The 57,671-nt window shown below is 31.4% G+C and carries 59 protein-coding genes, 1 pseudogene and 1 other annotated feature (2 of these 61 only partly in view); of the genes and pseudogenes, 16 read left to right on the top strand and 44 right to left on the bottom strand.

Translation table 11 applies throughout. The annotated features are described in order from the left end of the window. The 9 genes from WY13_RS06655 to WY13_RS06615 all read right to left on the bottom strand — a co-directional run. Nucleotides 1-517: the beginning of a NupC/NupG family nucleoside CNT transporter gene (locus tag WY13_RS06655; protein ID WP_063554917.1), read on the bottom strand. It extends 665 nt beyond the left edge of the window; the window shows 517 of its 1,182 coding nt (coding positions 1-517); it begins with the start codon at nucleotides 515-517; the stop codon falls past the left edge of the window. 444 nt (nucleotides 518-961) lie between these two features. Continuing rightward, nucleotides 962-1,606, bottom strand: coding sequence for a deoxyribose-phosphate aldolase (deoC, locus tag WY13_RS06650; RefSeq protein ID WP_063554916.1), 645 nt, complete (start codon nucleotides 1,604-1,606; stop codon nucleotides 962-964). A gap of 143 nt (nucleotides 1,607-1,749) precedes the next feature. Next, a complete protein-coding gene (locus tag WY13_RS06645; protein ID WP_063554915.1) occupies nucleotides 1,750-2,148 on the bottom strand; it encodes a cytidine deaminase in 399 nt (132 codons plus the stop codon). Nucleotides 2,149-2,242: 94 nt separating this feature from the next. Next, nucleotides 2,243-3,178 carry a sugar-binding transcriptional regulator gene (locus tag WY13_RS06640; RefSeq protein ID WP_063554914.1) on the bottom strand — a complete coding sequence of 312 codons (936 nt, stop codon included), beginning with the start codon at nucleotides 3,176-3,178 and terminating at the stop codon, nucleotides 2,243-2,245. A gap of 72 nt (nucleotides 3,179-3,250) precedes the next feature. After that, nucleotides 3,251-4,462: an ABC transporter permease gene (locus tag WY13_RS06635; protein WP_063554913.1), complete on the bottom strand. Its 1,212-nt coding sequence runs from the start codon at nucleotides 4,460-4,462 to the stop codon at nucleotides 3,251-3,253. Nucleotide 4,463: 1 nt separating this feature from the next. Then, complete coding sequence (locus WY13_RS06630) at nucleotides 4,464-5,171, bottom strand: ABC transporter ATP-binding protein (RefSeq protein ID WP_063554912.1); 708 nt, start codon at nucleotides 5,169-5,171, stop codon at nucleotides 4,464-4,466. After that, on the bottom strand, nucleotides 5,168-6,247 hold the full coding sequence (locus WY13_RS06625) for an efflux RND transporter periplasmic adaptor subunit (protein WP_063554911.1): 1,080 nt from the start codon (nucleotides 6,245-6,247) through the stop codon (nucleotides 5,168-5,170). The genes WY13_RS06630 and WY13_RS06625 overlap by 4 nt, the downstream gene beginning before the upstream one ends. Before the next feature lie 147 nt (nucleotides 6,248-6,394). Then, nucleotides 6,395-7,078, bottom strand: a complete 684-nt coding sequence (locus tag WY13_RS06620) for a Yip1 family protein (RefSeq protein ID WP_063554910.1) — start codon at nucleotides 7,076-7,078, stop codon at nucleotides 6,395-6,397. Between the two features lie 447 nt (nucleotides 7,079-7,525). After that, a complete protein-coding gene (locus WY13_RS06615) occupies nucleotides 7,526-8,158 on the bottom strand; it encodes a TrkA C-terminal domain-containing protein (protein ID WP_063554909.1) in 633 nt (210 codons plus the stop codon). Nucleotides 8,159-8,550: 392 nt separating this feature from the next. Between WY13_RS06615 and dapB the strand changes: the two genes are divergently transcribed. Next, nucleotides 8,551-9,378, top strand: coding sequence for a 4-hydroxy-tetrahydrodipicolinate reductase (dapB, locus tag WY13_RS06610; RefSeq protein WP_063554908.1), 828 nt, complete (start codon nucleotides 8,551-8,553; stop codon nucleotides 9,376-9,378). 78 nt (nucleotides 9,379-9,456) lie between these two features. Here dapB and WY13_RS06605 read toward each other — a convergent pair whose 3' ends face one another. After that, nucleotides 9,457-11,700: a cell wall-binding repeat-containing protein gene (locus tag WY13_RS06605; protein WP_063554907.1), complete on the bottom strand. Its 2,244-nt coding sequence runs from the start codon at nucleotides 11,698-11,700 to the stop codon at nucleotides 9,457-9,459. A 247-nt stretch (nucleotides 11,701-11,947) separates the two neighbouring features. Between WY13_RS06605 and WY13_RS06600 the strand changes: the two genes are divergently transcribed. Beyond that, a complete protein-coding gene (locus tag WY13_RS06600) occupies nucleotides 11,948-13,099 on the top strand; it encodes an SH3 domain-containing protein (RefSeq protein WP_063554906.1) in 1,152 nt (383 codons plus the stop codon). Between the two features lie 146 nt (nucleotides 13,100-13,245). Further along, on the top strand, nucleotides 13,246-13,776 hold the full coding sequence (locus WY13_RS06595) for a nitroreductase family protein (protein WP_063554905.1): 531 nt from the start codon (nucleotides 13,246-13,248) through the stop codon (nucleotides 13,774-13,776). A gap of 70 nt (nucleotides 13,777-13,846) precedes the next feature. On the opposite strand, the gene WY13_RS06590 is transcribed toward WY13_RS06595, so the two are convergent. The 6 genes from WY13_RS06590 to WY13_RS06565 form a co-directional block, all read right to left on the bottom strand. Next, nucleotides 13,847-15,028, bottom strand: coding sequence for an MFS transporter (locus WY13_RS06590; RefSeq protein WP_063554904.1), 1,182 nt, complete (start codon nucleotides 15,026-15,028; stop codon nucleotides 13,847-13,849). Between the two features lie 152 nt (nucleotides 15,029-15,180). Beyond that, on the bottom strand, nucleotides 15,181-15,786 hold the full coding sequence (locus WY13_RS06585; protein WP_063554903.1) for a TraR/DksA C4-type zinc finger protein: 606 nt from the start codon (nucleotides 15,784-15,786) through the stop codon (nucleotides 15,181-15,183). Between the two features lie 133 nt (nucleotides 15,787-15,919). Continuing rightward, the gene (locus WY13_RS06580) at nucleotides 15,920-16,954 is read right to left on the bottom strand and encodes a DUF362 domain-containing protein (protein ID WP_063554902.1); all 1,035 of its coding nucleotides are present in this window, start codon (nucleotides 16,952-16,954) and stop codon (nucleotides 15,920-15,922) included. Between the two features lie 121 nt (nucleotides 16,955-17,075). After that, nucleotides 17,076-19,379: a sensor domain-containing diguanylate cyclase gene (locus WY13_RS06575; protein WP_063554901.1), complete on the bottom strand. Its 2,304-nt coding sequence runs from the start codon at nucleotides 19,377-19,379 to the stop codon at nucleotides 17,076-17,078. A gap of 177 nt (nucleotides 19,380-19,556) precedes the next feature. Further along, complete coding sequence (locus WY13_RS06570) at nucleotides 19,557-20,576, bottom strand: molybdopterin-binding protein (RefSeq protein ID WP_063554900.1); 1,020 nt, start codon at nucleotides 20,574-20,576, stop codon at nucleotides 19,557-19,559. A 17-nt stretch (nucleotides 20,577-20,593) separates the two neighbouring features. After that, a complete protein-coding gene (locus tag WY13_RS06565) occupies nucleotides 20,594-21,673 on the bottom strand; it encodes an XdhC family protein (RefSeq protein WP_063554899.1) in 1,080 nt (359 codons plus the stop codon). A 575-nt stretch (nucleotides 21,674-22,248) separates the two neighbouring features. Between WY13_RS06565 and WY13_RS06560 the strand changes: the two genes are divergently transcribed. Further along, on the top strand, nucleotides 22,249-22,626 hold the full coding sequence (locus tag WY13_RS06560; RefSeq protein ID WP_013238448.1) for a BMC domain-containing protein: 378 nt from the start codon (nucleotides 22,249-22,251) through the stop codon (nucleotides 22,624-22,626). Between the two features lie 10 nt (nucleotides 22,627-22,636). Continuing rightward, nucleotides 22,637-23,122, top strand: coding sequence for a EutP/PduV family microcompartment system protein (locus WY13_RS06555; protein WP_063554898.1), 486 nt, complete (start codon nucleotides 22,637-22,639; stop codon nucleotides 23,120-23,122). A 307-nt stretch (nucleotides 23,123-23,429) separates the two neighbouring features. Here WY13_RS06555 and cooS read toward each other — a convergent pair whose 3' ends face one another. Then, a complete protein-coding gene (gene cooS / locus WY13_RS06550) occupies nucleotides 23,430-25,340 on the bottom strand; it encodes an anaerobic carbon-monoxide dehydrogenase catalytic subunit (RefSeq protein WP_063554897.1) in 1,911 nt (636 codons plus the stop codon). A gap of 286 nt (nucleotides 25,341-25,626) precedes the next feature. After that, nucleotides 25,627-27,027 (bottom strand): amino acid permease, encoded by a 1,401-nt coding sequence (locus WY13_RS06545; RefSeq protein ID WP_063554896.1) that lies wholly within the window; start codon nucleotides 27,025-27,027, stop codon nucleotides 25,627-25,629. A gap of 544 nt (nucleotides 27,028-27,571) precedes the next feature. Here WY13_RS06545 and WY13_RS06540 point away from each other — a divergent pair. Further along, a complete protein-coding gene (locus WY13_RS06540; RefSeq protein ID WP_063554895.1) occupies nucleotides 27,572-28,450 on the top strand; it encodes a DMT family transporter in 879 nt (292 codons plus the stop codon). Between the two features lie 57 nt (nucleotides 28,451-28,507). Here the strand turns inward: WY13_RS06540 and WY13_RS06535 are convergent, their stop codons facing one another. Then, on the bottom strand, nucleotides 28,508-29,209 hold the full coding sequence (locus tag WY13_RS06535; protein WP_063554894.1) for a DNA alkylation repair protein: 702 nt from the start codon (nucleotides 29,207-29,209) through the stop codon (nucleotides 28,508-28,510). Nucleotides 29,210-29,281: 72 nt separating this feature from the next. Beyond that, nucleotides 29,282-29,752, bottom strand: coding sequence for a methylated-DNA--[protein]-cysteine S-methyltransferase (locus WY13_RS06530; RefSeq protein WP_063554893.1), 471 nt, complete (start codon nucleotides 29,750-29,752; stop codon nucleotides 29,282-29,284). A gap of 152 nt (nucleotides 29,753-29,904) precedes the next feature. Here WY13_RS06530 and WY13_RS06525 point away from each other — a divergent pair, with 152 nt between their 5' ends. Beyond that, nucleotides 29,905-30,693, top strand: coding sequence for a response regulator (locus WY13_RS06525; RefSeq protein ID WP_063554892.1), 789 nt, complete (start codon nucleotides 29,905-29,907; stop codon nucleotides 30,691-30,693). Nucleotides 30,694-30,895: 202 nt separating this feature from the next. On the opposite strand, the gene WY13_RS06520 is transcribed toward WY13_RS06525, so the two are convergent. The 6 genes and pseudogenes from WY13_RS06520 to WY13_RS06495 all read right to left on the bottom strand — a co-directional run bounded on the left by WY13_RS06520 (nucleotide 30,896) and on the right by WY13_RS06495 (nucleotide 36,323). Beyond that, the gene (locus WY13_RS06520; protein WP_063554891.1) at nucleotides 30,896-31,276 is read right to left on the bottom strand and encodes a proteasome assembly chaperone 4 family protein; all 381 of its coding nucleotides are present in this window, start codon (nucleotides 31,274-31,276) and stop codon (nucleotides 30,896-30,898) included. Next, nucleotides 31,269-31,865, bottom strand: a complete 597-nt coding sequence (locus WY13_RS06515) for a UbiX family flavin prenyltransferase (protein WP_063554890.1) — start codon at nucleotides 31,863-31,865, stop codon at nucleotides 31,269-31,271. The genes WY13_RS06520 and WY13_RS06515 overlap by 8 nt, the downstream gene beginning before the upstream one ends. A gap of 32 nt (nucleotides 31,866-31,897) precedes the next feature. Further along, the gene (locus WY13_RS06510; RefSeq protein ID WP_063554889.1) at nucleotides 31,898-33,397 is read right to left on the bottom strand and encodes a UbiD family decarboxylase; all 1,500 of its coding nucleotides are present in this window, start codon (nucleotides 33,395-33,397) and stop codon (nucleotides 31,898-31,900) included. A 103-nt stretch (nucleotides 33,398-33,500) separates the two neighbouring features. Continuing rightward, a complete protein-coding gene (locus tag WY13_RS06505; RefSeq protein ID WP_063554888.1) occupies nucleotides 33,501-34,328 on the bottom strand; it encodes a MerR family transcriptional regulator in 828 nt (275 codons plus the stop codon). A gap of 33 nt (nucleotides 34,329-34,361) precedes the next feature. Next, a pseudogene (locus WY13_RS06500) lies at nucleotides 34,362-34,817 on the bottom strand (helix-turn-helix transcriptional regulator); the annotation flags it as partial. Between the two features lie 81 nt (nucleotides 34,818-34,898). After that, nucleotides 34,899-36,323, bottom strand: coding sequence for a PLP-dependent aminotransferase family protein (locus WY13_RS06495; protein ID WP_063554887.1), 1,425 nt, complete (start codon nucleotides 36,321-36,323; stop codon nucleotides 34,899-34,901). A gap of 101 nt (nucleotides 36,324-36,424) precedes the next feature. Between WY13_RS06495 and WY13_RS06490 the strand changes: the two genes are divergently transcribed. The 3 genes from WY13_RS06490 (at nucleotide 36,425) to WY13_RS06480 (ending at nucleotide 39,263) form a co-directional block, all read left to right on the top strand. Beyond that, nucleotides 36,425-36,907 (top strand): peptide deformylase, encoded by a 483-nt coding sequence (locus WY13_RS06490; protein ID WP_063554886.1) that lies wholly within the window; start codon nucleotides 36,425-36,427, stop codon nucleotides 36,905-36,907. A gap of 215 nt (nucleotides 36,908-37,122) precedes the next feature. Further along, nucleotides 37,123-37,965 carry an aldo/keto reductase gene (locus WY13_RS06485; protein WP_063554885.1) on the top strand — a complete coding sequence of 281 codons (843 nt, stop codon included), beginning with the start codon at nucleotides 37,123-37,125 and terminating at the stop codon, nucleotides 37,963-37,965. Between the two features lie 416 nt (nucleotides 37,966-38,381). After that, nucleotides 38,382-39,263 carry a Cof-type HAD-IIB family hydrolase gene (locus tag WY13_RS06480; protein WP_063554884.1) on the top strand — a complete coding sequence of 294 codons (882 nt, stop codon included), beginning with the start codon at nucleotides 38,382-38,384 and terminating at the stop codon, nucleotides 39,261-39,263. A gap of 148 nt (nucleotides 39,264-39,411) precedes the next feature. Here the strand turns inward: WY13_RS06480 and WY13_RS06475 are convergent, their stop codons facing one another. After that, entirely contained in the window at nucleotides 39,412-39,672 is a 261-nt protein-coding gene (locus tag WY13_RS06475; protein ID WP_063554883.1) for a hypothetical protein, read from the bottom strand. Nucleotides 39,673-40,091: 419 nt separating this feature from the next. On the opposite strand from WY13_RS06475, the gene WY13_RS06470 reads away from it, so the two are divergent. Then, nucleotides 40,092-40,370 (top strand): hypothetical protein, encoded by a 279-nt coding sequence (locus tag WY13_RS06470; protein ID WP_192844998.1) that lies wholly within the window; start codon nucleotides 40,092-40,094, stop codon nucleotides 40,368-40,370. A gap of 412 nt (nucleotides 40,371-40,782) precedes the next feature. Here WY13_RS06470 and WY13_RS21505 read toward each other — a convergent pair whose 3' ends face one another. From WY13_RS21505 to WY13_RS06455, 3 genes are all read right to left on the bottom strand, one after another. Continuing rightward, nucleotides 40,783-40,971, bottom strand: coding sequence for a hypothetical protein (locus WY13_RS21505; RefSeq protein ID WP_063554881.1), 189 nt, complete (start codon nucleotides 40,969-40,971; stop codon nucleotides 40,783-40,785). A gap of 138 nt (nucleotides 40,972-41,109) precedes the next feature. After that, nucleotides 41,110-41,757: an HAD family hydrolase gene (locus WY13_RS06460; protein WP_063554880.1), complete on the bottom strand. Its 648-nt coding sequence runs from the start codon at nucleotides 41,755-41,757 to the stop codon at nucleotides 41,110-41,112. A gap of 103 nt (nucleotides 41,758-41,860) precedes the next feature. After that, nucleotides 41,861-42,772, bottom strand: a complete 912-nt coding sequence (locus WY13_RS06455) for a PhzF family isomerase (protein ID WP_063554879.1) — start codon at nucleotides 42,770-42,772, stop codon at nucleotides 41,861-41,863. Nucleotides 42,773-42,933: 161 nt separating this feature from the next. On the opposite strand from WY13_RS06455, the gene WY13_RS06450 reads away from it, so the two are divergent. The 3 genes from WY13_RS06450 (at nucleotide 42,934) to brnQ (ending at nucleotide 46,310) form a co-directional block, all read left to right on the top strand. Next, nucleotides 42,934-43,290 (top strand): winged helix-turn-helix transcriptional regulator, encoded by a 357-nt coding sequence (locus WY13_RS06450; protein WP_063554878.1) that lies wholly within the window; start codon nucleotides 42,934-42,936, stop codon nucleotides 43,288-43,290. Between the two features lie 191 nt (nucleotides 43,291-43,481). Further along, nucleotides 43,482-44,645 (top strand): hypothetical protein, encoded by a 1,164-nt coding sequence (locus WY13_RS06445; RefSeq protein WP_063554877.1) that lies wholly within the window; start codon nucleotides 43,482-43,484, stop codon nucleotides 44,643-44,645. Between the two features lie 306 nt (nucleotides 44,646-44,951). Further along, nucleotides 44,952-46,310 (top strand): branched-chain amino acid transport system II carrier protein, encoded by a 1,359-nt coding sequence (gene brnQ / locus WY13_RS06440; RefSeq protein ID WP_063554876.1) that lies wholly within the window; start codon nucleotides 44,952-44,954, stop codon nucleotides 46,308-46,310. On the opposite strand, the gene WY13_RS06435 is transcribed toward brnQ, so the two are convergent. Beyond that, the gene (locus WY13_RS06435; RefSeq protein WP_063554875.1) at nucleotides 46,311-46,727 is read right to left on the bottom strand and encodes a response regulator; all 417 of its coding nucleotides are present in this window, start codon (nucleotides 46,725-46,727) and stop codon (nucleotides 46,311-46,313) included. It lies immediately after the preceding gene. Nucleotides 46,728-46,920: 193 nt separating this feature from the next. Between WY13_RS06435 and WY13_RS06430 the strand changes: the two genes are divergently transcribed. Next, nucleotides 46,921-47,784, top strand: a complete 864-nt coding sequence (locus WY13_RS06430; protein WP_063554874.1) for a LysR family transcriptional regulator — start codon at nucleotides 46,921-46,923, stop codon at nucleotides 47,782-47,784. A 125-nt stretch (nucleotides 47,785-47,909) separates the two neighbouring features. On the opposite strand, the gene WY13_RS06425 is transcribed toward WY13_RS06430, so the two are convergent. From WY13_RS06425 to WY13_RS06410, 4 genes are all read right to left on the bottom strand, one after another. Further along, nucleotides 47,910-48,788, bottom strand: a complete 879-nt coding sequence (locus WY13_RS06425; protein WP_063554873.1) for a polysaccharide deacetylase family protein — start codon at nucleotides 48,786-48,788, stop codon at nucleotides 47,910-47,912. Nucleotides 48,789-48,839: 51 nt separating this feature from the next. After that, on the bottom strand, nucleotides 48,840-49,214 hold the full coding sequence (locus WY13_RS06420; RefSeq protein WP_063554872.1) for a DMT family transporter: 375 nt from the start codon (nucleotides 49,212-49,214) through the stop codon (nucleotides 48,840-48,842). A gap of 48 nt (nucleotides 49,215-49,262) precedes the next feature. Continuing rightward, nucleotides 49,263-50,852: an asparagine synthase B gene (gene asnB, locus WY13_RS06415; protein ID WP_063554871.1), complete on the bottom strand. Its 1,590-nt coding sequence runs from the start codon at nucleotides 50,850-50,852 to the stop codon at nucleotides 49,263-49,265. A 52-nt stretch (nucleotides 50,853-50,904) separates the two neighbouring features. Then, nucleotides 50,905-51,182, bottom strand: a binding site (T-box leader). A 209-nt stretch (nucleotides 51,183-51,391) separates the two neighbouring features. Next, nucleotides 51,392-52,267: a LysR family transcriptional regulator gene (locus WY13_RS06410; RefSeq protein WP_063554870.1), complete on the bottom strand. Its 876-nt coding sequence runs from the start codon at nucleotides 52,265-52,267 to the stop codon at nucleotides 51,392-51,394. A 151-nt stretch (nucleotides 52,268-52,418) separates the two neighbouring features. On the opposite strand from WY13_RS06410, the gene WY13_RS06405 reads away from it, so the two are divergent. Further along, the gene (locus WY13_RS06405; protein WP_063554869.1) at nucleotides 52,419-53,348 is read left to right on the top strand and encodes a ketopantoate reductase family protein; all 930 of its coding nucleotides are present in this window, start codon (nucleotides 52,419-52,421) and stop codon (nucleotides 53,346-53,348) included. Between the two features lie 540 nt (nucleotides 53,349-53,888). Here WY13_RS06405 and WY13_RS06400 read toward each other — a convergent pair. The 9 genes from WY13_RS06400 to WY13_RS06365 form a co-directional block, all read right to left on the bottom strand. Next, nucleotides 53,889-54,146: a DUF3795 domain-containing protein gene (locus tag WY13_RS06400; protein WP_063554868.1), complete on the bottom strand. Its 258-nt coding sequence runs from the start codon at nucleotides 54,144-54,146 to the stop codon at nucleotides 53,889-53,891. Between the two features lie 200 nt (nucleotides 54,147-54,346). After that, nucleotides 54,347-54,868, bottom strand: coding sequence for an NUDIX hydrolase (locus tag WY13_RS06395; protein ID WP_063554867.1), 522 nt, complete (start codon nucleotides 54,866-54,868; stop codon nucleotides 54,347-54,349). Next, on the bottom strand, nucleotides 54,846-55,169 hold the full coding sequence (locus WY13_RS21500) for a hypothetical protein (protein WP_204377952.1): 324 nt from the start codon (nucleotides 55,167-55,169) through the stop codon (nucleotides 54,846-54,848). Before WY13_RS21500 ends, WY13_RS06395 begins: the two co-directional genes overlap by 23 nt. A gap of 49 nt (nucleotides 55,170-55,218) precedes the next feature. Continuing rightward, nucleotides 55,219-55,575 (bottom strand): rRNA adenine N-6-methyltransferase family protein, encoded by a 357-nt coding sequence (locus WY13_RS21495; RefSeq protein ID WP_204377951.1) that lies wholly within the window; start codon nucleotides 55,573-55,575, stop codon nucleotides 55,219-55,221. A gap of 15 nt (nucleotides 55,576-55,590) precedes the next feature. Then, nucleotides 55,591-55,785 (bottom strand): helix-turn-helix transcriptional regulator, encoded by a 195-nt coding sequence (locus tag WY13_RS06385; RefSeq protein WP_063554866.1) that lies wholly within the window; start codon nucleotides 55,783-55,785, stop codon nucleotides 55,591-55,593. Beyond that, nucleotides 55,775-55,981, bottom strand: a complete 207-nt coding sequence (locus tag WY13_RS06380; protein WP_242866346.1) for a hypothetical protein — start codon at nucleotides 55,979-55,981, stop codon at nucleotides 55,775-55,777. The genes WY13_RS06385 and WY13_RS06380 overlap by 11 nt, the downstream gene beginning before the upstream one ends. A gap of 146 nt (nucleotides 55,982-56,127) precedes the next feature. Continuing rightward, entirely contained in the window at nucleotides 56,128-56,577 is a 450-nt protein-coding gene (locus WY13_RS06375; RefSeq protein WP_063554864.1) for a flavodoxin family protein, read from the bottom strand. A 125-nt stretch (nucleotides 56,578-56,702) separates the two neighbouring features. Further along, complete coding sequence (locus WY13_RS06370) at nucleotides 56,703-57,287, bottom strand: DJ-1/PfpI family protein (protein ID WP_063554863.1); 585 nt, start codon at nucleotides 57,285-57,287, stop codon at nucleotides 56,703-56,705. Nucleotides 57,288-57,408: 121 nt separating this feature from the next. Then, nucleotides 57,409-57,671: the end of a 4Fe-4S double cluster binding domain-containing protein gene (locus WY13_RS06365; protein WP_063554862.1), read on the bottom strand. Its footprint extends 442 nt past the window's final position; 263 of the gene's 705 nt are visible here — the last part of the coding sequence; its start codon lies off the right edge, out of view; the stop codon is at nucleotides 57,409-57,411.

Below are 57,671 nucleotides of genomic sequence, written 5' to 3'. Positions count from 1 at the left end.
TAGCTGATGCACAAAGAGTATATAGACGATTTTTAGGCAATAATCCAAGCTGCTTCTTTACTGAAATAAATACCTCTGATTGTCCAAGAATTGCCGATGCTATTCCATTATAAGATTCTAATTGACCCATACCGTTTACTTTACTCAACGCTAATCCAACGTACTTAATTATAAAAGGTAATATCTTGCAATATTGTAATATACCTATTAAAGCTGAAATAAACACGATTGGCATGAGAACGCTTATAAAAAATGTATATTTACCGTCATTCACCATACCACCAAATACAAAGTTTACACCTTCTGATGCACATTTAAGAAGTGCTCCAAAACCATTTGCTACTCCACCTACTAAAATATTACCTACTTCAGTATTTAATAAAATAAATCCGAAAATAAATTGTAAGACAACCATTATAATTATAGGCTTTATCTTTACACTTTTCCTATTATTGCTGCCAAGTAATGCAAGTCCAGCTACAATGGCTAGTCCAATAATTCCAACAATAAATTTCATTTTGTGTATCCCTCCTTAAATAAGTTTAACTAAAATGTCCAAATTTTCAAATAACGATTACATTATTTGAAAAATATTGCAACGCAATATTTTTGAGATGACAGAGGACAATTGACAGAGGACAGTGAAGGTGAGTTTTCTTCCTTACGTCAGAAAACTAATTTATTTTTTAGGCTTATTTTGCTAATGCAAAATATTGTTTACTCAGAAAGTACTCCTGAGAAACAAAAGAACATGAGTTTCTTTTAAATTAAAGGTTTTTCGTAGTGTAGCGGAGAAAAATCCTCCTTCACTGTCCTCTGTCCTCTGTCCTCTGTCCTCTGTCCTCTGTCAATTCTCCCATAAAAAATACTTCGTAATTTGCTTATATTAAGTCTACATTTTGTATGTGCGAAAATTGAGTTGTTAATGTATATCTTCTACTAATAGAGTCCATACAAATATTTATTCAGATACAATAGTAATACCTGCACTTGCACCTATACGGCTTGCTCCTGCTTCAATCATATCTAAAGCCTCTTGTTTAGTATGGATACCACCAGATGCCTTAACTCCCATATCTTTTCCTACTGTTTCACGCATGAGTTTAACATCTTCCACTTTAGCTCCATATTTTGAGAATCCGGTTGATGTTTTTACAAAATCTGCTCCTGCTTTTTTAGCTATCTTACAAGCTCTAACTTTTTCCTCTTGTGTTAAAAGACAAGCTTCTATAATAACTTTTACTAATGCCTTTCCTTTTGCAGCTTCTATAACAGACTTTATATCATTTTCTATATACACATCATTTTTATCCTTTAGTTCTCCAATATTAATGACCATATCAACTTCCTGTGCACCATTTTTGATTGCATCTTTTACTTCAAACACTTTTGTTTCAGTTGTATTAGCCCCAAGAGGAAATCCAATAACCGTACATACCTTAACTTCACTACCATGTAGCTTCTCAGTTGCTAGTTTAACCCATGTTGGATTTACACAAACTGAAGCAAAATTATACTTCTTTGCTTCTTCTGTTAATTTAATTATCTGGTTTTTTGTTGTTTCCGGTTTTAATAATGTATGATCAATCATTTTAGCGATATTCATAATAAATCTTCCTTTCGTACAGTAATTCATAATAAGTTTTAACATTTGTAAAATTTATTATGAAATTTTGTTCACAAGTTTTCAAATTAAAAGCATTCTTTTTAACTCGATTTCAAAATAAAAGAACACTTCTATAGCTGATATTATTTATTTAAATCTTCTTTGGTAAAGGCTCCTGGTAATAATTCATCTAATGTTTTAACTATATACTCACCTTCACCTTTTCCGAGTATTATCTCCGCATCCTTTGAGGCAAACTCCGCTATAACCTGTCTGCAAACTCCACAAGGATATGTATAATCGTTTTCTACTCCTACAATCGCAATCGCTTTTATAGCTCTATTTCCTTCTGATATAGCTTTAAATATTGCAGTTCTTTCTGCACAATTTGTTGCGCCATATGAAGCATTTTCTATATTACAACCTGTATAAACCTTTCCATCTTCAGCAAGTACAGCTGCTCCAACTTTAAAGTTGGAATAAGGAGCATAAGCATTTTTTCTTCCCTCAAAAGCTTTAGAAACTAAATTTTTATAATCCATTAAATTTGTATCCTCCCCTCAATTTCTATTACACATACATAATAAATCTTTTTTGAACATTTGTAAATAGGTATATGAAATTTAGTTCATATACCTATTTTAAAAGTTTTCTGGCAGTATATTTATCTGTAATGAGTATATTAGCATTTTTTCCTTTTAAGGCTCCTTTAATTGCCTCAACTTTATGTGATCCCCCTGCAACTAAAATTGCCTTTTCCTTTTTCTTTAAATTTTCTAGTGATATACCTATAGTACGATTATTTATCTCTTCATCACAAATTTTGCCATTTTTGTCAAAGAATCTTGAGCAAATATCCCCTACACCTTCTTGTTTTAACTTCTTCTTCTCCGGCTCATTTAGATATCCTAGTTGGAATAGTAATGCTTCATCCCTTACAGTACCAACTGTAAAAATTGCTATATTTGCATTTGCACCCATTTCTATAATACTCTTAATATTTCTATCATGCTCAACCATTTCTTTTATAGTCGAATTGTCAAAAATCACAGGCAAAGGCAAATACCTTGGTATCGTATGAAATGCTTCTGCAAATAATTCAATAGTTTCAAAAGCATATGTATTTACTTCCGAATAACTAATACCTCCTTTTAACTGAATCACTTCTATTCCCTTAAGATTTTTAGGCTCCAAATTCTTTGCAACTTCATACATGGTAGTTCCCCAACTTACTCCAAGCATATCACCATTTTTTAAAATTTCACTTAAATATTCTGCTGCCTCTTTGCCAATATACTCTCTTATAAGTTCATAATCATCCTTTGGCGAAAAAGCAACGCGGACATCTCTTAGTTTATATTTTTCCTTTAATTGATGTGACATATTATCTAAATCATCAAAGGGATCTACAATATCAATCTTTACAAATCCCTTTTCTTTAGCATATTGCAAAAGCCTGGATACAGTAGGCCTTGATATTCCAAGTTGGGATGCAATTTGCTGTTGACTATAATCTGACTTATAGTATAACCTTGCTGCTTCAATACTCAATTGCTGCTTTTCGCTGTCCATAAATTCACTCCCCATACTTTAACTTTCTTCTAATCATATTATATGGTCTTTTTAAAACAAATCAAAAAATTTTTATTCATATCTTAAAGCTTCAATAGGATCTAATTTTGCTGCCTTACTTGCCGGGTATAGCCCAAAGAATATACCAATTGCTGATGAAAATGAAAATGCTATAAATATTATTTTAAATGACACTGGTACGGGCATCTTTAAGAAAGATCCTGCAATTTTACCTATTGTGATACCTAATATAGTTCCAATAGTTCCACCTATAAGGCACAGTATTATAGACTCCATTAAAAACTGTACTTTTATGTCTCTAGTTTTTGCTCCAATGGCTTTTCTTATGCCTATTTCTCTAGTTCTCTCTGTCACAGATACAAGCATTATGTTCATAACACCTATACCACCAACTAAAAGTGATATAGCTGCAATAGCACCCAATACACCTGTTATAACAGATAATGATTTATTTAGATTTTCAAGCTCTTTAAATCCAGTTTGAGCTGTGTATTTGTTTTTGTTTTGATGTTTATTTTCAAGAATTTTTACCATTTTGGAACTTATTTCTTCAGCCTTACTCATATCGGATAACATTACTGACATATAACCAATATCGGTATTTGTAAGTATTCTATCAGCAATAGTTATAGGTATAAATATTGTGCCAGGAGCATTATCTGACATGGATCCAAGATTGCCATTTGGGTCTTTACATACTCCAACTATGTTTAAATCTATATCTTGGTCATCTGAACTTAATTTAATACTTTCTCCAAGAGCATCATTTGTATTGTGAAATAATTTTACAGCTGTTTTTTCATCTATAATTGCTGCAGTTGACCTTATCTCTACATCATGTTCTTTTAAAAATCTTCCATTAACCATTTTTATATTTGAAAGTTTATCATAACCTTCTGTTGATGCCACAATTTGGACACGCTTGGATTTATTTTCATTTTTCAAGTTTCCATCTCCTCCAAGTGTAGGAACAACTGATGTAACTTCAGGTATTTTCTCCTTTATAAGATCTATATCATCCATAGTAAAATAATCTCTTTTTTCTATAGCACTATCTGAAGACTGATTAAGCTGAAGATTAATTACATTGCTGCCCATGCCCTCAAATTGTCCTGTAATATATTGTTTTGCCCCAGCACCCATAGATACTATAGTAATTACAGAAGATATTCCAATTATTATTCCCAGCATAGTTAAAAAAGATCTTAATTTATTTGATTTTATACTTTGTAGTGCAGATTGAAAGCTTTCTTCAACATTCATATCACTTCTGCCCCCCAACTATGGTTCTTTTTTCTACTGGATTATCTGAAATTATAGTTCCATCTTTAAAAACTATGGTTCTTTTTGTATGCATGGCTATGTCAGGTTCATGTGTAACCATAACAATAGTTACTCCTTCATCATTTAATTGCTGGAAAATCTCCATTATTTCTTCACTAGAAACGCTGTCCAAGTTTCCTGTAGGTTCATCTGCAAGTATTATAGTTGGATCATTTACTAAAGCTCTTGCAATGGCTACCCTCTGTTTTTGTCCACCAGACATTTCATTCGGTTTATGATGAAGTCTATGAGATAATCCAACTCTATCCAAAGCCCACTTTGCTTTTTTTTCTCTCTCTTTTTTAGATACTCCTGCATACATCATGGGCAATTCCACATTAGCTATAGCTGTAAGCTTTGGAAGTAAGTTAAATGCTTGAAATACAAAGCCTATTTTCTTGTTTCTTATATCAGCTAAACTGTTATCGTCTAATGATGATATATCTACACCATCTAAATAATATTTTCCATCTGTAAGTTTATCTAAACAACCAAGTACATTCATAAGAGTAGACTTACCCGATCCTGATGCTCCCATTATAGCTACATATTCTGTCTTTTCAATTTCTAAATTAATTTCCTTTAAAGCCATAAGCTTTACGGCACCGGTATCATATATCTTAACTAAATTCTCCAATTTAATTATCACTTATTGTTCCCTCCTGCTTGAGTCTCTACAATATCTCCATCTTTAAGGGTATCCGGAGGATTTGATACATATTTCTCTCCTTCATTAAGACCATCTATAACTTCCATATAATCATCTGTCTCTATGTCTGTACTTATATATCTTTTTGAAACCTTATTTTTGCCGTTCACTATGTAAACATATTTTTTCTTTGTGCCTTTTTCTTCTTTCACACTATCAAAGCCCATACAAACTACATTTCTTTTTTCATTAAATATAATTTCTGCATCTGCTTCATAACCTACTTTTATACTATCATCTGCATTATCTAGAGTTACTATCACATTTACTTTAGCTTCCTGATTGGTGGCTTTAGCATCAGCCTTAACTTGAGCTATTTGTCCTACATCCGTAACTGAACCAGTATATTTTTTTTGATCATTACCTTTTATTTTAACAATGGCCTTTTGTCCTTTTGCAACCTTCATAGCATCATATTGACTCATATCTATAGAAACTTTATATTGTGAAATATCATCTACAATAACCATATCTCCTGCTTTAGGAATTTGATTTTCCTTAGCGTCAACTCTCATTACTTTTCCATCTACATTAGATCTTATATTACTTTGTTCTATCTTTGCATTTAAATTGTCTATTTCAGCTTTAATAGAATCTGTTTGATTTCCTACATTATCTTTACTAGTCCCTGGTACTGCTTGTGATTGTGATACTGCATTTTGAGCATTCTTTAAATCAATCTTTAGCTTTTTTAGTTCACTGTCATAGTCAGATGTATCCATTTGAACTAAGATATCTCCCTTTGTAACCTGCTGCCCTTCTGTTACTAGCACCTTTGCTACCTTCTGTGTATTATTTAATGTTATATCATTGCTATATTTAGGTTCTATACTTCCTGAAACTGTAGTACTTTGAACTATATTTCTTCTGGTCACCTTAGATATAGTTACTTTCTTACCTTGTGATTTCCTCGATTTTGCATAAGAAGATATCCCTATAGCTGTAATCATAAATATAACAGCTACTATAATTGCTAATTTTTTCTTGTCTTTTACAAAACTTAATTTAAATTTCATCTATTTTCCTCCCCATTTTTTCTACGGCCTTACTAAGAATTATAAACTTTTTTCCAAACTATTCAAATAAAGATAAAACTGACACTGTACAAAAACAATGCCAGCTTGTCTAACTGCACAAAGCACTATTCAATTTCAACAATATTTTTAAATTAAAACTTTAAAAACATACACTGCAGCGGCGTAAACCACAAAAACTATAATTGCTGCTTTTTTTGTCTTCATTTTAAACACAATAGAAGTACCAATTGTTGATAAAACTGCACTCCATATATAGAAAAAATCTATACATGAAAACAATTTATAAATTGTACTTTTCATATCTGTTGATGAACTTAAAAGCAATGTAAGGCTAGTTGAAATATTTTTTATATTTTGTGGCTCTGTAAAAAGCATTATTATTGCAGTTAAAATTCCACCTATTAGAACTGGAACATAAGCTAAAATATTTATACAATATAAATTTTTAAAGTTTCCAGTTTCTTTTGAAATAGAAGCTATAAGTTTAATAACAGCACTAATTACTAATGCAAATAATGCTGGCGTAATTAATGCACTAATTACCGTAAAAATTATAGCTCCAGTTTTTATAATTGGAATTGCAGCTTGAGAAAAGTTTGGCATTTGCTGAGCTTGTAAAACAGCAAAACTTGTGAGCTTGGGTATTTCTATTATAGCAATAATTAACTGAATTAGTGTTATAGGTATTAAGCATCTCCATACTTTAGGATTTTTATTAACTCTTTCCATTGTTTCTCTTGGTGAAATTATAGCACCAATAATATTTTTTAAAATTCCATCTTTATTTCCTTCTGAATTTTCTTCTGACATTTAACTTCACCCTCCTACTTTTAAATAATTTTCCTTTACATACTACTTATTTACGTATATTTTGTAAATATTTATTGTAATTATGTTTATATTGTATATATACATTATATACAATATAAATATAAAAATCAATGCATTCATCTAAACAGTAAGCATTAGCTCACCCATTTGTAAAGAATTATTTCTAGCCATTTTTACATCACATATATCATTTAATGACATATCGTTAAGCAAACTATATCATTAAATGATATATATGTCAACAAATATAAACAGACTTCTTAGCATCAGATAAAAGCAGCTTTAAGCTATTATTTTTTTGTATATATACCAAAATTAACTTTCTTTATTTAAAAAAGCCAGATTACATTATCTGACTTTTTCATTCTAATATTTTGATTAATTTATTTATATTGAACCAATTTAAAGTTTCCTTTTTCCTTATTATTAACTATTATCTCCATAAAGAAATTTTTTGATTTTATGGTACACATCTTCTTCACCTATTGCTAAAAAAATGTCTCCATCTTTAAATACAGCATAAGGGCCTGGAGAAAGTATTAAATTTCCTTCTCTACGTATACCTATTATAGTAGCATTTGTATTCTGCCAGAACTTACTCTCGCATATAGTTTTCCCTACAACACCCAGGCCTTTATATATTTTAAATTCAAAAGGCATAAATGGATTGATGTTCACAAACCTATTTGAATAATCCAAAAGTTCGTCGATTTTTTCCCCAATTTTTTTTTCAATTTCATTTCTATCATTTAATAAGTCTAAAATTTGATTTTTAGATTTGTTCATAGAACCTATGTCCTTAAATTTATCTATAAATTTCAAACAATTATCCACAGACTTAACAATAATTCCACTGCCCTTTATTACCTCTACAATATCCATTTCATTTAAAAGCATAATAGCTCTTCTTACAGTTTCAGGAGAAACATTATAATGACTTGAAAGAGATGATCTCCCATGAAGTTTATCTCCTATAGAAAAATCACCATCTAATATTCTATTAGCTATATCAACGGCTATTTTCTGGTATACAGGTTTTGTAACATTTTGCAATGACATTTTAATTTTTACTTCAAATTACTTTATCTGATGGCTACCTACTGTAACACTCCTACTAAGTAAGATTCATTGATAACTTGAAGTAAAGCCTCCTTCCAATAAAATCCTAATAAATCAATACTAAGTATAAATTATTATTTATATTATGTAAATAATAATTTAACAATTTGTTGGAATTAATAATTAAAGTTTCATACAAACCCTTAATCTACACTAAAATAGAATTAATTGAAGTTATGCATAAATTATAAACATACATTAACTATTAATGACAAGTAACAACTTATATGATATAATTAAGTTGTTACTAAATTTGAAATAGATAAGTAGCAAAGAAATGACATCAATACTTAAAATTTTTCTTATAAGCGTTAAAAAAGGAGGTAATTTATTTGATAAAAGTAGGCCTAATAGGTTTAGGTAAGACAGGAAAATATATTGCAGAAGGCGTTTTACAGCAAGATAACATGGAAATGGTAGCTGCAATCTGCAGTCCTAACAGTGAAAAAAGAGGAATGAATTTAGGAGAGTTACTTGGTAATTCTAAAACAGATGTAAAAATAACTACTTCTGATGAACTCCAAGCTACTATTTTTAAGACGAAACCAGACGTTGTGGTAGACTTCTCAAATCCACAAGCAACCATGAAAAATGCCATCACACTATCAAAAATGAAAGTAAATATGGTAATAGGTACTACAGGTTTCTCCAAAGAAGATATTAACAAGCTTCAAACTATATCCTATAAGTTTAAAAACGGCATAGTTTACGCCCCAAATATCACTTTAGGAGTAAACGTAATAATGCTGCTAAGCAATATTGCAGCTACTATATTAAATAATTATGACTTCCAAATCGTAGAAATGCACTATAAAGACAAAAAAGACTCCCCTTCAGGGACTGCATTAAAACTATCGGATGAAATAGAACATGGGCTTCAAATATCTGGTGTACAAAATAAATCTATTCCTATAAGTTCTGTGCGTGCTGGAGGGGTAGTAGGAAAACATTCCGTTCTTATAGTTGGTGATGAGGATAGAATAGAAATAAGTCATGAATCTTTTTCAAAAAAGGTTTTTTCAATAGGAGCCATTAATGCAGTAAACTACATTTATAAAAAGTCCGGATACTACGAGATGAAAGATGTATTAAATCTAAAAAAAATACTTCATGAATACATTGACAGTCTAGATAATGAAGTACTTAGTTCTCAAATTTAAAAATTAAATCATTTTACTGAGTCATATCTTTAATTCTAATTATGACCACCCTTAAAATGGGTGGCCTGTTAAAAATCTCTATTTAGAATATTTGCTAATCCAGCTTACTATATCGTCTATAACATACTTTGATACATTGCCCTTTCCATACTCCTCAGGAGTCATCTTTCCTTCTCCTTCTATAAAAAAGTGATTTAACTTATCATAAGAATTATACTCAACATTTTGTTTATCCTTCAATATATTCTTCCACTTTTCTAAATTAGAAGCAGCTACTTGATAATCCCTCTTTCCTTGAAGAATAAGCAGGGGATCTTTTATGTCTACTGCATCCTGTACTTGAGTTGAATTCTTAACACTTAACCAATAATAGGGATATGCATGAAAAATCATAGTATTTTCAGATATATTTTCAGGAAAATCTTTATTGTTTTTTACTAAGTCATATAAGTTTTGTATATATTTTAAATTATCTTCGTCCATATATCCTATTGAATTCAAATATTTACTTTGCTCTAAAAGTGTGTCTAAAAAATCTACCGGTCCTGCCATCATTATTCCACCAGCTGCACCACTATTGCCGCAATTTTTTAATATGGTTGGTGTAAGCATTGCCCCCTGACTGTGTCCTAAAACAAAGACCTTGCTGGAATCAATTTCTTTAGTTTTCTTTAATAATTTCACTGCATCTACTGCATCATTTACTGTTTCCTTGTTTAAATCAAATTTTGTATCTATTGAAGCTAAGCTGCCATATTCTTTTGTTCTTTTATCATAGCGAAGCACTGCAATTCCCTTTGAAGCAAGTCCTGCAGATATATCCTTAAATACCTTTGTGTCCCCATAGGTCTCGTCCATATCATTAGCGCCACTTCCATGAACAAGCACTACTGCCGGGAATGGTCCCTTTCCTTTAGGTATGCTCAATACTCCTGGAAGTTTATACTTTTCATCTCCTATAACTACATTTTTTTCAGTAAAATTATCTATATTTACATAAGTTGGAAGCTTATAATTACTTTCCCCTGGAGCAGCTTCAGATGTGAAATCATATACTTTTCCATCATTGTCATATTTTATTTTTATATCTACATTTGTAGGAAGCCCTTCTACTTTATAGGTTAATGTAACCATATTACCAAGAGGCAGCTTTTCCTGCTTTATACCTAGAGGTTTTGTATCCATTCCTTTAAAGCTCACATTGGAAAAATAACTTTTCATTATGCTTTCTCCATATCCTGATTTTAAATCAGTGCTTAATTCTTCCACAGCCTCATCTATTTTTTTATTTAGTAAACATGTCATAAAATCCTGAGCTTTAGATTTTAAGCTCAGGGGATTCAAAATATCCTCTACATTTTTAGAAATCATATTTTCTCCTCCAAGTATTACAATTTCATTCACCTTTTGATCTTGTATATAAGATTTAAGTCCTTCTACATTACCTTCATCTGTTATTACTATAGGTGCCTTAAATTTAGCTGAAAGAGCAATGCCAGAAAGTGAATCTGGAAAGTTTTTTCCACTTGTAACTACTAAATTTTTTAAATTTTTATTAAAATATTTGCATATATTTATAGAAGTTTCATATCTATCTTTACCTTCTATTCTCACTACATTTTGTGATACTTCTTTCAATTTACTCTCTATATTGCTGCTTACAGAACTGATTCCTCCTATAACATATATATTAGAAGGTTTTATTTCCTTAATTTTTTCTTCTATCTCATTGGGCAGGTTTCCAGAAGGAGTTATAAAAACAGGATACCCTTTATAGGAAGCTATGCTTGCTATACTTAAAGCATCGGGAAAATTGTTACCATTTGCTACAACTACTGGAGTTCCTTTCTTTACATCTACTTTGCTTGCTACTTTTACATTGGTTTCATATCTGTCTTTTCCACCCAATCTTATTATTTTATTAAAGCCTTTTTCTTTAAAATACCTTTCAAATTCACTATTTACAGAAGCTTCCCCTCCTAAAATATATATAGTTCCTTCTTTTTTTAAATGATTTTCAATATAACCTAATGTTTTATCACTACTTTTTATATTTTTACCTACAAGCATTATAGGAGAATTTCCTAATTCCTGTAGACATCCAGCTGAAAGTGCATCTGCAAATTGTTCTCCACTTGCAACTATTACACTGTCCAATTGTCCTTGCTCAAAATAGTTAGCTATATTGCTGCAGGTCTCATATCTGTCACTACCATATAATCTTTGTACACTAAAGTTGTCATCTGCATGAGCAGGATAAGATAAAAAAGTACAAGCTGCTAAAGCTAGCACAACACTTAATTTAGTATTTCTATTTAGCATAATACTCCCCTCTTTATATATACTATATTTGTTATAATTCTTATATTTGTTATATATGTATTATAACAAATATAGATTAAAAAAACAACGGGTATAGTGTTTGGAGTTTGGTATATTACACCTTAAATACATTTTGGTGTTAGATCATTCCAACTTTTGATGATTGATAACATAAGATTGTATTATTATAATTTAATTAGGTTCTAATATTGAACGTTTTCAAAATATTCTTGAAAGGATGGAAAAAATGAAAAAAAGCTTAGCTAAAATTTTGGTTCCATTGATTGCATTTACCTCAGTGATGAGTGTACCTTTTTACAAAGTAAGTGCAGCTGCACAAACTCCAATATCAAGAACTCAAGTTGAACAAAGGGCCACAAGTTTAATGGATTTAACCTGGACATACTCTGCAGATAAAAACAGCAATATATCTCCCCAATATACATCAATCGTTACCCTTCCTGCTCAGTTTAAAGGTGTAACAACAGCTACTTTTAAAGGTATTCCTTATGATTGGGGCGGTATTGATGGAATCGATACCAATTCCTATAACGCTCCATGGACAAGCTTTCTTGATGCAGTTAATAAAGGTGCTTTTACAGGAAACGCAAATACAGATGGAGGACTAGGATATATACCTGGAACTGCAGGAATAGATTGCTCTGGTTTTGTACAAGCTTCTTTTAATATTGCAGATTATAAACAATCAACAAGCACCTTATTAAACAACTATTTTAAAAAAATTGATTTAAACAGTCTACAGCACATGGATATCCTAGACAAGCCAGGTGATCATGTAGTTATCTTTGATAAATGGGGAACTTTAAATGGAGTACAGGGTGCTTTTACCTATGAATCAACACCGGATCAAACTTACGGCGGAATACAAGGTACCAAAAGATATTTTATAAGCATGAACACAATTAACCAAGGATATATACCTGCACGTTATATAAATATAGTTGAAGATGCAGCACCATCCACTCCTAAATTTAAAGTTGGAGGATATGCACAGGTTGCCAATGTAACAAGTTATGCAAACTTAAGAGCAAATCCATCAACAGATGATGCTATTTTAACCACTGTTCCAAAAGGTAATATTTTAAACTTAATCAATTATTCAAATGGATGGTATCAAGTTACCTACAACGGACAGACAGGATGGATCTGGGGAAACACCCTTGGTACAGTACCAGTAAATCAGTACGTAACTATTAGTGGTGTATACCAGTTAAATATAAGAGCAAATTCATCGTCTACAGCACAAATAGTTGGGGTACTCTCCCAAGGGCAATATGCACAGAAAATTGGTCAAACTTCAGACGGCAGCTGGTACAAGATCCGTATAAATGGAATTGAAGGATGGTCTTCCTCAAAATATTTAACATATATTCAATAATAAAAGAGATTGCACAAGTTTTACTTTATGTAACTTGATTGCAATCTTTTTATTTTTGTGCAAATAATTTGGTAAAATGTTATTATAATAATATAGTGTTAGGTTTTATTACCTTAAATAAATATCATATAAAGGAGATTTTAACTATGGAAATGATGAAAGCAATAGCAGTGCGTAAATCTACTCGTAATTACAAAAGCGAGCAAATCAGTGATGATTCTTTAAATATTGTACTTAATGCAGGTTGTGCTGCACCCGTAGGAATGGGTGCTTATGATTCAGTTCATTTAACAGTAATTCAAAATTCCACCTTACTAGAGAAAATTACAAAAGCAACGGCAAACGCATTTGGCAACCCAAATATGAAACCTTTTTATGGTGCTCCTACTTTAATTGTTGTTTCTGGTAAAGCAAATGATAAAGCACCTCACATTGAAATAGCTAATGCCGCTTGTGTTATCGAAAATATGGCTCTTGCTGCTACTGATATTGGTTTAGGTAGTGTGTATTTATGGGCATTTTTGGCTTCATTTTCGAAAGAAAAAGAATTATTAAAAGAACTTAATTTACCTGAAGGCTTCATCCCCGTTTCTGGTATTGCATTAGGCTATCCCACAGAGCCGCTGACCAAAGAGAAAGAATTAAAACAAACTATCAAGATCAATACTATAAAATAATACTTCAAATAGAAAGGCAAGGAATCCTAAAACTACATAGATTTCTTACCTTTTTATAGAAAAGTTAATGCTATTTAACTTTTCTATAAAAAATCATCATAAGCACAGCTGCAACAAGTGCCATAATAGCTCCATAATAAAATGGTGCTCTGTTATTTATATTATCATAAAGTACTCCTGCAATAACACTTGCAGGAAGAAGAGTTATTCCTACAAGGCAATTATAAATTCCAAGACCTGTGCCCCTTTTATTTTTATCAATCAAATCCGAAACTAAAGCTTTTTGAACACCATCTGTAGCAGCACTATAAAGGCCGTAAAGTGTAAATAACAGTATGACAATTTCAGGACTTCCTGTTTTCCCAAATCCAAAGTATATTAAAGAATATAATAAATATCCAAATATAATAAGTCTTTCTCTTCCTATTCTATCTGACAATATGCCTGCAGGGACTGCAAAAATCACAGATACAGAATTAAATATTAGATACATTATGGGAACAAACGTATTGCTTATTCCCACATCAGCTGCCTTTAATAACAACAATGCATCTGTAGAATTACCAAGAGTAAATATAAATATTATTAATAGGAAAAAATAATACTTGCTTGAAAAATCCTTAAAACTTACTTTTCCTAAAAGCTTATCTTTGTCCCCTCTTGCCTCTTTGACAAAATAGATAATAAATACAAGTCCTAATAAACCCGGCACAGATGATACTAAAAATACTCTTGTGTAATTTCCTGGGAAAAGAAATAAGATTCCAAATGCTAAAAGTGGTCCCACTACAGCTCCACTGTTGTCCATAGCCTTATGGAATCCAAAGCTTTTTCCCTTTGTTTCCTCTGTAGAAGATGCAACAACTAAACTATCTCTTGGTGCCGTTCTAATTCCCTTTCCAATCCTCTCTGTAAACCTAATGGCAAGAACTTGAATTGGTGAAGTAACAAATGCAAATAATGGAGAAAGGACTGCCGTAAACGCATATCCTACTATCATAAAAGGTTTATTCTTACCAATTTTGTCACTCCACCAACCTGACAATGCTTTTAAGGTAGATGCAGTACTCTCTGCAATCCCTTCAATCAAAGAAATTTCTGTTTTTGTTGCCCCCAGGGTCATTAAAAATAGGGGCATAATTGCGTATATCATCTTAGTTGTGGTATCTGTTAAGAAGCTAGTAATTCCCACAAAAAATATATTAGAATCAAGTCCTAAAATATTCTTTCTTTGTTTCATGTTTCTACTCATATCTTTTTCCTCACATAATTTGCCTTCAGTTTATGACTATGCTACAATGTGGGATCATTTATCTTAACCTCTATATTTTACTTACATAGATAAATTAAGTATAGAGCATACATATAGTTTCATAATGTCCAAAGTTTAAACTGTTGATTTTCTTAAGGTAATTGATTTTTATACTCTTGGTTACTTATTCTCTCTATAGGATCAACATATGTTTCATCCTCATCCACATATTCTTCAACTATATTTTTTCTTCTATTAAATTTGTTAACTGATTGGTAACTGTCTTCCATATCAAATCCAACCTGATCGTCATCTCCATGGTATCCTCTATTCCAGGTGTCCTTGAGGACATCTTCTTCTGGAGGTCTGTTGTTCATTTCATCAGGTTTTGAATTATCCATACTTTGCTGACAGCCAATACAGCACTCTGCATATGGAAGAAATTCTAATCTATTTATATCTATTTCCTTACCACAGACTTCACATATGCCATAAGTACCTTCTTCTATTTTTTTTAGAGCATTGTCTACTTTTTCTATAACAATTTGTTCGTTTTTTTGAAAAGCCAACCCTCTTTCCTTATCAAATATATTGCTAGCGCTATCCGCTGGATGGTTATCATAAAAAGACAATTCTCTAGATAGTTCTGCATTAGATTTTATAGTTTCATTCTTTTCCATTTGTTCCAACAAATCAGAGGCTGCATCTCTTTCTGATTTCAGTTTATTTTTAAAATGTTGTAATAATTTCTCATCCATAATTATATTAACACCTCTCAATTATATTTCAGCATACATATATTTTAACTAAAAAAACACCATTTATTCCATTGTACCTATTTAGCTTTTAATAATTTTATGAATGCCAATACATAATCTTTATGGATATCTGTTAATTTATTTCAACAAGTTCATATTCTTTACTACCTAAACCTATTTTTTCCCCATAGTCAAGAGTATATCTTCCCCTTTTAAATACAACTCTGCCACTATTTTTATCAAGAGTATCAAGACAAGCCTTATCAATAGCCACAGGATCTGTTGAAGCAAAAACTCCAATATCCTTTGCTATTGGTTTCATATCATGCCCTTCACAATCGCAATTTTTAGTTATATTAAAAGCAAAGGTTATGTAAATATTATTCTTGCCCTTTGCTGCAGCATAAGCATATTCTGCAAGCCTTTCATTAAAAGATTTGGTCATAGATCCAAGCCAGCTGTGATAAATAGCTCCCTGTGGACATATTGCCATGCAAGAAGCACAACCAACACATTTGTCTTTATTGATCTTTGCCTTTCTATTTACGGTTATGGCATTTTGAGGGCACTTTTTTGCACAAGCGCTGCATCCCTTGCATTTAAAGAAATTAATTTTAGGTACAGAATTTGCGTGTTGGGCAAGTTTTCCTCCTCTTGATGCGCATCCCATTCCAAGTTGTTTTATGGCGCCCCCAAAACCGGCAAGTATATGACCTTTAAAATGACTTATAACAATAAGTTGTTTTTTGCTTGCGATTTCTTTTCCTATCTTACATTTATTGAAATTCTTTTTATTAATTTCAACCTCCTCAAAATCTTCTCCATGCTCACCATCAGCTATTATTATAGGGAGCTCAGTAAACCCATGATCTTCTGCAAGTTTCAAATGCTTTTCCTTTGTAGTTCTTTCACCTCTATAGAGAACATTCGTCTCTATAAATGCACTATCTATGTTATTTTCCTTTAAATAATTTATTATCCCGGCAAAATTTTTTGATTGTATAAAAGTATTATTACCCTTTTCTCCAAAATGAACTTTAAGAGGTATGAATTTTTCAAGACTTATATGCTCTTCTTCCACTACTTTTCTTAAGAGTTTACCAGCAGCATCACTTATCTCTTCTGTTTTAGAATATGAATCAATAGCCTTAAAATAAACTTTTTTCATAGAATAAACCTCCAGCAATAAATTAAATTTTTTATTCTATTAAAAATTATAGCATAGTTTACTACAGTAATGACAAAATTGGATAATATCTAAAAATATGATGTATAACATAAATTGTACATCATATTTTTCTTCTATCCTTCATCCTCTTCTTTTTTTCATACATTCGTTTATCCGATAATTTCATAAGTTCCTCTATATCGTCAGAATCTCTTCTAAACTGAGAAAATCCATAGGCAAAACTAATCTCTTTCTTATTTCCATCTAAGTCAAAAGGATAATCTTTAAGTATCTGGGAAACCCTACTTATAATATCAGTAACACTATTCTCATCCTTATTTACAAATACTACTGCAAATTCATCTCCACCGATTCTCGCAAAAATATCCTCCTCACAAATTTCTTTTTTAAATATATTTGCAAATTTGGTCAGAACTTCATCACCCATAATATGACCATAGGTATCATTAATAACTTTAAGATTATTTAGGTCTATTATGCATATGGCAAAAATATTGCTTGAAATTCTTGCTTTATGCAAAATTTCACCTAGCAGCTTATTAAAATAGCTTCTGTTATATATTTTAGTTAAGCTATCATATCTAGACATATATAGAATATTTTCTAACAATTGAGCATTTTTAAAAGCTATGGCAATATCATAGGACAAATACTTCAGCAGCTTTTTGTCATCCTCATTGAAACTTTTTTTCTCATCTGTATTAAATATATTAATAAATCCCTTAACACATCCATCAATACATATACCACAAGTTAAAAGCTCATAGGGACATTTAACTAATAACTTTTTCCATGAGTTATATTTATATTTTTCATTGAACAGATTTTCTTCTAGATTATTTATTACTATAGGATTACGTAATTCTTTAATATTCATATCGTGAACTTTATATTGGTACAAATCCTTCAATTTATACCCTATTTCTTTTATTTTATCAGTAAAATATCCTTTCGTAGCCTTATAAACTAATTTATCATTTCTCATAAATAAAATACTTCCCATAGTACCACTTGAAATTATATCTAATGCCTTACAAAGTATCATCTCAAATAAGCTATCAATTTCACAGGAAGACAACATGTGGCTATTTATTTCCATAATAGCTTTTGTAGCATTATTCATCTGCTCTACTTTATATTTTTGTTTTTCTAACACATTATTAGCCTCCTGTAATTCCTTTGTGACTTGATTTACAAGATTAGTAAACACTTTAATTACGCCAACATCTTTTCCTTCAAAAAAGCTTTTTGAGGAGTTTTCATTCTCATTATTAGGCATCGTTACATTTTTATAAGAAGTTTGGTTACCTTCAGATATTCCCAGTATTGTCATTGTTGTATTTAAAAGTTCATTTGAACGGTTAAAAGTAAAAAATTCACCATAAGTAAAAAATCCAAAAGTTGGAGCAATATTATTTACAGCAGATGTTTCAATTCCAATTTTATTCTGCATAAAATTTTTTCTCACTGAACAGGAATAAACAAAAATTGCTTCAATATTCCTATTTTTTAATCTATTTGTCATTTCTAAGGCTTGAGATGTTATCACATTTACATCTCCATAACCAAACTGAACCTTGTCGTTAACTTTAACATCTCCAAGAAAACTCAAAGATCCATCATCATGACGCCCAAAAGCCACTCTTGCTAAGTAGGTACCATTTCTCCTAATTATTAATGGAAATTCAGTTGCAGACATAGGCAAATCTTTGGTCACTTCATCTCCAAGATATTTTTTGTAAACATCAATTGTCTTAATATTATCTATCGTAAAAATTCTATTATTTAATGCTTTAGTAACAGTCATTAATTTTCCAATAGGTGACCATGAAAAACTTCGTTCTGTTGTAATATTTAAACTTTTTCCACTAAGTGAAGCTGCAGCAACACCATTTTCTGTAATACCTTCCTTTGTAAATACAAAGGTCTTCTTTAAATATCCATTGTCACCAGCTTTGCCACCACAAATAATAATCTTACTATTTGCTGATTCTATACCTTTAATAATCTGATACCCATTTGTGATCAATCCATCAGAAAATAATATAATGGCTTTTGTATAATCTTCACTTAATTCTTTAACAATATTTACTCCTAATTTATATTCATTCTTATCACTTAAAAGCTTTGCTTTAATTCTTACTTTTTCAAAAATAGAAAACGATATTATTGTAGTTTTACTAAGTACATTTCCTTCATATATCTCTCCAGCAGTTGTTGCACCTATAATTTCTGCTTTAGGCAATATGGATGTTATCTTATCTGTGAGATCCTTAATAAATTTCATTTCTATTACTGCTGTAAAAATTTGAATCAAAACATTATCACTATTATTGATATTATTACTGTAAATAAAATGCTGCATTTTTTCAAAATTATCATATACAATTTGATATTGTTTCACAGCACTACCCTCCTTACGGAAAAGGGTCAATTTATTATTGCCTACTTTAAACCCATATATAATATTTATTTTTATTATACTAAATAATATATATAAATTATATATTCTCATTAAAATATTTCTACATAATATTATCTTTATTATATGTAAAATAATTCAATTTATTATATATAACATCTATTTTCCAAAACCACAATTAGGGAATGAACAGACATCACATGAAAGGCATAAACCACCATGTCCTAGGCTTGCAAGATCTTCTAACGTTATATTATCATCTGCCATAACTCTTGGAAGAACTAGATCAAAAATGGTACGTTTCGCATACATTACACAACCTGGCAATCCTAAAATTGGAATTGTATTTTTGTAATATGATAGCAAAAACATTGCACCAGGAAGCACAGGAGCACCATAAGAAACAATTTTTGCACCTGTATTTTTTATTGCACTTGGTGTTGTATCATCAGGATCAACGCTCATTCCACCTGTACATATTATTAATTCTGCTCCATCATTAATAAAGTCCTTGATAGCTTGAGTAATTTCATCTGGCCTATCATTTAAAATCTTTTGTCCCAAAACTTCCGCATTATATTCCGCAAGTTTTTCTCTAATAACAGGACCAAAGGTATCCTTTATTCTTCCATAAAAGACCTCACTGCCTGTAGTTACAATACCTACTTTTTTATGTTTAAATGGCATAATTTTTATAAGTGGCTTATCTCCCGCAGCTTCGACAGCCTTATCCATTTTCTCTTGTTCAATTACAAGAGGGATAATACGTGTACCCGCTAATTTATCACCTTTTTTTACAGGAAAATTATTGTGACGGGTAGCAATCATCATTTCGCCAAGTGAATTGACTTTACAAAGCCTTTCAATATCAACTTTAAGCAAGCCATCTTCTTCAGCAATTAGTTCAATTTTTCCTTCCTTAATCTCAGATGGACACATATAGTCATTTTTACAAATATCATAAAGAATTTTTGCTGCTTCATTTTCGTGAAGCATGCCTTCTCGTTTTTCCCATATATAGAGGTTCTCTTTACCTATTGATAATAAAACAGGAATATCCTCTTCAGTAACAATATGTCCCTTTTTAAATGCAACACCTTTTTTTACTCCTTTAATAATTTGTGTAATATCATGACAAAGTACATGACCTACAGCTTCTTTAGTTTTAATCTTTTTCATTGTAATTCAACTCCTCTCTAAATTACCTCTATTAATACCTCCATGGTTCCACCACAAACCATTCCTTCGGATTCAGCAACGTCTCCGGTCATATCCACATGCTCTATGAAAAAACTTCTTTCTCCTGTAGTTTTCCTCATCATTTCTCTTGCTTTTTGCAGCACAGAGGATTCACTACATCCTCCACCTATGGTTCCGACGCTCATACCATCAGGATAAGTGATCATTTTAGCTCCTGCTTTTCTAGGGACTGATCCTTTAGAGGAGAGTATAGTTATGAATGCTTTAGGCTTTGGTGATTTTTCAGATGCATTTTTTAGTACTTCTTTATCAAATTCAGGAATGGCAAAATTCTTACCAAATTTACTCATGGTCTCCTTATTTTTAAAGTTTATAAGCTGTGCTATTATAGAAATAGCTATTTCATCTGGAGTAATAGCATTTATATCTATGCCAATTGGAGCATTAACTAATTCCAACTTTTCTTTGGAAAATCCCTCTTCCAAGAGCTCTTTTTTCATAGCAGTTACCCTACGCCTTGAACCTATCATTCCAACATAACTAAGATCATACTTTAAGACTTTACGTAAAACAACTCCATCATATCTATGACCTCTTGTTACAATGACTATATAATCAGACTTTTCCAAATTAATTGAATCGAAGGATTTCTCGAAACTTTCACAAATGACTTTTTCTGCTTCAGGAAACCTTGGTTTATTTGCAAAGAAAGGTCTATCATCTATAACTGTAACAGAAAATCCCACTCTTGATGCAAATTCTGTCACCGGCTTTGCTATATGTCCACCACCAAAAACAACTAGACGTGGTTTAGGAACAAATGGTTCAATTAAAATATTTTTATTTTCTCCTATACTGATCATTTCAAGTTTACCGCTTTCTAAAGAACTGCATATTTTTTCATAAATATTATCATTAACTGGAAAGGATTTTTTTTCTATATCCTCTTTAGTTAAAATAACTTTTTTTATAATAGAACCTTCTTCCGTACTAAGTAAATCAATATAAGTCAATGTTACACATTGATGTCCCTTATTTACCTCACTTACTAATTGTTTATATATGTCTTCAAACATTTTTTTACCTTCTATCTAAGAAAATTTTTAATAGCAAAATACGTTTACATACATTTGTAACTACATCTGTAATTCCCAATTTCAATTATATTTATACTGAGAATTACAGATGCTTTAATAATAGTGAAATATTTAATGTTATTGCTTATTATAAGCAATATGTATGCCACTGCCCAAAGTATCCAAATTAGGTAGTTTTTTATGCCACTTATTATATTGTGTTCATTTTTAGAGCAAAATAGTCAAAAAATAGTGTTCATTTTTTGACTATTGATCATTTTTTGAACGTACTTCAAATTTTTATATTTCTATGAATTTATTAAATACTCAACTTTTGCAGTTTAGAAACATTGGAAAACAATATTTTCAAGAGGACAGAGGACAATTGATAGAGGACAGTAGTTGATTTAAATATATATTTTCTCGCACTGTAATGCATATGCCATGTATAGCCTAAAAACCTAAAAGCCTAAAAATGCCTGGTTGACAATTGTACACCAATGCTTTATTATTAAAATGTTATAGCAAAATAGGTCGAATTTAGTAGCAAAATAGGTCGAAAAGGAGGTTATTACATGGATTTACAAAATATGATAGAGCATGAAGGTAAAATGAGAATTATACAAGAAACTGTTCCAGGTAAACAAATTACCCTTGCACATATAATTGCTGGCCCCGACAATATTATATATAAAAAATTAGGATTAAATCCTAATATTGATTATGGAAAAGCTGCTATTGGAATCATGACCATGACTCCTAGCGAAACTGCAATTATTGCGGCAGATATAGCTACTAAAACTGGCAACCTAGATTTAGGATTTGTAGACAGATTTAGTGGTACCTTAATTATAACAGGCGGAATTTCTGAAGTCGAGTCTGCTGTAAAATCGATTATTGACTATTGTAAGGAATTTCTCGGCTTTACAACATGTGAAATGACAAGAACGTAGGTGATCATACATGAAAAAATTAATTTTGTTTGGCAGGAGCGAATGTGGAAAAACTACTTTAACCCAGACTTTAAGAGGGCAAGAAATCTCTTACCATAAAACCCAATATATTAATAATTTCGATGTAATTATTGACACCCCAGGGGAATATGCAGAAAATAGATCTTTAGCAAGTGCTCTTGCTATATATTCTTATGAAGCAGATGTAGTAGGTCTATTGCTTAGTGCTATAGAACCTTATTCCATATATCCCCCCAATATCAGACCTCTTGTAAACCGTGAAGTTATAGGTATAGTAACACAAATAGACCGACCTAATGCTAATCCAGATCGGGCAGAGGAATGGTTAAAACTTGCTGGATGTAAAACAATTTTTCGCATAAGTTCTTATACAAAAAAAGGAGTATGGGAAATTTTAAATTATCTTCGGGAAGATGGAGACATTTTACCTTGGGATAATGAGAATGATTTTATATCTCAATTTACAGCTCAATAAAAAGTCATTTTCATAAACTTAAATGAACTCCCTTTCTATTTAATACATACACACACAAACATATTTTTGTTTTTTAAGTTCCTGAAGCTAAGATTCAGGGCTAAAATGGACGGCTATTATTTTTAGCCGTCCATTTAATAAGGCATTTGAAAGAAAATAACAAGTCAAAGATGCAACGAATATTTTTTATCAGACAAGGAGGCAGGTTCCGCAGATAGTGAATCCTATCTAAGGGTTCTACCGACGCAGTATGATAAAAAATAGGCTAGCATACTGACTAGTTATTTCTTTGAAAATGCCTAATGCCTTATAACCCCAAACCCTTTCTTTTGCTTAATATATGTGCTTCAATATTATCAGCTGCCTCTTTTGGATTATCTCCTAATGCAACTTTACCCCCTGTTAAACTCTCTACATCCTCAGTAAGAAGCTTTACAAGTTGTTCTGCACCTGTTAAAAATGGTGTTGGAGATAAGTGTGTATATGCACCATAGGCTACTGCAAATAGACCATCTATGGTAGCTTTTTGTTCCATCCACTCAGGGGCCGTTACTGCAATAGGAAGATCTGGTATATCTACATCAAGGTGATTAGCAAGTTCTGTAACAAGCATGGATATTCTTCCCGTATCTGTACAAGTTCCAAAACTTAGAACTGGAGGAATCTTGAGCATATTACATACTTCTTTTAATCCTTGGCCAGCCATGCTTATTGCATCTAGATTACACAGTCCTGCTACTTCAAGAGCATGATTGCCGCACCCACCGGCTACAACTAAAATATCCTTTTTAATCAATTCCTTTACCAGGTTAACTGTATTCCAATCTTGAGGACCATTTCTTAGAGTTGAACAATTTGCCAAAGCCACAATTCCCTTAATCTTTCCTGCTTTAATGACATCAACAAGTGGATCAAGCTTATTTCCTAAAGCTTCTAAAACTGCTTCAGTAGAAAACCCTGCTATTGCCTTCTGTGTTATTTTAGGAACTTTTGGTGTAATGTTATCCTTTCTCTTTTTAAAGTTTTCAATGGCCAAATCAATCAATTTGTCAGCCATTTCACCCACTTTTTCAGGATTATATGGAATCATATGATTTAATCCCGGAATACCTATAATAGTACTTACACCTACTAAAGTTACCTGATACTTTTCAGCATAATGATCTATTGCAGGTGGGGAGCAATTTTCTTCCATTGCAAGAACATCAACTGTACCTGTAGCAAGAAGTGGTTCTATAGATAGCCAATCTCCCATTAAGCCTACAAATACATCATCTACTTCAAATCTTTGTAATAATTCCTGCCCTGTTTCAATTGATCCAACTATTCTAAGCCCTTTTGCACCAACTGCCTTTGCTCTTTCCTGTATCTGCTGTATCTTTGCCTTTTGAAGGGTAGCAGCACCAGCCCAAGGTTGATGTCCATTAAATACAATATTTACATACTCTGGATCCATAATTCCTAAGTCCACATTTACCTCATGGGGTTTAGGCGTGCCAAAAAGTATATCCTGTACCATTTCAAGTCCTATTTGTGCTGTATAAATAGTTGACAAACCTAACCGCAGCGCTTTTTTAGCTAGTGATACATAATCTCCATCAACATTTGTTAAGCAACTTGCTACTGCATTTTGCTCTTCGTGAACTACTCCTGAAGGATAAATTCCAAGATCTTTCCAAACTTTTTTTCTCTTTCTTGGTGAAAACACATCTACCATAACACTGGGTTCCTCTACATCTTTACCCATTTCAGCTTCCAAAAAATTTGCCAGATCCACTGCCATTTTATTAGTATCTCCGCTTGTATTAATTCCAACTTTCTGGCACATCCATTTAAGTTTATCCACATCTTTAATTGTAAATGGAGTCTTGCCTTCTCCAGTTTCTCTTAATGTTCTAAAAGCTTCATATGCATGGTGGCTGTATGTACCGGCTCCCATTATGTTTTTAAGTAACATATTTCGCATTGCCATAGCATCTGGACCAATTCCACAGACACCTTTTTTCTGTTCTCCTTTAAGATTAATTCTGCAGGGACCTTGAGAACACAATTGACAGCTCAATCCTTCTAGGCAAAACTTACATCTAATTTTTTCTTGAGAGGACCATCTGTCAAATACATTTGACATACCATCTTCCCTGATTCTTTTAAGCATTTCCTCTACAGAATCATGATAGCTAACTCGCCCTTCTGTTTTTTCTAGTACAGTTTGGCTCATATAAATCTCCTCCTATTTTAATATTTTATGCTGATGGATATTATACAATATTCCATATCTTATCTTTTATCCGATGACTACCTGCTCTAATACTCCCACTTCTCCAAGAAGTGCACGTTGCGAGCAGCTACGTCCCTGGATAACGATTTCTTGGCATCAGGTGGAGTCAAAACTCCACCTGATGCCAAGAACTCTGTTTATAGTTTTTCTAGTAAAAATATATTTATACATAATAAAAGCACCATCATGTGTGATAATTCCCATGATAGTGCTTTTGTTATGTTGTTTATTTGGTTCCTAATTCTTCATCTTTAAATTTTTCTACTTTCAGAGCAGCACGCTTGTTGATGCCAAAAGCAAAATAGCCGATAGTAACGATGACGCAGAACACCGCACCAACAAGTAAGGACATCTGAGTATCGGAGTTAAAGCACATGCCAATTAAAACTAAGAAAAGATACCCTACTACAATATAGTTGGCATATGGGAAAAGCTTTGATTTAAAAGGATGCCCTTCCATTTCGGCTGCATGTTCTTTTCGAAATTTTATTTGACTAATGCACAAAACAATCCATGGAACCATGCCCGGAAGAACACTGGCACTATAGATATAAACAAATAATTTAGAATTTGGACAGATATAATTTAAAGCCACGCAGGCGAGCAAACAAGCTAAAGTTGCTTTAATAGCATTTGCTGGTACACCATCTTTAGTTACTTTGCCAAGAAATTTAGGAGCTTGTCCATTTTTTGACAAGGTATAAAGCATACGACCGCAGCTATAAATTCCGCTGTTGCAGCCAGACATTGCTGCTGTCAGTACTACAAAATTGACGATTCCAGCAGCAGCGGAAATCCCAATCTTAGCAAAAGTCAAAACGAATGGACTGCCAAGAGCACTGATTTTATTCCATGGATAAATAGTTACGATTACAAATATAGCACCAATATAAAAAATCAATATACGCCAAATGATATTTTTCGTTGCTTTTCTTAATGTGTTTTTTGGATCCTGTGCTTCTCCTGCTGTGATGCCGATAAGTTCTACACCCTGATAAGATGCCGTTACCAAGCATAAGGCAAATAACCAACCTTTCCAGCCGCCGGCAAAGAAACCTCCGTTTGCTGTAAGGTTTGCTAACCCAATAGCTTGACCGTGGTTACCGAAACCAAAGAAAATCAATCCAAATCCGATTATAAGCATAGCTACAATCGTGACAATCTTAATTAAGGAAAACCAAAACTCAAATTCACCGTAAAACTTAACTGAAGTCAGATTAGCAGCAGCAAGAATGGCCACACCGATTAAAGCCGGAATCCAGGCTGGTAAAGCTGGAAACCAATAATGCATATAAATGCCTAGGGCCGTAACTTCCGACATACCTACAGCTATCCACATAAACCAATAACACCATGCTGTCATATATCCAGCCCAAGGACATATATATTTATTTGCATAATTTGCAAAAGAACCCGTCAATGGTTCAAGATACAGCATTTCTCCCATAATTCTCATAACTATATACATGGCAATGCCGGCTACTCCATAAGCCAACAGTACCGATGGTCCGGCCCATTTGATCGTACTAGCTGATCCCATAAACAAGCCTACACCAATTGTACCACCTAAAGCAATCAATTCAATATGACGAGCTTTTAGGCCACGTGTTAATTCTTTTTCTTCCACTTGAAATATCCCCCTTCAAAAATGTCTCCTAATGGATTAGTCCTTTTTTACTAATAACTATTTATTATTCTGCAAACAATATTTTATCATAGTTTTATGCTTTTTTTAATTTGTCATAATTTTTTTTAATTTATCAAAATTCTATAACTTTCACATTTTGCCATCTACTATGTTATTGCGATGTGTATACTTCCATCTCCAAGGCTTACAGAAATGTGACATGATATATGGCTTTAAACGCCTAAATTTGCCTTATCAAGCCATGGTGTTCCTGTTATAAGAGCAGTTTACTTCGTTAATAATTTATTGCCTGAATATGTAAAAGCACAGATATTGTGCAAAAGATCATAATGTAGAAGTGCACTATGATGAATGTATTGGATATAGAAAATGTCAAACAATTTATCCAGTGAAAGTTTTTGGTATTAAAGATGAAAAAACTGTTGTAATAAATGAGTCAAATATATTATTTCTGTTATAACTATTTTAAATTTATGCTATAATATGTATGGTTTTTTATTGACATCCAAAAGGAGGACAAATTTTGAATAATTACAAAGGAATAGCTTATGCACTTTTATCATCAACAGCATTTGGGATTATGCCTATTTTGGCTAGAATTGCATATTTCAATGGATCTAACCCAACCACCGTACTATTATTTAGATTTTTAATTTCAACATTAATATTATTTTTATACTTAAACTTCAGCCACATTAATATTAACTTAAAAAGGGGACAGGTGTTGTTACTTATATCCATTGGTATTACTGGATATACTATAACAACTCAAGCTTTATTTATATCTTATAATTATTTAGGTGGGGGCCTTGCAACTACTTTACATTTTATATATCCAGTTGTAGTTTGCATAGCAGGCTTTATATTTTATAAAGATAAAATGAGTACTAAAAAAATTATATCCTTATTACTTGCTGCAGCCGGTATTTACACATTAGTTGGATTTAAAAATAATACTATAAACATTTTAGGAATTTGCTTAGCTCTATTTTCAGGTTTTTCCTACGGGCTCACACTAATCGCCCTTAATTTAAAATCCATCCGGTCTTTAGATAATAGGGTTACTACTATGTATCTTTGTCTAGGTTCAACAATAGGTACAGCTTTATGTGGGCTGTTTAACAAATCTATAGATTTAAACTTTAATATTAAAATTGTAGTTTGCTATTTAGGGATTTCTGTAGTTTCAACTATATTGTCAATAATTTTACTTCTAAAAGCTATAGAACTAATAGGAGTATCATCTTCATCCATACTAGGAACTTTCGAACCTATAGTTAGTGTATTTTTAGGTGTGTTGTTCCTTAATGAGCAAATGTCATTTGCAATATTGGTTGGAAGTTCACTTATACTAATTTGTACAATTGTATTAGCAAAAGATAAATGCGTAAGTTCTAATTAAAAAGTTAAATTGTATATGAAAAAGACACCTATTAACAAAAATTGGTGTCTTTTTATTTCATTTACGTTTCATGCTTCGAATAATCACTTTTGCATCTTCTCCAACTCTCAAGGACTCCACCATTTTTTGTAGTGCCTTATTATATGTAAAATTATCTAATGTATTATTTTTCAAATATTCCGTTGTTTTTTCTGGAAACTTAATATAACAAGTTGAAACGGCCCAAGCAACAGCCATTTTAACATAATAACCTTTATGGTTTACTTTATCTAATGATTTCAGCACCTTATCAATATAATTCTCCTTTATGTAAAAATCAAGAAGCATTACAACAAAGAAACGAACTTCAAATTCTTTTCCAGAGGATGCATAAGGCTGTAAATACTCCCATACACGCTGCATATTGGACTTTGTAAATTTTAATCCACTACAAAAGCTGTCACAAACACCCCAATTATCAATTTTAGGAACAAAATTTGTAATATACCCTAACCTTTCTTCAACATCAGTTCTCACACATCCAATTACCATTCCCTGAAGCATAGTTTCTTCATAGTATTCATCCTGTGCGGTTTTTATATACCTACGCCAATCTCCTTTAGCTATTTTTCTGGCAAGATCTCTTAAAAGCGGAAGTCTTACTCCTACAATATTATTATTGTCGGGACACAAATTTTCTTGAAATTTCTTATATTCATCATCCGCCAGTTCAAAAATTTTTTCTCTTATTATTTTTTTATACGAATCATTTTCACTCATACTAATTTCCCCCATTACTAGAAAAATAACTTGCAGAAGTTCATATAATTTCACAGTTAAAGAACTTCAACCTTAACTATCTGCATTTTGCTTCTCTATTTCTAAAAGTTTTTCTTTTATATCTAAACCACCTGCATAGCCAACTAATTTGCCATTTGAACCTATAACACGGTGGCATGGAATACATATGGGAATAGGGTTCTTATTGTTTGCCATTCCAACAGCACGACAAGCCTTTATATTTCCTATATTTTGAGCCACATCTTTATAACTAAATGTTTTACCATAGGGAATCTCCTGCAGTGCATTCCATACTTTCTTTTGAAATTCCGTCCCCTGTGGTTCCAGAGGCAAATCAAACTTTTTTCTTTTTCCCTCCAAATATTCTTGGAGCTGGTTACCTGCATTTTTCAATAAAGGTGTTTCATTTATACATATATCTTGAAGATTCATTTTTCCAAAACTTATATGAGTAATGGCCTTTCCATTCTCAGCAATACCTATTTTACCAATTTTCGTTTCATAATAAAATACATTATTCATGCTGCTTCCTCCATGTTTTTTCTTCTCTTTAATAATATAACTTTATTATAAGTATTTTTAAAAACTATGTAAAACATATTAATTATTCCCTATATATCTACGATAATGTATTTAACAACATGTTTATAAATATTCTCCAAGGGGTGAAGTATATGCATACTGTTCTACATATTGAAGAAAGTGAATTTTTTTGTAATATTGTAAAAAACACCTTAGTACAAGGTAACTATTCCTATATATCCGCTGATAATTTCAATGAAGCTTATAAAATATTACAGGATTCCGATATTGATATTATTATAACATCTCTTTATGCAAAAGGAGGTTCTATAGAAAATTTTCTTAAGGATATAAATTACAGCAGCAAAAAAGATATTCCCATATTTGTTGTAACCAGTAATGCAATTGATGGAACAAAGAAAAAGCTTCTGAACTTAGGTGTAACTGATTATATTTTAAAAAAGGATTTGAATGAACAAATTATTCAACGTATAGATTCTATATTTCAATCAGATGAATATATGGAAGATTTAAAGGAAGCAAAAATTGCAATTATAGACGACAGTAGTTTTGATTGTCTAATTGAAAAAGATTTATTTAAAAAATACAACATAAATAATGTAGATTCCTATAAATCTAGTAAGGATCTACTGAAAAGCAATAAAAAATATGATATATATTTAGTTGATATTATATTGGAAAATGAGTTTGGTCAAAATTTAATCAGGGACATAAGGAAAGCCAATCTAAAAGCTTCTATAATAGCTGTTACATCCCTAAGTAATCCTAAAACCCTTGCAGCTATTTTAAATTGTGGTGCTGATGATTTTATAACTAAACCTATAAACGAACAGTTGTTTATATCAAAATTGAAGTCCAATATTAAAACTTATGCTCTTAATAAGCGAGTCAAAAGCATAATTAAAGAAATGAAAAAATAGTTGATCCTATAAAAAATGACCTCCTACGTTAATCAAATAACATTAGGAAGCCATTTTTTATGGATGAAGCTGACATAATCCCTATCATAGTATTTTTACTTATACGTTGAGGAAACCATCATATATTCAATAATCTCATTAAAACAAGTGTAAATTAACGCAGATATATCAAATGCCTCAAAAACATATTCTCTAAAAGCCGTTATAAAAATAATTTTTGTATTTTCTCTATTACTATATCTGTCAATTCCTTTAAAATATCTATAACGACATCTATCTCTTCAGCTGTTATATTATCAACATGAATACCGCAGGTTACAACTACATTTTTATTTAATTTCGAAGAAAGTGTATGTGATACATATCTTGCAACTTCATCATCCTTATGTCCTAACAAATTCAAAACCGACGTTGTGGCACTTCTTTCATTTGAATTTGACAAACTTGGTCTAGGAATACTCAAAGTTACAGAGCCTATATGCGGGATATCTCCTCCTGAGATTATTACACAAAGATCTTTTCCTACGGAAAAAGCTTTTAGATTAACTTTTATTCTACCTCTTTCTAAAGTTAAATCATACATCGCTTTCACCCCATCTATTAAATCCACTTATTTCAATTCCAAACCTATCAAGAATTTTACCAATAATATGCTTATTCAAATCATTGATGTCAACAGGTTTATTATAATATGACACCATTGGAGGCATAATAATTACACCTAACTCAGATAATGAAAGCATATTTCTCAAATGGATTGTGCTTAAAGGACATTCTCTAGCTACTAATATCAATTTTCTCTTTTCTTTAATTATAACGTCTGCAGCTCTAAGAAGTAAATTATCAGAGTAGCCGCATGCGATACCAGCAACAGTTTTCATACTGCAGGGAACAATTATCATACCTTCAGTTTTAAAAGTGCCACTGGCTATACTTGCTCCTATATCTTTTATAGAATATACTTTGTCTGCCAAATCCGTTACATCTTTTAATTTATAGTTTGTTTCCCCAGCTATTGTTTCTTCTGCCCCTTTTGAAATAACTAAATGGGTTTCCCATTCAGAGTATTCTCTAAGTATCTTTAATATTTCTATACCTAATATTGCTCCACTTGCACCGCTCATACCTATTACTAATCTTTTTTTATTACTACTTCTTTTGGTATCTTCCATAAACTTCAACACCTTTTCTTTATCTATTTCAATTATTTTGTTTTAAATAATTCTGGTGCAAAACGAGCAGGATCTACGTCCTTAAACTTTGATCTCTTAAAACGTTCTTTTAAGCGAAATGGCACTGTACAGTCAAAAATTACCTTGCAAGAAATTCCTTTGTCCTTGAGTAATGGATTATAACTAGGATTTTGTGAAGGATCTAAAGGATGACAACGTACACCAGGAATAAATATTGTATCAACATCACCTTGATAACGTGTATTTAGAGCCCATAATACATCATTACTATCGAATAGATCTACATCTTCATCAACTAAAATTACATGTTTAAGTTCAGAAAATGCTGAGAATGCCAATAAGGCAGCTTGTCTTTGACGTCCTTCATCACTTGGTATACTTTTTTTGAATTGTAAAACAGCCATATATTTACCACCACCTGATGAATGAGCGTAAACATTTAATAATTTACCTGGCATAGCCTTATTCACCATTTGGATTATACTTGCTTCCGTTGGAATACCCGCCATGTTAACATGTTCCTCACTTGGTCCAATACAGGTTTGCATAATTGGATTACGGCGATGAGTAACAGCTTTTACTTTAATTACTGGTACTTCAGGATTAGCTGGCCCTGTGTAACCTGGAAATTCCGGCATAGCTTTCCCTGTGTTTGTATTTTGATCTTCCTTCACACGTATTCCAGGAAGTAATTCTCCTTCTATAACATATTCAGCATTTGCAATAGCTTTTTCACCAATTGTCAAACATTGAACTAATTCAACAGCATTGTTTCTAATAGCTCCTGCTGCACTTAATTCATTGTATCCAAGTGGTGTTGTTGGTGGTTCAAAACATGTCGCAATTTCAATGGCAGGATCTACTCCTATACTAATAGAAATTGGTAATGGTTTGCCAGCCTTTTCTGCTTTTTCACGAAAAACGCCTAAATGACGTGCTCCTGGTACAAAGTACATAGAAATTTCATCTTTACTTTGCAAACATAAACGATGTATTGTAACATCTGACTCTCCATTTTCTGGATCAGATGCATAGCACATACCTAGTGTGATATATGGTCCTGCATCTTCTTCTGTATTAGTTGGTGCAGGAACTAATTTTCTTATATCAAAGCCCGGCTCATCTGCATAATGTACAACCTCTTGGCAAACTGCCTTATCTTGTGGAATTGTTACAGGTTGAATTGGGTGAGTAACTGCCTCATTTAAAAAGAAACCCAAACGTTCTGGTTTTGCATCAAGCAGTAAGCCAACTCTTTCCCTACTAGCTAAAACTCCAATAATCACTTTTGCATCCTTATGACCTTTCACCTTATTAAAAATCATTGCAGGTCCAGTTTGTGTTGGACGCATTACTGTTCCACCAGCACCAACATGACGATAAACTCCACATAGTTCAGCAAGTGGTTCTACAGGTTCATCAGTTTCAATTAGCTGACCCGGAACCGACTTTAACAATTCTATAGCAGAACGTAAATCTGTTACCTTTTGTTTTTTATTTTCTATATCCATTAAAGATCCCCCCTAAAAAAGAAAACTATTTTTATAATTTACAACCTTTATAAAAATAGTTTAAGGTGTATATCGACTATACATTCAAGAGATATTTTAAAATTCAACAAATTTTTTCTATAGGAATTTGTAATTGACAAAGATCAACATTATTGCTTTCATCATAAAAAGTAGTATCTAGAAGACATGCATCAACTATATTGCCTACAATTTTATAATTGTTATCATTGATCCATCTTATAAGCTTATACAAAAATTCAGTATCATAGGGCATCCCATATTTATACATACACACATATTTTCCAGCAGGCAAAGTAACAGTGTTTTCAATATAATCATCTGCATGAGATAAGGCTACATATCCCCCTGCTCCCTCAAATATATATTTTTTGTTCAATCCATCCTTCATAATAATTGTGCCAAAACTCTCAAATGGAACTATTCCATGCCTATTAATAATATTCCATATTTTCATTTGCGTAAGATGTAATTCTTGCTTTGATATTTTATTTTCATAAGGTATAAATACTGCCTTTCTCTCCGGCAGCTTTTCTATTATAGGCTTATACAACTCATCTTTAAATTGATCAGCATTTGAATATAAATTTAACCTTTCTTCAATAGAATCACGAGTCAATAGCAACTTATCTATTTCTTTATCTATCAATTCTTTATGGCTTTTCAATAAAGATATAGCTTTATTGATATTTCTGTCTTTTATATTATTTTTTATATCTTTAAGCTTGATACCTGTTGATTTTAGGAAACAAATTTCTCTTAAAAATGGAATTTGATAAGGACTGTAATACCTATATCCCTTATCATCAATATAGGTAGGTTTAAATAATCCTATCTTGTCATAATAGATAAGTGTTTGTCTTGAAATATTATGTATTTCTGCCATCTGACTTATTGATAAATATTTTTTCACAACTATTCCTCCATTAACTTATACTGTTAACCACTCCATGTCTTCTTGCAGCGCTGTTCTAACTCCTACAATTCTAATTGTCTCTTTTGTTTCAATTCTGTAGCGCATATTTTCACCTCCTATAACCGAAATTGAAAAACTGATAGGTGGATAAGTATTTAGTGTAGTTCCTTGCGCCCGTGCAGCAATTGGAGAAACACCATGAACACTTTGAAATGCTCGATTAAAGGCTGTTGGTGATTTATAGCCATACTTTAAGCCTATATCCATTACTTTTTTATTAGTTGTTTCCAATTCAAAAGCTGCTTTTGTCATACGCCTGCGTCGTATATACTCAGACAAGGTAATACCTGTAACATAGGAAAAAATCCTTTGAAAATAGTAAGTTGAGCAGCAGGCAATTTTTGCAGCTTCATCATATGAAATAACACCATCCAAATTGTTTTCTATATAGTCAATTACCTGACTTAATTGTTTCAGCCACTTCACTTCTAACACCTCTCTCCTTGTGTAAGAGTTTAGCACAATATAAATTATATATCCTCTCTTTTGATGTCCAGTTTTGTAAATTTAAAACCAGGCTTTTTTCAAAAGTTTTATTCCACTTTGCATATTATCAAAGCTTAAATGTCCATATCCCATGAAAACCATATTATCTTCTTTATAATTACCTTGATCAAAATAATAAAATGATATTGGATAGACTTTAACCCCATTTTCTAAAGCCCTATTTATCAATTCCAATTCATTTAGACTATTTTTCACCTGAAGTGCAATATTAACTCCTGCTCTCTCTCCATAAATCACAACATCTTCTCCAAATTGTTGTTTTATACAGTTTATAAGAAATTGCTGCTTTTTAGCATATATATTTCTCATTTTTCTAAGATGTGTTTCAAATAAACCTTCTTTCATAAATTCTGCAATTGTCAGCTGATGAATTTTTGATGCGGTTTGATTTATAAAGCTTCCCTTTTCAATAAAAAGATTCATTACATTTTCAGGTAAAATCATATAACCAACATGCATTCCTGGAAAAAGAGTTTTTGAAAAAGTTCCAAGATAAATCACCCTATCTTCACTATCCAAACTTTGAAGTGAAGGTATGGGATTTACATTATATCTAAATTCACTGTCATAGTCGTCTTCAATAATATATCCCCTAGCCTTACTAATAAAATTAAGAAGTTTTATACGATTTGAAACAGGCATGGACATACCCAAAGGATGTTGATTTGATGGGGTTACATATATAAACTCAGGAGTCACTTTAAGGGTTTCAAGCTTTTCTATATTCATTCCAACCTGTATCAATTCAATTGGCTCTATGTTATATCCATACCATTCGAAAACCTTTCTTACAGCAGAAAATCCAGGTTCTTCAAAAGCAATATTTTTATTACAAGATTCACTAAACAGGTCACATAATACAGCCATCAAAGTCTGAGTTCCTGCACCTATAATTATTTGGTCAGGAGAACAAATTACTCCTCTTGAACTTTTAACATAACTTGCAATTTGACTTCTTAATTCAAATTCACCTCTAGGATCTGAATAGGTTAATATATCTATATTTTCTTTTTTCATAAGGCTTTGCTCAATTTTCCTCCAAATCGCAAATGGAAAACTTTTACGATCCACTGATCCAGGTTTGAAATTATAAGGATATACTTTATCATCTATATGAATGCTTTTTAAGGGTTTAAGTTTTAAGGGTATATTTTCTTTTTGGGCGGTTTTTATTTGATCTTCTATAACCTCCACATAATAGCCGCTTCCACCTTTACTATAAATATATCCTTCACACAGTAGTTGATCATATGCCCCTTGAACCGTATTTCTACTAATACAAAGTCTATTTTTAAGCTGCATTATAGACTCCAACCTTTCCCCTCTTTTAAGTGTACCTTCTAATATTGCTTTTTTATAACATTCATATATCTGAATATACAATGGCTTTTCACTATGTCTTTCAATAAATATCGGTATTTCCATAAAATCATCCCCTTAATTTTTATAAAAATCATACCTTTTTATAGTTACAATTATATAGTACTATTTTATCAAATTCACAACATATAGCTAGGAGGTTATTTATGATAAAAGAAATACTATTACTTGGAAATGATGCTTTATACAAAAAAAGTTTACCTGTAGAAAAAGAGGATATGGATTCAATAAAAAAAACTGTTTCAAATTTACATGATACCTTAATCGACTTCCGTAAAAAATACAATGCAGGCAGAGCAATTGCCGCTCCGCAAATTGGAGTATTTAAAAGATTGATATATATGTATATTGACAAGCCTATAGTTTTTATTAATCCAGTACTTAAATTTGATAACAAAGAAATGATGGACGTAATGGATGACTGTATGTCCTTTCCAAATCTTTTAGTAAAAGTTAAACGCTATAAAGAATGCTCTGTAATATACAAAGATATAAATTTTGCAGATAAAGCATTAAATTTCAAAGGAGATCTATCAGAATTAATACAACATGAATATGATCATCTTGATGGCATACTGGCTACAATGAGGGCTATAGACAATAAATCTTTCTATATAAAAAGCAAATGATCAAACTTCACTGTAAAGCAGCATTGGCATACTCTTTAGAAAAATAACCAAAGCTCGATAGGATATCTATAATTTTTTGAGAATTAGCTATATTAATATGCTTGCAAAATTCTCTAAATCCTGCCTTCATAAATAGAATATGTTGATTTTCTAAAAGTATATTGGTAATATATAAATGCTATTTTGTATTTACTATAATTGGGAGGATGATTGAAATGCAAGATATAAAAAGTTGCACAATTTTAAATAATGGAGTAAAAATGCCATGGATAGGCTTCGGTACTTATAAAGCTGATGGTCCCTCTGTTATTAAATCAGTAAAAGAAGCTCTCAAAGTTGGTTATGGTCATATAGATACTGCTGCTTTCTATAAAAACGAAGATGGAGTTGGTACTGGAATAAAAGAAAGTGAAGTACCTAGAAAAGAAATCTTTTTAACAAGTAAAGTTTGGATCTCTGACCAAGGTTATGAAAAAACTTTAAAAGCTTTTGAAACTTCTATTAAAAAACTAAAAACAGATTACCTTGATCTATATTTAATTCATTGGCCTAATCCACTACACAATGAAACCTGGAGAGCTTTAGAAAAGCTTTATAAAGAAGGATATGTGCGAGCAATAGGTGTTAGCAATTTTACCGCTGGTCATTTGAAAGACTTAATGGCAAATGCGGAAATTATGCCAATGGTGAATCAAGTAGAATTTCACCCTCTGCTAATTCAAAATAATCTAAGAGAGTTCTGCAAAAAAAATAGTATACAATTAGAAGCATGGTCTCCTTTAATGAGGGGTAAGGTATTTGAAATTCCCCTTCTAAAAGAGCTTGCAAAAAAATATAAAAAAACAGTATCTCAAATCGTGCTTAGATGGGATTTACAAATGAGAGTTGTAACTATTCCAAAATCAACTACTCCATCAAGAATAAAAGAAAATACAGACATATTTGATTTTGAAATAAGTAAAGATGATATGTCTGAAATTCAGCAGCTTGATAAAGGAATAAGGACAGGTTCCGAACCGGATGAAGTTTATGCTAACCCAGATACATTAAAAAAATAATACTACTTAAAAAAGTATGTCTTTGGCATACTTTTTTAAAAGTGCCTTGAATTGCCACCTATATGTTAAAACTATCTCTCATTATTGTTTTGTATTTATTCCTATTGTATAATTTAATAGAAATCCTCACTGCTAAAATTACAAATGCATTACTATTTCATAAACAGAGTTCTTTGCATCAAGAGGAGTTTTAACTCCACCTGATGCTTATTAACAGGATTCTTAGTGCTTCAGCACTTAGAAAACGTTATCTTTTAGGAGAAATCATTATCCAGGGACGTAGCTGCTCTTTACTCACATTTGGAGAAAAGCAGATATCCCAAATCTTTGATTTGGTGATAGTCGCTTTCGCTGTGTGCGTTGGAGTATTAGAGCAGGTAGTCATCGGATAAAATTATAGAGGAGGTAATATTTTAATGTATAAAATTGTTTTTATAGATATGGATGGAACTTTACTTAAAGACAACAAGTCAATATCCAATGAAAATAAACAAACTATTAAAGCAGCTACAAAAAAAGATGTTAAAATTGTTCTTTGTACCGGAAGACCAATAGATGGAATTAAACATCATCTCTCTGATTTGAATTTAATAGCAAATGATCAATACAGCGTAACTTGCACTGGTGCTAATGTACAAAACAATACTGAGGACAAAATTATTTTTCAGTCGCCTTTTAACAGCAAAGATCTAGAATATTTATATAACATGGCAGAAGACTTAAAACTAGACTTATGTTTTTATAACGATGGTACGTACTCAGTTTATAAGAACAACTTATATGGTAAATTAGAATCTGTTGCAAACAATACAAAATATGAAATAACTGAATTCAAAGACTTAGTAAAACGTAACAACATACTAAAAGTAAACCTAATAAATGAAAACTCAGATGTTTTAGAGAACTATGTACATCATTTTGGCTTTGATATGTCACCTTACAGCAATTTCAAATTTAGAAGTACCTATGATAAAAATTTGCTACTAAGCAATAGTTTACCACAACATTTTTATGAAAATTTTTCAGTACTTAAAACATGTACTTATACCTTTGAAGTATTGAGTAAAAATACTAATAAAGGTACTGGTGTAAAAAAACTGTGCCAATACTTGGACATACCTTCTAATGAAGTTATTTGTATTGGAGACTCTCCAAACGACTTGGACATGCTTAAATGCGCAGGTCTTCCCGTAGCCATGGGAAATGCCTCAGATGAAATAAAGCATGCTGCTGACTATATCACTTTAACAAATGAAGAAAATGGAGTAGCTAATGTTTTAGAAAAGTTCGTGCTATAACCACTAACTATAATAAAGAGCTATATCATTTTTTACTACTACAGCCTACACATCCCTCATCCATGACCTTAGGAAAGGATGCTGTAGCCTGTATAGAGTTTAATGTTACCTTATCTTAGACTTAGAGTGGAACTTTAAATTTTCTACTTTAATAAACATCTGTAACCTTTGCAACATAGTCATCATATCCTGATTTAGCTAGCACCATAATAGGATGCTCCTGATTCAGTATTTGAACCCGATATGCCTGTGCTTCATCCTTATCAAAATATTCATCTCTATTAACATTTATTTTACTTCTATCTGCAACTCCATAGTTTTCTAGTATTTCTGTAACTCTATTTTCTAAGTCTCCCGTTGGGCATTCAAGCGTCCTAATTCTATCAATTGCCTCATCAATTTTTTTCATTCTATTACCCTCCTATAAGGTATTTTCAAAGAAATAACTAGTCAGTATGCTAACCTATTTTTTATCATACTGCGTCGGTAGAGCCCTTAGATAGGATTCACTATCTGCGGAACCTGCCTCCTTGTCTGATAAAAAATATTCGTCGCATCTTTGACTTGTTATTTTCTTTCAAATGCCTAAAATACATTATTAGTTGTACTTTTTATTATGTCCCATTATTTTTTCTTAATTCTAGTCATGTCTTAACATTTCAAATTTTTCTATTGCTTATAATATTAAAAAATATATATTGGCAACAAGACAAGTAGCAAGTATAATATAATCAATGAGTTAGGGAATCCTAAACTTATGTAAGAAGGAGATGACTAAAAATTAATAGTTTAAATTATTTTAATAACAGAGAAGATTGCAAAAAATTCTTGGATAGTTTCGATTTTAAATATTTTATACCTTATTTTTGTGATTGGGATGGTTATAATAGGTATACTGTCCAGCTTAATAAGGAATGTACAAAGATATTATATTGTTCTTTGGATTCTATAAAAGATGGATTAGTTAAGGATTCTTTTTACTTTTTTAATGCTGAAAAACTCAAGGTTAAAAATAAAGAGGGGATATTAGTTGACGCTTTTCAACTTGCTGAAGCAGGTGAATCCATAAGAAGATATGTAAGAGGAAGGAAATATATGACAAAATAAGATTACAGTATTAATTCTACTTCTTAAATGTAAAGATTTTTATTCATAATCATAAACAGAGTTTTTGGCATCAGATGGAGTTTTAACTCCACCTGATGCTTATTAACAGGCTTCTAAGTGCTTCAGCACTTAGAAGGCGTTATCCTTTTTAGGGAAAATCGTTATCCAGGGACATAGCCGCTCTTTACTCCCACTTGGAGAAAAGCAGATATCCCAAATCTTTGATTTGGTGATAGTCGCTTTCGCTGTGTGCGTTGGAGTATTAGAGTGGTAGTCATCGGATAAAGATACCTAATATAAATAAAAAACTTAAGTAAAAATTTTTATAGTATTAGATTCTATCTAACAAGCCATCCACCGTCTATGCATGAAAGTATAGTAAGAACTTATTAAGCATTAATAATCCTTACTTTTATTGCATTGTTACATATAGTCTAATATATGGATTAACTGAATACAATTCTTTAATATCTCTATCCAATTCATCAATTATTTTTAACATATCATTATTATTATCAAGACTAAACGTTGCTAAATCTTTACCTTTTGCTGACTTTGCTATTAATTTTATATATTCAGCTTTTTCATTAGAGAAACTCACATAAAATTTTAGTATTGAGCAATATAAACCATATTGAGATTCAAGAACAAGTTTTTTTAATAAGCTAAAATTTTACATAAAATAAGACCTACCTCATTAGGAAGATCTCATTCTGAACCTATATGTATATTTTTCCTTCTAACACAAATTCAACAATTCTTTTACCCCACTGATAGCTAAATAGCAGTTTTCAACACTACCAAAACCGTACTTTGCAAATACAAAAGGAACTCTGGCAAATGCAGTTGCTTCATAATCTCCCTGGGTATCTCCAACATATATTACATCATCTAAATTATCTCTTTCTATAACCAGTTTGATATTTTCACCTTTGCCCTTACCTGTATTTCCAAAGCATTCAAAGTCTGTAATGTACTTTTCAATTCCTGCCTTCCTCATAAATAATTCAATATAACCGCACTGACAATTACTCACAATAAACAAATGACATTTTTCTGATAATTTCCTAATGGTTTCTTTTACATCGGGAAACAGCAGGTTATTTGTATTTTCTCTCAAGGCATCCTGCTCATATTTACAACATCTATTAATTATCAACTTTCTTTTACTCTCACTAGCATCATAGAACAAATCATCTGCTATTACATCCATAGTTTTTCCAAACTCTTTTTTTAACACAGAGGATGTTATAAGTGGAGCTGCTTCCTCTACTTCTGAAATTGCCCTGTTCCAGGCTTTTGCTACAATTTCTGTTGTATCCCATAATGTACCATCAACATCAAATATTATATTCTTTATGATAAAGACCTTCTTTCTAATTCTCATTCATGAGAATATAATATTAAACAATGCTCATATAGTCAATACCTAGCGTTAATTATTAAAATTAGTCATAAATGAGCATAATCTACAAATGTAGATTTTTTCTTTAATCTTTTAATAATAATTCAGTTTTAAATATTATTACAGCGTCTCCAGAAATTTTAACTTCTACTGGCTCTTTATCTTCTATATTTACCTCAACTTCAATAATTCCTGGTCTTCTTATAGCCTCTCCCTGCACAGCCTTAAATTTAAATAAAGAATTATTGTGGTGAATAAGGTTATGATGAACAAGATATGCACCCAAAGGACCATTTGCATTGCCAGTAACAGGATCTTCATTAATACCTATTGCAGGTGCAAACATTCTGCCGTGTATTAAAATATCACTATTCTGTAAATCAGTTGTAAAAACATAATATCCATTACATTTAATAACCTTGCTTAGCTTAGAAAGTGCAGCATAATCCGGCTGCAATTCATTTAAAGTTTCAATACTCTTTATACCAATCATAACCTTAGAATGGCCTGTAGACACAATTTGAATTTTATAGTTTTCCAGTAGATCGCTATTTTTTATATTAAGTGCTGATAAGAGCTTTTCTTTATTTATGCCCTCTATAATAGTGCCAAACTCAATTTTTCCCTGCGTCATAACGATCTTATAATCCTCATTTTTTTTTATTATATCAACAGGTAAGATTCCCGCACCTGTCTTATGATAAACTCTTGAAGTATCAATCCCATTTTCAACAGCACGAGCATAATGAGCAGCAATAGTAGCATGTCCGCAAATTGGCACTTCATTTGTTGGAGTAAAAAAACGTATATGAACATCATACTCTCTGCTATTTGAAGAAAAGATAAAAGCTGTCTCAGAGTTATTAAGTTCTCTAGCAATTTTTTGCATTTCATAATCAGTTAATCCCTCTGCATTTGTTATTACTCCTGCTGGGTTTCCTGTGAACTTTTCTTTTGTAAATGAATCAATTTGATATAAATTGTACTTTCTTATCATGGCTTTCCTCCCTTAAATATATTATGCATTAATAAATTAAACACTATTTTATTAATGCATAGCAATTAATATCTATGTATACTATAATAGTTTTGTTGGAGTATACATACAAGTACGCACTTTTTAATCAGATACTTACCATTTGGAAAGAAGGATATTGTATGAATAAAGACATAATTGAAAAATTTCCAAATCAGAGAAAACGGCAAAAGGATTTTAAATGTTCTATAGGATTTGCCATGACTGTAATTGGAAGTAAGTGGAGAGCAATAATATTATGGTATATATTGAAAAATGATCCTATAAGATATGGGGAACTTAAAAAATCTATTCCCAATATAAGTCATAAGATACTATCTCAAGAGTTAAAGACTTTGGAGATGGATGCTCTTATTGAAAGAATTGCTTATGCAACAATTCCACCTAAAGTGGAGTATATACCTACAGATAGGGGAAAATCCTTAGAAAACATCTTAACTGAACTATGCCTTTGGGGTAAAAAATATATGAATTCATAGTTTTTTAACATATTTTTTTTAAATTTCTGATACAAAGAATTTTGTTTATCAACTCAGCTCCCATCAAAAGCAAGCACTTTTTATCTGAATTTTTGGGCTAATTATAATTAATTTTTAAGTTTGACACATATATATATCTACCTTATAATTTAATTACGTAATTTGGAAAGGATAAGGAAGCGAAGATTAATATGATAAATATTATTAAGACTGCAATTGTAACTATAGTGATATCTTTTATATCCGGGTTACTATTAGATTATTACAAAAATTTAGCACCTAGACTATTATGTAATGTAAGAAGTGCTATGCCTACAAAAAATAATAAAAGAATTCGTGCATACATTATTACCATTAGTAATATATCTAGTAAAACAATCAATAAGTTAACCCTTAATATACAAAGTCAACAAACTCACTTAAATATTACAGATGCAAAAATAACAAGAGGATTAAAATTTGATTCTTCACTAAAAGATAACATTCTGGATGTCTACATTCCTTTTTTAAGTAAGAACGATAAATTTTCAGTTACAGTATATGGTGATAATCAATATGCAATGCGCAATAAGCCTGCCATTGTACTCAGATCACCTGAAAATTTTAAGCAGATAGATTCTTTAAGGCAAAATGGAATTTTAGCTTTATTGTTTAATATACCCAAAAGTATAAGTGAGACAATCTCAAATACAGTTAAAAAACCTGAAGCAATAGTTCCTGATGAAAAGGATGACTTTACAAAAGTTATGAAGAAACCGTTAGGCACTGAAGAAACAAGAAATAGAAAAATGCACTATGGAAGTAAGAATCCTAGTACTAATAAAAAGGCACTAATAATTGTTGTATCAATTATTTTGCTTATATTTGCTGGAGTTTTAGGGAAATCTTATTTGAAAGGGGCATCTGCTAATACGCAAACTCCCGATGTAAAAACTGTCGTTCCAAGTCAATCCACTGATGCCACAAATTCATCGAAAGGAACAACTAAAAATTCAAATTCAAAAGCTTCATCTGGACAGACAACTAAAAATCCAAGTTCAAAAGCTTCATCTGGACAAACAACTGAAAATCCAGGTTCAAAAGCTTCATCTGGACAAACAACTGAAAATCCAGGTTCAAAAGCTTCATCTGGACAAACAACTGAAAACCCAAGTTCAAAAGCTTCATCTGGACAAACAACTGGAGGTTCAGATCCAAAAGCCTCATCTGGACAAACAACTGGAGGTTCAGATCCAAAAGCTTCATCTGGACAAACAACTGGAGGTTCAGATCCAAAAGCTTCATCTGGACAAACAACTGGAGGTTCAAATTCAGGAACCTCATCTGGGCAAACAACTCAGAGTTCAGGTAACTAACGTAGTAAAATAATATACACCTTATAAAAAATAAGCAGCTATCGCTATATTGGTAGCTGCTATTCTTATGCTTTCTTTAATTCAAGCACCTGAAGGTATCCAAAACTTTTTTTTATAATATATATTTTAAGTTATTTATTTTAGCATACTCTACTACCACTTAAAATGTAATATATTGCATTTATATTATAATTATGCTATCATTCTCGTGTGCATTATACTGCTTACGTATATTGAGAAATCAATTACATATGTATTGCTTCTAATTGAATAAGGTATTATTTAAACATTTGAGGAGGGCTATCTATGAAAGAAAAGCTAAGTTTTAATCAAAATTTATTAATAGGTTCATTACTATTTGGACTATTTTTTGGTGCAGGTAACTTAATTTTTCCAGTACAAATGGGGCAAGAAGCTGGAAATCATACTTTAACAGCAACTATTGGATTTTTAATTACAGGTGTGGGGCTGCCTATTTTAGGAATTGTTGCATCAGCACTTTCAAAAAGTGAAAGTTTGCTTGATATGGCAGGTCCAATTAGTTCACGTTATTCAAAAATATTTACTTGTTTATTATATTTAACAATTGGCCCACTGTTTGCAATTCCCCGTACTGCCACAGTCGCCTTTGAGGTAGGAATTCATCCTTTTGTTTCTAGTGGAGATTTGAAACTTGGATTATTTATTTTCTCACTAATATTTTTTATCTTTACCATTTATTTTTCATTAAGACCAGGTCAGATTTTAGATTGGATAGGTAAATATCTTACTCCTATTTTTTTAGTACTTCTATCTGTTCTATTAATTGCTACATTTGTAAAGCCAATGGGACAAGTTAGTCAATATGCGGCTCAAGGTAAATATGTTGCTCAGCCATTATTTACTGGTTTATTAGATGGATATAATACTATGGATGCCTTAGCTTCTTTAGCTTTTGCAATTATCATTATTTCTAATATACGAAAGTTAGGTATTAAAAATCCAAATTTAATTGCTGTTGAAACATGTAAATCGGGTTTAGTTAGTGTTGTTGGTATGGCTGTTATCTATGGGTCATTAGCTTATATGGGAGCTACAAGCTTAGGCAGTATAAAGCGTGCTGATAATGGTGGAAGTATTTTATCTATGGTAAGTAATCATTATTTTGGCTTTGTTGGCAAAGTGTTATTAGCAGCTATCGTGGCAATCGCATGTGTAAAGACAGCTATTGGACTAATTACCTCTTGTTCTGAAATGTTTAGTGAAATGTTTCCAAAATCCATTCCTTATAAAAAATATGCAGTTTTATTTACAGTTTGTTCCTTTGCAATTGCCAATTTTGGATTAAATAGCATAATTAAGTTATCCTTACCAGTACTTATGTTTTTATATCCATTAGCAATTACTTTAATTATATTATCGCTATTAACTCCATTTATACATAAGCAAAATGATATTTATAGATGGACAACTGTGCTAACAGGTATTGCAGCATTTTTTGACTTTTGTAAGGCACTACCTGATCCATTTGTAAAAAGTGAGATAGTAATACAGCTTGTTAGCTTTGCTCATTTGTATTTACCTGGTTTTGATTATGGGTTTGGATGGTTATTACCAGCATTCTGTGGCTTTTTTATAGGATTAATTATTTGGATTATTCGTGGAAAAAAAGCTAGTAACTTATAGTTAACTTTTTGTTTCTATCATGTTTAATACATTTTTAATATTATACATGTATTTTTGCAGTTTGATAAGTTTTACTACTTTTTTAATAACTTCTATAATCTCAAGTTCATTAATTGGTTTAGTAATATAATATTCAACTCCTGATAAGTAAGCTTGGGCAATAATTGTTTTATCACTTATGTCAGAAACTACTATAATTTTTCCATTAAATTTAGAAATTAATTTATTAACAATAGCTATTGGTAAGCTTATAATAAGAATATCAATAGCTTTTAAATTTAACAGATAACTATCTAAAATAAATTTAGAACAGCTGTATTCAATTATTTCTCCAAGATTATGGTCTTGAATAATTTTAGATAAAATAGAACTAGTAGATTGGTCTTCACTAACAATAAGAAATTTTATGATAATCACCTCTTAAACATATCATTAGATTGTTTGTTTCCATCAAATTACATGTACACATTGCCATATTTATACCTTGCTTGACTTTATTTATCATTTCATTTACCATTATAACAAAGAAACATATATACGAAAAATATGTATGAATTATTAGACTTATACAAAAATATGTATAAATCTTATATATGGAGTGATTACTTTTATGGATATTAAGCAGCTTACTTATTTTCTTGCAATTGCTGAAGAAAAAAGCATAACCAAGGCATCTGAAAAATTACATATAGCTCAACCACATCTTAGCCAGCAATTAAAACTTCTAGAAGAAGAATTAAATGTTAAATTGATAGAAAGAACTACTCGTAAATTTCAAGTGACTGATGCAGGCAAAAGATTATGGCATAGATCTAAGCAAATAATTGAATTAATGGACTCAACAGTTAAAGAGCTAAAGGACTTTAATGAAGGAATGGAAGGAACGCTATCAATCGGTACCATATCTTCTGCAGGAGATATACTTTTACCCCAGCGAATATATAGTTTTAATAAAAAATATCCAAAAATAAATTTTGAAATACGAGAATGCAGTACAAATGAAATATTAGAATTGTTAAAAAGCGGCGTAATTGAAATTGGGATTATACGTACCCCTTTAAATTCGGAAACTTACGAATCAATAAGCTTACCTATTGAACCAATGGTGGCTGCAAGTAGTAACAGTTTCTATTGGAATAATAAAAGAAAGATATGTCTAAACGAGCTTGCAGATAAACCTCTGTTAGTACATCGCAGATATGAAAAAATGATAATAGAATTATGCAAACAGACAGGATTTAATCCAAGAATACTTTGTAAAATTGAGGATACTCGATCAATATTATTACTAGCAGATACAGGAATGGGTGTTGGCATTGTACCAAAGGATTGGATTGAACTTATTCCAAATACAAATTTAAATTACAAGGAAATTAATGAACCCTCATTGAATACGAATACTACTATAGTATGGATGAAAGATCAATATCTATCTTCTGCAGCTAAGCACTTTTTGGAAACTTTTAAAGTATAGATAAGACTCTTTTTTAAATATACTATAAATAAAAAATCTTCATATTTAGAATTAGTCAGATATTTACATATCTGACTAACAATTTTTTATGACCATTTCTCCGCCATATCTTAAATTTAATTATTTTACTTATATGGATTTATTTTTAGCAATACACTTAAATCAACAATTCCATAATTCTTTCTCCTTAATCCATTTATAATTTCTGGTAAAACTTCTACATCTATCTTATGCCCCATACTGCTATGCATTAAGATAATATCACCTGGCCTCACATTATTAAGTATATTTTTTATAATAGTTTGTTTATCTACATTCTGCACCCAATCCATGGAGTCAATAGACCAAATAACAATTTTATTGTTTGTTCCATTGATTGCAGTTAAAACTTTTTCATCGGTTGCTCCATATGGAGGTCTCACTAAAGCAGGCCTTTTACCAATTATATCTTTTATCCTATTTTCAGTAAGAATAATTTCCTCTCTTATTATTTTAATATTTATTTTAGTGAAATACGGATGATTCCAACTATGATTTAATATTAAATGCCCTTCATCATAAGCTCTTTTTACTATATTAGGAAAGTAATTTATTTGAGTTCCTACAAAGAAAAAATTAGCTTTTATATCATTACTTTTTAAAATATCCAGCACTCTAGGTGTCACTGATGAATCAGGACCATCATCAAATGTTAAACTTACATTATTCTCTATTGGTGATCCATTAATATACATTTCATTTAGATGGTTTCTTGCAAGCTGAACAATATATTTTCTCCATGCAGTTAACATATTCATTTGAGTTTTACTTATTTTATTTGCACTGCCAAGAATATCATAAGTAACAAATCTATATGAAGGTAACGGTATAAATATCATAATTCCAGGTCTTACATATAGAGGATTTAAATAAGGATTAGCCAATAGTACAGATTTTAACGGAACACCAAAACGCTTAGCAATGGAGTTCATTGTGTCTGTGGATTGTATAATATATCGTATCATAAAGCCCCCCACCAACTTATATTTACATAGTATGAATTTAATTGATTTTTGTTAGCCGCGTTTGTCAAGTTTATTTAACTTCTCACCCACATTACCTAACTGTTCCTTTCCCGGTCTTGTCATCTGACCAATTAAAAATATAGCTATGCCTATTAAAATAATTACTGATCCAAGAATTTGATTATACGATATAGCTTGACCAAGAATAAAATATGCTAATATACATGTCACAACTGGCTCACCTACCATACTCATTGAGATAGTTGAAGTACTTAACCATTTAATTAGCCAGTTTAGAATTGTTTGACCAAGTATTGTTGAAATAAACGCTAAACAGAAAAAGCACAACCAATCATATTTCGGATAACCTATTAAAGGTGGTTTATTGTTTTGCACGCTATGCGTGCAAAACAGGCTAAATCTCATAATAAAAATACCCTTACCTATATTCTTAAGGTAAGAGTATTTTCTTAATTATTTACCACTAGCACCATAATTTGATAATACTCTAGCACTAGGGTCATTTACGTCACAGCCTTCCCACTCTTTGTTGGGCATCCAAAAGTCTACTATCATATCTGCTTGTCCTGGATAATATTTTTCAAAAATCTCTCTGTACAGCAATGATTCTTTTGTGAATGGTTCAACGTGATATTCATATTTTTTACATAGCTTTCCAAATTCTTCATCAGAATAATATGTTTCTGCATATTCCTTTAAATAATCTACCATAGAATGCCCTACAGCATCACTAAATGCTGCTTTTTCACGATATAAAATATCATGTGGCAAGTAATCGCCTTCAAATGAATGTCTCAAAAGGTACTTACCCATGTTGTATTTGTTTAATTTCTTTTCTGGGTCGACGGACATAACATATTTTACAAAATCTAAATCACCAAATGGTACTCTTGCTTCTAATGAATTTGAGCTTATACAACGGTCTGCACGAAGCACATCGTACATATAAAGCTCTCGGATTCTCTTCTGTGATTCCTTTTGAAATTCTTCTGCATTTGGAGCAAAATCAGTATATTTATATCCAAATAATTCATCAGAAATTTCACCAGTGAGAAGCACTCTGACATCAGAAATTTCATGTATTTTCTTGCAAATCAAATACATTCCCATACTTGCTCTTATTGTGGTAATATCATATGTTCCAAGAATTTTAATAACCTCATCAAGTGACTCAATTACTTCTTCTTTTGTCATATAAACAACTGTATGATCACTATGAATGTAATCTGCAACTTCTTTTGCATATTTTAAATCAATTGCATCTTCAGTCATACCTATAGCAAATGTTTTAATTGGTTTTTCAGGATTCATTTTTTGAGCAATTGCACATACGAGTGAGCTATCTAAACCACCGCTTAGCAAGAAACCTACAGGAGCATCAGCATCCATACGTTTTTCTACACCAGCTACCAATTTATCATGAACATTACTGCAAATAGTTTCTACGTCATCCCTGCAGTAATCACTTTCTGTTGCTGCTATATCACAATAGCACGTAAATTTACCATCAGCATAGTAATGTCCTGGTGGAAATGACATAATTTTATATGTAAGACCAACCAAGTTTTTAGCTTCACTTGCAAACATGATCTTACCTGATGAAGAATAGCCGTAAAATAAAGGACGAATTCCAATTGGATCTCGTGCTGCAATATATCTGTCCTTTTTTCCATCATATATAATAGTTGCAAATTCTGCATCTAACTTTGAAAACATATCCAATCCATATTCATAGTACATAGGAAGTAATATTTCACAATCACTGTCAGAAATAAACTTATGTCCTTTTTTTATTAGTTCTTCTTTAATTTTACGAAAGCCATAAATTTCACCATTACAGATAGCTGCATCTGTTTTCCTTGTGAATGGCTGCATTCCGCTAAAACTTAAATCCATAATAGAAAGTCTTTGAAAACCCAAAATACCAGATGGCAAAGTAAGAATTTCCGTCATATCCGGTCCTCTGGACTCAGTTCTCTGCAATGCCTCTGCAAATTTTTCATGCTTCATATCCGTTCCTGTATAGCACATAATTGTACACATATTAATATTCCTCCTTGGTTATAAAAACAGCATCAATTTATCCTAAATAAAATAATAGGACGAATTGATGCTTATCCGCGGTGCCACCTAATTTACCACATAATAATGGTCTCCTTCCAGCTACTACTGGTATCCAAATAACGCATGGAATACGACGCTCCTACTTTAATTTGAACCTATCTCAAACATTTAGTTTAAGGTACAGTTTTCAAATATTTCAGTTTGCAACTCCGGAGTGTTATTCAAAAAAACTCTGCCACTGGATTCACACTATCTCCAGCTCACTGTTGGTGAAATATTTTTTTTACTTATCTCCATCATCACTTTTCTTTGATGAATTTAATTTTAAACTGTGTACATGCCTTTGTCAACACTTTTTTAATTTTTTCCTACTTTTTTTAAATAAATCATAATATTCAGATATAAATTATGCCATTTGTTCATAAAAGAGTACTACTTTTAAACTTCTTAACTTTCATCCCCCACTTGTTGAAATGATGTTATATATTCAACTTTTTTTGAAGTCTTTTAAGACTAAACTATTCTTTCTGGGCCCATTTTTGTATAAATGCCACAAAAGCTTTTGTACTAGGGCTTATATATTTTCTGTTCGGGAGGCAAAGGCAAATGGTTCTACTCACCTCAGGTTCCAATTTTCTCCTAACTAGTCCCTCACATGAATAAGAATTTAGCACCAGTTCCGGCAGAATACTGATACCACATTCACTCCGAACTAAAGCAATAGTTGATTGATCGCTTAAAAATCTAGTATGTTCTAGTAATCTGCCCTTTGCTTGCCGTAAAATTTTCCCAATAGAATAATTAGTTCCTTCACTTGGAATAACAAAAATTTCCCCTGCCAGTAGTTCTTTCGTAATCTTCTCATATCTACAAAGGGGATGGTACTTAGACATTATTACATAATAAGGATCCGATATTAGTGGAATATCATTACCATTAGTCATTCCATTTTCTGCAGTAAAAGCACAATCAATTTCATCCTTGGAAAACCAGTCTTTAATCCATTCATAATTAATGGCATCATTTATCTGCAGCTCTACCAGTGGATATTCTTTGCGAAATTTTCTAATTATTTTAGGCATCCATTGCACCGCCACACTAGTAATAACTCCAATTCGTACATTCCCTCTGTACACTCCTTCCTGGCCGATAATTTGATGTATCCTCTCATCATTTATCACAATCTCTTTTGCCAAGCTTAAAATCTGTTCCCCCTCTTCTGTTGCAGAAACTCCATTTCTTCCACGATATAGAAGTTTAACTCCTAGCTCATCTTCTAAAGAAGAAATCATATGACTGGCCGCAGTCTGAGTATAGCTTAATTGCGTGGCAGCTCTTGTTAAATTTCCAATTTCAGCTGCTTTTACAAAAAGTGCATATTTATTTATATCCATAAATACTTTCCCCTTTTCATCATAACTTAATATATTACATGAAATTTCATCATGATTCCATTGAACAATCTGCATTTTATTTTACTATTTTGATATGCTAAAGTGTAATTTGAAATTTAAATTACATTTTTATGTTACAGGAGGTAAGACTATGAAAATTGCAATCTTAGGAGCTGGCGCTATGGGGAGTCTATATGCTACCTATCTTTCTAGTATCCATGAAGTAACACTGCTGGATAGTTATAAACCCCAAGTAGATGCCATCAATACAAATGGTCTAACCAAGGTTGAAAAAGACAATACTGAATCAAATTATACCATTAAAGCTTCAATAAGTGGGACTGATATTGGAATTCAGGATTTATTGATTGTATTTGTAAAAAGTATCAACACTTTTGATGCAGTCAAAGAAAATCAAACCATAATCGGCCCAAAAACCATTGTCATGACATTACAAAATGGTGCTGGTAACAATCACGACATTGCAAACTTTGTTAAAAAAGAACATATTATCGTTGGTACCAGCAGCCATAACAGTGTTAGCCTTGGGCTAGGTAAATTTTTTCACTCAGGCTGTGGCCCTACCAATATTGGTCCTGACTTTCCCTGCGATGAATCACAAAAGGCAGTGAAAATTATAGCGCAAGCCATGTGCCAGTGCAATCTAACTGTCAACATCATCAATAATATCCAAAAAGTACTATGGGGAAAATTATTTGTAAACTGCGGCGTAAATGCACTATCCGCAATAATGCAGTGTAATCTAGGCAAAATCCATTCCAATCCTTATCTCTGGGAAATCTGTACAAAAGTAGTTCACGAATGTGTCCTTGTAGCTAAAGCTGACGGCACGTGCTTTAACCAAGCAGAAGCTCTTGAAACTGTGCAGCATGTATGCATAAGCGATGCTGCCGGTTACGCCAGCATGTATCAAGACCGTCAGCATAAACGCCGTACAGAAATTGATAAAATTAATGGTGTAGTCGCCAATCTTGGACAAACCTACTGTATTGATACTCCTTATAATGAAATGCTTGTAGATCAGATACATGCATTAGAACAGTCCTATTTATTATCTTAATAAATATTTTAAATCCAGTACATCGTTCTCTAAATAACTATAACCCTATTTGGAGAACAATGCACCATTCTCTTTATTTACCCTCGCGAATTAACGTACAAATAAATTATATCATTTTGTACAATATGCAATGCTCCACATACATACTACTTAATAAATATTTATTAGACTATTGGATATTACTTTTTCTGATAATGAAAATCACAGCAGGTTCCACCTTTCGCTAAGGTTTTCATGAAACGTTTCATTACTACATTTTCATTCATCGCCTTATGATAATACCTTATGATAATACATTGTAATATCATCAAGCTTTGGTTTTTCTTTAAGACTCAGATATACAGCGGCTAACATAGCTCCATTTAAAATATTTGCAATGAATTTATCATTTTACAAAGTAACTTGTCAATTATTTTTTACCATAAAAAGAACAACCATAATAATTACTATGATTGTTTTTCACAAATAAACTGTTTTCAAATATTTTAATGTACTAGCATTATTTTGATTTTATTCAGTAATGCAAATTCAGAATTTACTTTATTCATTAGCCCACTTTCTACATTGTTGAATTTTGGGTTCTGGGTCAAAACCTTCTGCAACCCCCATAGTAGAAAGCATCTTACATGGAAATTCTGAGCATTCTCCACAGTGATTTAATCTCTTACCTTCACAACATTTTTTTACACCACATTCTCCACCCCAAAATGGCTTTTCCATGTTAATACACCCTGTACAATTTACTTTTTCTCTTCTTTCACATTCATTACAACACACTCCACATCTTGATTCAAACATAACATTCCCTCCAATTACTTTTTATCCGATGACTACCTGCTCTAATACTTCCACTTCTCCAAGTGTACGTTGCGAGCAGCTACGTCCCTGGATAACGATTTTTCCTAAAAGGATAACGCTTTCTAAGTGCTAAAGCACTAAGAATCCTGTTAATCAGCATCAGATGGAGTTAAAACTCCATCTAATGCCGAGAGCTCTGTTTATATTGTTTGATGACATCCATATTGATCTTTAATATCAAAAAATAACTGTATTAAACTTTGGTAATATGGAATAAATTCGCCACTATCTATCATAGAAAAAATCTCTTCTTTTGAAGCCCATTTTGCACATTTAACTTCTTCATACTGTAAAGTTAAATCAACAATATCTATATCTTTCTGAATTAAATATACATCATCAAATCCATTATCAAAATTAATCGTAAGATGTGGTCTTATATGCTGCAAATTAATTTTAATTCCTAATTCCTCCATCAGTTCCCTTTCTGCAGCCATTTGGCTTGTGTCACCTTCAATTGCACTTCCTCCAACTGTAATATCCCACATATTAGACCAACCTTCTTTAAAGGGCTGTCTTTGTTGAATTAACATCTCACCCTTCGAATTGAATATGCAAATGTGAACAACCATATGGTAATCGCCTTCTTTAAAATCCCTTCCCCGAACCATTGTCCTATTTGTTTTATTTCTTTCACTATCATATACATCCCATAATTCCATTGTAGCTTCTCCTTTGCAAATTTAGAATTTGTCTCTTTCTTGCTAAATATAAATCTATCGTATCATATATATTTATCTTACCACCAACTTCATCAATTGCATTTTTTATATCTATTTCAAAATTATTTTTTACTTCTACTGGTAGAGCTCTATAGTCTGAATACATATTTAATAAAGAAATATATTCATTAGACGTAAGAGTTCTTTTACGATGATATAATTTAGAAGTAATATCTTTAAACCCAAATCGTTCTAATCCATTGATACGTTTCTGACAATCACTTTCATTAAATTCTCTCATTTCTTTATCAGAGGTACGATATTTATTATATATACTTCTATTTACAATATTAGTTATATCGTCTTGTCTGTTTGGAAATGGATGATTCCAAAATAACGCTATAGCTCCATTGGATTTTAATATATTCCATAAAATCCACATTAATAACATTGAATTTATTATAGTTGTTAAATTTATTTTTAACATACCTGGTAAGTTTATCTCCTAATTCTATTGCAGTTACTTTGCAACCAGATTGTAAAATTGGTAAAGTTGCCTGTCCCGTACCAATGCCAATTTCTAATGCTTTATGATTACTTAATATATGGGAATAATTAATAATATCTAAAAACAATTCTTCTGGATATGTTGCTCTATATTTATCATAGTTATATTCATCTTCATTAAACTTTAATCGCAAATCCATATAACTTCCCCTTATTTAATCACAAAGTGTAAATAATTCATCTACTGTAGTATTTAATAATTTAGCTAATCTCATGGCTAAATCTAATGTAGGATTATATTTACTATTTTCAATGGCATTTATAGTTTGTCTTGTTACATTTAAAGCATTTGCCACATCTTCCTGTCTAAGTCCAAGTTGTTTTCGTAAAACTTTTATATTATTTTTCATTTCTACCAAGCTTCCATTTCAAAAAATATTCAACTGCCATTAAAATAATATTCTGAGTTACTATAAGAAAGCTAATTACTTCAAATTCTTTTCCATGAATGACATTGTATACCATCCAAATTGCCAAAAATATAATAGTATAAGCCCACGCAAATTTTATTGCCTTTAAACTAATACTCATTTCCATTTCATCCATTTTCCTCACAATAATTGCACCTCACTTAAATTTAATACAAAAAACAAAAATGTAAGAAACTATTGACATTTACATTTTAACAATTAGTAAAAGTAAATGTCAATAGTTTTTTACATTCTTATATACAACATCAACCTAATGTAGACTTATTTAACAAGTAAGTTCTGAGCAAACTCTTTTGCATTTTGAAAATCTTCATTATTGGGTCTGCCTTTTGCAATTCCTCCAAATAGCTTAAATGGTCCAACGGTATCATAGCCTTTACACGCAAAGCTTCCAACAACCTCAAAACCTTTTTCTTTCAATTTTTGTCCAATAAGGTTATTGTATTTATTCTTACCTTGTCCACTCGTAGAAAAAATAAATGCTTTTTTACCAGACAAAGTTGGCAATTTATCAATTAGTTCAACAATGTTTTTATGAAACTTCCCATAATATATTCCAGAACCAAAACCAATTAAATCATAGTCATTTAGAGTATTTACATTTACATCATCAGCTTTTACCAAATCAGCATCTAAGCACTCTGCTACTATTTTACCTATTTTTTCAGTGTTACCATGATGTATAGATTCATAAACTACTAACTTTTTCAACTTTAACTCCTCCTAAAATTGGTTACATTAAATATCAAATTTCCCTGCACTGAGATAAAAACTCAATTAATGTTTTACAATAATAGCATACTAATACTTGCTTTGCAACTTTACAAACTGAAAATTTATCCTGCAAATATATCATTTGTACAATCATCATTCCATATATATTCAATATCATTAGCAATTTTTATAGCTTTATCTTTACCAAATCTATCCGAAATAAAACCCAATGTCATATCAATTCCAGCTGAAATACCTGATGATGTATAATACTTTCCGTCAGCAACCCAACGCGCTTTTTCCACCCAGTTTACTTGGTCACTTACTGATTTTACCCATTCTAAAGCTTGCTTATTAGATGTAGCTTTTTTATTCTTTAAAACTCCACACCTTGCTAATACTGCTGAACCAGTACATATAGATAAACAATATGTAGATTTCTCTACAATTGACTTTAATTTATTTAAAAAAGGTGCATTATTAATTAATTCTCTTGTACCCATTCCTCCTGGAATAACTAATATACCACTTTCATCTGCCGAACTAATAGGCTCAGTTACAATTTTAAGATTTTGTGCATTGGTAATAACACCTCCATCTTCTGAATAATAATGTATTTGATAGTCTTTTATTTGTCCTAATATTTCTATTGGTCCAAATATATCTAGAGTCTCAAAATTATTAAATAGTATAATATTAATATTCATTTAGTTTCCATCTCCATTATAAAATTTTATTCAATAAAATAATGACCAATTTTACTATTTATCTGTATGCTATACAAATAGTTCTTAATTTAAAATATTCAAATTAAATTCGTTTTTACACTTAGTTATTTTCTTTTGATTTCAAATATTTTTGTGTCCAAGGGCAAACAAACATGCACTTTCCACAAACTCTTTCCTCTACTCCAAGTTTATTACTTCTTTTTCGTCCCTCATCTCCACACTTAAAAGCATCAAAATACTTATCTCTATCCATATTTACTTTCCAATTGACTCCTAACACAGCATTACTAGGGCAAAAACTTGTACATATTAAACATTTTCCACATTTTGATTCATTTATAGGTGAGCCAACATTTAGTTGTG

The organism is Clostridium ljungdahlii (genome assembly GCF_001636845.1).
In the GTDB taxonomy this organism is placed as follows: domain Bacteria; phylum Bacillota; class Clostridia; order Clostridiales; family Clostridiaceae; genus Clostridium_B; species Clostridium_B ljungdahlii_A.
This window is presented reverse-complemented; position numbering and strand designations above follow the sequence as displayed.

Coding starts and splice junctions, on each gene's coding strand:
- deoC (WP_063554916.1), bottom strand. CDS start 1,606: ATGAATATCGCTAAAATGATTGATCATACATTATTAAAACCGGAAACA.
- WY13_RS06645 (WP_063554915.1), bottom strand. CDS start 2,148: ATGGATTATAAAAATTTAGTTTCTAAAGCTTTTGAGGGAAGAAAAAAT.
- WY13_RS06640 (WP_063554914.1), bottom strand. CDS start 3,178: ATGGACAGCGAAAAGCAGCAATTGAGTATTGAAGCAGCAAGGTTATAC.
- WY13_RS06635 (WP_063554913.1), bottom strand. CDS start 4,462: ATGAATGTTGAAGAAAGCTTTCAATCTGCACTACAAAGTATAAAATCA.
- WY13_RS06625 (WP_063554911.1), bottom strand. CDS start 6,247: ATGAAATTTAAATTAAGTTTTGTAAAAGACAAGAAAAAATTAGCAATT.
- WY13_RS06620 (WP_063554910.1), bottom strand. CDS start 7,078: ATGTCAGAAGAAAATTCAGAAGGAAATAAAGATGGAATTTTAAAAAAT.
- WY13_RS06615 (WP_063554909.1), bottom strand. CDS start 8,158: ATGTCATTGCAAAATGTTACAAAACCTGTATACCAGAAAATAGCCGTT.
- WY13_RS06605 (WP_063554907.1), bottom strand. CDS start 11,700: ATGCTAAATAGAAATACTAAATTAAGTGTTGTGCTAGCTTTAGCAGCT.
- WY13_RS06600 (WP_063554906.1), top strand. CDS start 11,948: ATGAAAAAAAGCTTAGCTAAAATTTTGGTTCCATTGATTGCATTTACC.
- WY13_RS06595 (WP_063554905.1), top strand. CDS start 13,246: ATGGAAATGATGAAAGCAATAGCAGTGCGTAAATCTACTCGTAATTAC.
- WY13_RS06590 (WP_063554904.1), bottom strand. CDS start 15,028: ATGAGTAGAAACATGAAACAAAGAAAGAATATTTTAGGACTTGATTCT.
- WY13_RS06585 (WP_063554903.1), bottom strand. CDS start 15,786: ATGGATGAGAAATTATTACAACATTTTAAAAATAAACTGAAATCAGAA.
- WY13_RS06580 (WP_063554902.1), bottom strand. CDS start 16,954: ATGAAAAAAGTTTATTTTAAGGCTATTGATTCATATTCTAAAACAGAA.
- WY13_RS06570 (WP_063554900.1), bottom strand. CDS start 20,576: ATGAAAAAGATTAAAACTAAAGAAGCTGTAGGTCATGTACTTTGTCAT.
- WY13_RS06565 (WP_063554899.1), bottom strand. CDS start 21,673: ATGTTTGAAGACATATATAAACAATTAGTAAGTGAGGTAAATAAGGGA.
- WY13_RS06560 (WP_013238448.1), top strand. CDS start 22,249: ATGGATTTACAAAATATGATAGAGCATGAAGGTAAAATGAGAATTATA.
- WY13_RS06555 (WP_063554898.1), top strand. CDS start 22,637: ATGAAAAAATTAATTTTGTTTGGCAGGAGCGAATGTGGAAAAACTACT.
- cooS (WP_063554897.1), bottom strand. CDS start 25,340: ATGAGCCAAACTGTACTAGAAAAAACAGAAGGGCGAGTTAGCTATCAT.
- WY13_RS06535 (WP_063554894.1), bottom strand. CDS start 29,209: ATGAGTGAAAATGATTCGTATAAAAAAATAATAAGAGAAAAAATTTTT.
- WY13_RS06530 (WP_063554893.1), bottom strand. CDS start 29,752: ATGAATAATGTATTTTATTATGAAACGAAAATTGGTAAAATAGGTATT.
- WY13_RS06525 (WP_063554892.1), top strand. CDS start 29,905: ATGCATACTGTTCTACATATTGAAGAAAGTGAATTTTTTTGTAATATT.
- WY13_RS06520 (WP_063554891.1), bottom strand. CDS start 31,276: ATGTATGATTTAACTTTAGAAAGAGGTAGAATAAAAGTTAATCTAAAA.
- WY13_RS06515 (WP_063554890.1), bottom strand. CDS start 31,865: ATGGAAGATACCAAAAGAAGTAGTAATAAAAAAAGATTAGTAATAGGT.
- WY13_RS06510 (WP_063554889.1), bottom strand. CDS start 33,397: ATGGATATAGAAAATAAAAAACAAAAGGTAACAGATTTACGTTCTGCT.
- WY13_RS06495 (WP_063554887.1), bottom strand. CDS start 36,323: ATGGAAATACCGATATTTATTGAAAGACATAGTGAAAAGCCATTGTAT.
- WY13_RS06490 (WP_063554886.1), top strand. CDS start 36,425: ATGATAAAAGAAATACTATTACTTGGAAATGATGCTTTATACAAAAAA.
- WY13_RS06485 (WP_063554885.1), top strand. CDS start 37,123: ATGCAAGATATAAAAAGTTGCACAATTTTAAATAATGGAGTAAAAATG.
- WY13_RS06480 (WP_063554884.1), top strand. CDS start 38,382: ATGTATAAAATTGTTTTTATAGATATGGATGGAACTTTACTTAAAGAC.
- WY13_RS06475 (WP_063554883.1), bottom strand. CDS start 39,672: ATGAAAAAAATTGATGAGGCAATTGATAGAATTAGGACGCTTGAATGC.
- WY13_RS06460 (WP_063554880.1), bottom strand. CDS start 41,757: ATGAGAATTAGAAAGAAGGTCTTTATCATAAAGAATATAATATTTGAT.
- WY13_RS06455 (WP_063554879.1), bottom strand. CDS start 42,772: ATGATAAGAAAGTACAATTTATATCAAATTGATTCATTTACAAAAGAA.
- WY13_RS06450 (WP_063554878.1), top strand. CDS start 42,934: ATGAATAAAGACATAATTGAAAAATTTCCAAATCAGAGAAAACGGCAA.
- WY13_RS06445 (WP_063554877.1), top strand. CDS start 43,482: ATGATAAATATTATTAAGACTGCAATTGTAACTATAGTGATATCTTTT.
- brnQ (WP_063554876.1), top strand. CDS start 44,952: ATGAAAGAAAAGCTAAGTTTTAATCAAAATTTATTAATAGGTTCATTA.
- WY13_RS06430 (WP_063554874.1), top strand. CDS start 46,921: ATGGATATTAAGCAGCTTACTTATTTTCTTGCAATTGCTGAAGAAAAA.
- WY13_RS06425 (WP_063554873.1), bottom strand. CDS start 48,788: ATGATACGATATATTATACAATCCACAGACACAATGAACTCCATTGCT.
- WY13_RS06420 (WP_063554872.1), bottom strand. CDS start 49,214: ATGAGATTTAGCCTGTTTTGCACGCATAGCGTGCAAAACAATAAACCA.
- asnB (WP_063554871.1), bottom strand. CDS start 50,852: ATGTGTACAATTATGTGCTATACAGGAACGGATATGAAGCATGAAAAA.
- WY13_RS06410 (WP_063554870.1), bottom strand. CDS start 52,267: ATGGATATAAATAAATATGCACTTTTTGTAAAAGCAGCTGAAATTGGA.
- WY13_RS06405 (WP_063554869.1), top strand. CDS start 52,419: ATGAAAATTGCAATCTTAGGAGCTGGCGCTATGGGGAGTCTATATGCT.
- WY13_RS06400 (WP_063554868.1), bottom strand. CDS start 54,146: ATGTTTGAATCAAGATGTGGAGTGTGTTGTAATGAATGTGAAAGAAGA.
- WY13_RS06395 (WP_063554867.1), bottom strand. CDS start 54,868: ATGGAATTATGGGATGTATATGATAGTGAAAGAAATAAAACAAATAGG.
- WY13_RS21500 (WP_204377952.1), bottom strand. CDS start 55,169: ATGAGAGAATTTAATGAAAGTGATTGTCAGAAACGTATCAATGGATTA.
- WY13_RS21495 (WP_204377951.1), bottom strand. CDS start 55,575: ATGGATTTGCGATTAAAGTTTAATGAAGATGAATATAACTATGATAAA.
- WY13_RS06385 (WP_063554866.1), bottom strand. CDS start 55,785: ATGAAAAATAATATAAAAGTTTTACGAAAACAACTTGGACTTAGACAG.
- WY13_RS06380 (WP_242866346.1), bottom strand. CDS start 55,981: ATGGATGAAATGGAAATGAGTATTAGTTTAAAGGCAATAAAATTTGCG.
- WY13_RS06370 (WP_063554863.1), bottom strand. CDS start 57,287: ATGAATATTAATATTATACTATTTAATAATTTTGAGACTCTAGATATA.